The following is a 57,671-nucleotide window of genomic DNA, read 5'->3' as shown; positions in this document are numbered from 1 at the left end:
CGGCCACCCTGTTCGCGACCGGTGTGGCTTCGGTCGGGTCACCCTTGGTGTCGAACTCCTGCAGCGTCACCTCACAGTCCGGGTTCGCCTCGTTGTGCTGCTTCACCGCAAGTTGGGCACTCTTGAGCGCCGGAATCGCCAGACCCGAGTTCGGTCCGGTGTAGGCACCGAACATGGCGATCTTGCCACCGCAGTCACTGCCGCCGGCGGTGTCGTCCTTCTCCGCCTGACAGCCCGCCACGCCAAGGAGGGCTGCTGACAACCCAATGGCGCCGAGCGCCCGTACGTATTTACGCCTCACGGCTATTGACCTCCTCCAGTTGCAGGGGCCCGAGCGCACCCGAGGCAGGCGACCGCACCAGTACGTCAGCCTCCCCACCTCGATGTGAGCCCGCACACCTGCCACGGCTCGTGATGGCGGAGCGTACTGGGCCGACAAACGGTCCCGGAAGCCCTCGAAGTTACGCTTGTCAAACTGTTACGGATACCAGCGTCAATATGGCCTGAACCTGCAACATCCGGCACAGTTGCCCCGAGGCCCACACACGGGGCCGACTCAGGCAGCAGGACCGTGTTCGGCGCCGTACTGTTCGGGTTGTCGGCAAACCACCGTTGGGCTACCGCAACCCCAGGCGGTCACCCCGGGACCGAGCCGCCTCCCAGCCGTGACGGTTACCAGCCGCGGGCTCGCCACCGGGGCAGGGCGGGCCGTTCGGCGCCGAGGGTGCTGTCCCTGCCGTGGCCTGGGTAGAACCAGGTGTTGTCGGGTAGCCGGTCGAAGAGGCGCTGCTCGACATCGTCGATGAGCTGAGCGAAGCGTTGCGGGTCCTGCTCGGTGTTGCCCACCCCGCCCGGAAAGAGGCTGTCCCCGGTGAACAGGTGCGGTGTGCCGGATGGGTCCTGGTAGAGCAGGGCGATCGAGCCCGGGGTGTGCCCGCGCAGGTGAATCACCTCCAGCGTGCAGTCGCCGACCGGGATTCGGTCGCCGTCGGCGAGGGGCTCCACCTTGATCGGCAGCCCGGGCGCGTCCTCGGCGTGCGCCAACGGCCGGGCCCCGGTATCGGCCACCACCTCTTCGAGTGCCAGCCAGTGGTCCATGTGCTGGTGGGTGGTGACCACCGTGGCGAGGCCGGCGTCGCCGATCAGGTCGAGTAGCCGGGGCGCCTCGTTGGCCGCGTCCACCAAGACCTGCTCGCCGTTGCTCCGGCAGCGCAGCAGGTAGGCGTTGTTGTCCATCGGGCCCACCGACATCTTGGTGATGGTGAGCCGGTCCAACTCGCGGGTGGCTGGCGGGCCGCCGGGGGTGACGTCTCCGGTGTAGGTCATTGGTCGGTCAGATCCATTCGGGTGGGGTCGGTAGCGGGCCGTCGGGGGCGACGGTGAGCAGGGTGCCGGGGCTGCGGCCGATCAGCCAGGCGGCGAGGTGGGGCGCGGCGCCGCTCACGGTGGGGGCGGCGGTACGGTCGCCGACCACCAGTTCGTGCGCTCTGCCGTCGCAGCGCAGCACCATCGGCGGCGCGTCGGAGCGCCCGGCCAGGTCGGTGGCGACCTCGCGCAGGAGCCGGTGGCCGAACGCTTCCGGCCAGTCGGCGGGCTGGTAGTCGACGGCCAGGTCCACGTGGTGCACCTCGACTTCGCGGAGTCGGCCCCAGACGAGGTTCGCCGCGGACCACGGCCCGCGTCGGGTGGCGACGGTGGCGCCCCACGCCTCGGTCGGCATCGCCGCCACCGCCTCGGCGAACCGCTCCGCGCTGCGGCGCAGGTCGTCCCGGTGCGCGGCGGGTGGGCGGGCGGCGCCGGCCTCGATGTCCGCGGAGCGGGCGGCGGGGCTCGCGTACATCGGGATGGGGTCCCCGGTGCGGGCGGCGGTGAGCAGGTTGACGAACCCGTCGGCGTTGCGGGCAAGGTGGGCCAGCACATGTCCCCGGGTCCAACCGGGCAGCAGGGACGCGGTGGCCAGGCTCGTCTCGTCGAGGTCCGCCGTGGTGCGCAGGAGACGGGCCGTGGCGTCGTCCACCTCGCCGGTCAGCCGCAGTGGATCGGAGGTCACTTCTCGACCCTAGCGGTCGGGCCGTCCGTTCGTCGCCGGGGAAATTGGTTTCGGGTGCCCGGCGGTGCGCCCTACGGTCGGCGACAACGCGAGGCCGGGAGGTCGGAGGAGGTAATGGATTTCGTGACCATCGATCTGGCGGCCCTGGGTTGGGACGCCGACCGGGTGTCCGACGCGCGACGGCGCGCCGACTGTCAGCCGGGCCGGGTGGCCTGGGTGGAGCGGGGGGTCTGCACCGTCCTGACGGCCGCCGGCCCACTCCGCGCCACCCTCGGCGGGGCGGTGCTGGCCATGGCCGCCCGGGACCGGACTTACCTGCCGTGCGTGGGGGACTGGGTGCTGCTCGCCACCTGGCCCGACCGGCACGTGACGGTCGAGGTGGTGCTGCCCCGGCGGACCGCGTTGCTGGGCTCGCCCGCCGGCAGGGTCGGCGGCCGGTCGTCCCGCACCGGGACGGGCGGGCAGATCCTGGCGGCCAACCTGACCGCCACGGCGGTGGTCGAGCCGATGCGTCCCGAGCCCGACTTTGGGCGGGTTGGGCGCCTGCTGGCGCTCGCGCAGGAGTCGGGGGCCCGGCCGTTGGTGGTGCTGACCAAGTCCGACCTGGTCGCCGATCCGGCTGCGGTGGTGCGGCGGGTTGCGGCGGCGGCGCCGGGGGTGCCGGTGCTGCCGGTCAGTGCGCGGCGGGGTGCGGGGCTCGACCCGCTACGCGCGGAGGTGGCGTCCGGTCGGACCCTTGGCCTGCTCGGCCCGTCCCGGTCAGGCCGGTCGAGTCTGGTGAACGTGCTGGCCGGCGCGGTGGCGCTGCCGACGTCGACGAGCGGGCGGGGGGACGGCGCGGGCCGACCCCACTCCGCTGGGCGGGCGCTGGTGGCGGTGCCGGGCGGTGGCGCGGTGGTGAAGACCCCGGGGGTACGGGTGGTGCCCGGCTGACCGACCTGAGCTGGGGGAATGCGCGGAAGAAGGGAAGTGTCACACCCCAGGGCTAGGCTTGCCGAGGCGCTCTTTGGGCGCGTTGGTGACCAGGAAACAAAGGGAACCAGGTGACAAAGGCAACCAGGTAACAAAGGTGACCAAGTGGCTAGGTAGCCACCCTGCCCAATGGGCGACACAACCGCACAGCGCGACCGCTTGGCCGTCATCCGGGGCAAATCTTCCGGATAGTGCCGTCGGGCGACAGCTGCCATCAATCCGCACCCCGGGAGTACACGCACCGTGGTTGACCGACTCATCATCCGTGGCGCGCGCGAGCACAACTTGCGTGACGTCAGTCTCGACCTGCCGCGGGACGCGCTCATCGTGTTCACCGGGCTGTCCGGTTCCGGCAAGTCGAGCCTGGCCTTCGACACCATCTTCGCCGAGGGGCAGCGGCGCTACGTCGAGTCGTTGTCGTCGTACGCGCGGCAGTTCCTCGGCCAGATGGACAAGCCGGATGTGGACTTCATCGAAGGGCTCAGCCCGGCCGTCTCCATCGACCAGAAGTCGACCTCGCGTAACCCCCGGTCGACCGTGGGCACGATCACTGAGGTCTACGACTACCTGCGCCTGCTCTTCGCCCGGATCGGCCAGCCGCACTGCCCGGTCTGCGGCGAGCGGATCTCCCGGCAGACCCCGCAGCAGATCGTCGACCGGGTCCTGGCCATGGCTGAGGGCACCCGGTTCATGGTGCTCGCGCCGGTCGTGCGGGGCCGTAAGGGCGAATATGTAGACCTCTTCGCCGAGTTGCAGGCGAAGGGTTACGCCCGCGCCCGGGTGGACGGGGTGGTGCACCCGCTGACCGAGCCACCGAAGCTCAAGAAGCAGGAGAAGCACACTATCGAGGTGGTCATCGACCGGCTCACCGTGAAGCCGTCGGCCAAGCAGCGGCTGACGGACTCGGTCGAGGCGGCGCTCGGGCTCTCCAGCGGTCTGGTGCTGCTGGACTTCGTCGACCTGCCCGAGGACGACCCGGAGCGGGAGCGCCGCTACTCGGAGCATCTGGCCTGCCCCAACGACCACCAGCTCGCGATCGAGGACCTGGAGCCCCGGGTCTTCTCCTTCAACGCCCCCTACGGCGCGTGCCCGGAGTGCACCGGCCTGGGCACGAAGAAGGAGGTCGACCCGGAGCTGGTGATCCCCGACCCGGAGCGCACCCTGCGGGAGGGGGCGATCCAGCCCTGGTCCGGCGGACACACCCTGGAATACTTCCTGCGCCTGCTGGAAGCGCTGGGCGAGGCGGAGCACTTCGATCTCGACACGCCGTGGCGGGCGCTGCCGGCCCGGATCCAGAAGACGATCCTGCACGGCGCCGACGACCAGGTGCACGTGCGGTACCGCAACAAGTACGGCCGGGAACGCTCGTACTACACCGGTTTCGAGGGTGTGATGCAGTGGATCGAGCGCCGGCACTCGGATACCGAGTCGGAGTGGTCCCGGGAGAAGTACGAGGGCTACATGCGGGACGTGCCCTGTGCCGCCTGCGGCGGCGCCCGGCTCAAGCCGGAGGTGTTGGCGGTCACCGTCGCCGGCCGGAGTATCGCCGAAGTGTGCGGGATGTCCATCGGGGAGTGCGCCGAGCTGCTCGCCGGCGTCGAATTGACCGATCGGCAGCGGCTGATCGCCGAGCGGGTCCTTAAGGAGATCAACGCTCGGCTGCGGTTCCTGCTCGACGTCGGGCTGGACTACCTCTCCCTGGACCGCCCGGCCGGCACCCTCTCCGGGGGCGAGGCACAGCGCATCCGGCTGGCCACCCAGATCGGTTCCGGCCTGGTCGGCGTCCTCTACGTGCTGGACGAGCCGTCAATCGGTCTGCACCAGCGCGACAACCACCGCCTGATCGAGACGCTGCTGCGCCTGCGTGGGCTTGGCAACACGTTGATCGTCGTCGAGCATGACGAGGACACCATCCGGACGGCGGACTGGATCGTCGACATCGGTCCGGGGGCCGGCGAGCACGGCGGCCGGATCGTGCACAGCGGGTCGGTCCCGGCGCTGTTGGAGAACCCGGAGTCGGTGACCGGGGCGTACCTGGCCGGCCGGAAGGAGATCCCGACGCCGCAGCGGCGCCGTCCGCAGACGCCGGGCCGGGAGCTGACGGTGCGGGGGGCCCGCGAACACAACCTGCGGAACCTGACTGTGACGTTCCCGCTCGGTCAACTGATCGCCGTCACCGGGGTCAGCGGCTCCGGCAAGTCGACCCTGGTCAACGACATCCTGTACGCGGTGCTGGCCAATCAGATCAACGGGGCGCGGCTGGTGCCGGGCCGGCACACCCGGGTCGCCGGTCTGGAACACGTGGACAAGGTCGTCGGGGTGGATCAGTCGCCGATCGGGCGTACCCCGCGATCCAACCCGGCCACCTACACCGGCGTCTGGGATCACGTTCGCAAGCTGTTCGCCGAGACGGTCGAGGCCAAAGTCCGGGGGTACGGGCCGGGCCGGTTCTCGTTCAACGTCAAGGGGGGCCGGTGTGAGGCCTGTTCCGGCGACGGCACTCTCAAGATCGAGATGAACTTCCTGCCCGACGTCTACGTGCCGTGCGAGGTCTGCAAGGGCGCTCGGTACAACCGGGAGACCCTGGAGGTGCGCTACAAGGGCAAGACCGTCTCGGATGTGCTGGAGATGCCGATCGAGGAGGCGGCGGAGTTCTTCTCCGCCATTCCGGCCATCCACCGGCACCTTCGGACGCTGGTGGACGTGGGGCTCGGCTACGTCCGGCTGGGCCAGCCCGCGCCCACCCTCTCCGGTGGCGAGGCGCAGCGGGTCAAGCTCGCCTCTGAGCTGCAGAAGCGCTCTACCGGGCGAACAGTCTACGTGCTCGACGAGCCGACCACCGGGCTGCACTTCGAGGACATCCGGAAGCTGCTGATGGTGCTGGAGGGGTTGGTCGACAAGGGCAACACCGTGATCACCATCGAGCACAACCTCGACGTGATCAAGACCGCTGACTGGATCATCGACATGGGGCCGGAGGGCGGCCACCGCGGCGGCACGGTCCTCGCCGCCGGCACCCCGGAGGAGGTCGCGGAGGTGCCCGAGAGTCACACCGGCCAGTTTGTGCGCCAGGTGCTCAAGCTCGACGGTACGGCGCAGGGCGCGGCACAGGCCACCTCCCGGGCGGCCAAGGCCAACGGGGCGAAGACCCGTGCGGCGGGGGCGAAGACCCGTGCCGCCCGGAAGACCGCCAGCAAGGCTCGGTGACCGGCCGGCGTCACCGGTCCGGGGCGCCCGAGGCGACACGGACCGGTGAATGATCAGGGCGGCAAGGTGACCGGGCCGGTGACCCTCGCCGGCCGGGTAGGGTCGCACGGGTGGCACCGGGACGCGGACCGGGTGAACCGACCGGGCGCGTTGGTCTCGGGGGACCGACTGGGCACACCATCATGGCAGCGGTCGTTGGCCGAGGAGATTGCGGAATGAGTGACGAGCAGACGGGGACCGGTGCGGAGGTCGGCACCGGCGACGGCGTACGGACCCGGCGAGCCGTGCTGGCCGGCGCAGGTGCGGTCGGCGCCGCGATGGCCCTGGCCGCCTGCGGCGACAGCTCCACCGGCGAAGCCGAGGCCAGCCCCGGCCCGGCGTTGAGCGAGAGCGGCGACCCGGGCGGCGGCGATCGGGAGGGAGCCCAGTCGCTGGCCCGGACCAGTGACATCCCGGTCGGGGGTGGTGTCGTCTACGCCGCGCAGGGTGTTGTCATCACCCAACCGTCAGCGGGGGAGTTCAAGGGCTTCGACCCGATCTGCCCGCACCAGAACTGTCCGGTGGGGAACGTGGACGGTGGCACGATCAACTGCACCTGTCACGGGAGCAAGTTCTCGATCGAGGACGGTTCGGTGCTGACCGGCCCGTCCACCAAGCCCCTCGCCCCGCGGGATGTCTCAGTCAACGGCGACCAGATCTCGCTCGCCTGACTGACGGTAGTCGGCTGTGGTGGGCCTGGTCGGCCCGACCACAGCCGACTAGGCCGACCGCCCCGTTGGCGCTTGACCGCACCCGTTGGCGCTCGGAGGCTGTCGGAGCCGGCGACTAGGCTCGGAACGTGGCTGATCCCTCGTCCTACCGTCCCGCGTCCGGCACGATCCCGGAGTCACCGGGGGTCTACCGGTTCCGCGATGGAACCGGCCGGGTCATCTACGTTGGCAAGGCGCGCAACCTGCGCAACCGGCTCAATTCCTACTTCGCCGACCCGGTCAATCTGCACCAGCGCACCCGGCAGATGGTCTTCACCGCCGAATCGGTGGACTGGATCTCCGTCGCCACCGAGGTCGAGGCGCTCCAGCAGGAGTTCACCGAGATCAAGCAGTACGATCCGCGGTTCAACGTCCGCTACCGGGACGACAAGTCCTACCCGTACCTGGCGGTCACGGTCGCCGAGGAGTTCCCCCGGCTCCAGGTCATGCGGGGGACGAAGCGCAAGGGGGTGCGCTACTTCGGGCCGTACTCGCACGCCTGGGCGATCCGCGAGACGCTCGACCTGCTGCTTCGGGTCTTTCCGGCGCGCACCTGCTCGTCGGGGGTTTTCAAGCGGGCCGGTCAGGTCGGCCGTCCCTGCCTGCTGGGCTACATCGACAAGTGCTCCGCGCCCTGCGTCGGCAGCGTCTCCGCCGAGGAGCACCGGGCGATCGTGGACGGCTTCTGCGACTTCATGGGCGGCCGGACCGACCTCATGGTCCGCCGGTTGGAGCGGGAGATGGCCGACGCCAGTGCGGCGCTGGAGTTCGAGCGGGCCGCCCGGCTCCGCGACGACCTGGCCGCCCTGCGCCGGGCGATGGAGAAGCAGACCGTGGTCTTCGGCGACGGCACCGACGCCGACGTGGTCGCCTTCGCCGATGACCCGCTGGAGGCGGCCGTGCAGGTGTTTCACGTGCGGGACGGGCGCATCCGTGGCCAGCGCGGCTGGGTGGTCGAGAAGACCGAGGAGCTGACCATCGGTGATCTGGTCCACCACTTCTGCACCCAGGTGTATGGCGGGGAGCAGGGTGAGGCCGATGTCCCCCGGGAACTCCTCGTGCCCGAGCTTCCCACCGACGTCGAGGCGCTCGCCGACTGGCTCTCCGACCATCGCGGCAGCCGGGTGACGCTGCGGGTTCCGCAGCGCGGCGACAAGCGGGCCCTGCTGGAGACGGTCGCGCGCAACGCCACCGACGCCCTGGCCCGGCACAAGCTCAAACGCGCCGGTGATCTGACCACCCGGAGTAAGGCCCTCGACGAGATCGCCGAGACGCTGGGCCTGCAGACGGCGCCGCTGCGCATCGAGTGTTACGACATCTCCCAGATCCAGGGCACCGACGTGGTGGCCAGCATGGTGGTCTTCGAGGACGGGTTGCCGCGCAAGAGCGAGTATCGGCGGTTCATCATCCGGGGCGCCACCGACGACCTCTCGGCGATGTCGGAGGTGCTGCGGCGGCGGTTCGCCCGTTACCTGGACGCCCGGGCCGAGACGGGGGAGGCCGGTGTCGAGTCGGCCGGTGAACCGGTCGCCCCGGCCGGGCCGGCTTCGACCGGTACGGGTGCGGCCGACGAGCCACGGGTCGGCACCCTGGTCGATCCGACCACCGGCCGGCCACGCAGGTTCGCCTACCCACCACAGCTGGTGGTGGTGGACGGGGGCGCGCCGCAGGTAGCGGCGGCGGCGCAGGCCCTCGCCGAGTTGGGCGTCGATGACGTGGCACTCTGCGGGCTGGCGAAGCGGCTGGAGGAGGTGTGGCTGCCCGACGACGACTTCCCGGCCATCCTGCCGCGCACCTCCGAGGGCCTCTACCTGCTGCAGCGGGTGCGAGACGAGGCGCACCGGTTCGCCATCACGTTCCACCGGCAGCGGCGTTCCCGGCGGATGACCGAGTCGGCGCTGGACCGGGTGCCCGGGCTCGGCGAGGTGCGGCGCACGGCGCTGCTGCGCCACTTCGGCTCGCTGAAGCGACTCTCCGCCGCCTCGGTGGAGGAGATCACCGAGGTCCCCGGGGTCGGCAAGCGGACCGCCGAGGCGATCCTCGCCGCACTCGGCGACTCGACGGAGCCAGATAAACCACGCACGTAGTACCTGTCAATCGGAGCGTTTCTGACAGAAGGGTCCGGCACGGGCATGCTGAAGGTGACATCGGTAGACGGCACGGTGATCGCGTACGAACGCTGCGGGGACCACGGCGCAGATCCGCTGATCGTGGTCGGCGGCGCCACCTGCGACCGGGCGAAGACCCGCGAACTGGCCGAAGGACTCGGCGCCCACCTGCCGGTCGTCAACTACGACCGCCGTGGTCGCGGCGACAGCGGCGACGTCAGCCCGTACGCCGTCGAGCGGGAGGTTGAGGATATCGCCGCCCTCGTCAACGACCTCGGTGCCGATGTCATCCTGTACGGGCACTCGTCCGGTGCCGCCCTGGTGCTGCACGCGGCCGCGGCCGGGGTGCCGGCCCGGGCGGTCGTGCTCCACGAACCACCCTTCGGCGCGGACACCGACGAGGACCGCCAAGAGGCCCGCGACTACGCCGAGGCCCTGACCACGCTGCTGGCGGAGGGTCGACGCGACGACGCTGTGGCGCTGTTCTTCCAGACCACCGGGGTGCCGGCGGAGGCGGTGGCCGAGCTGCGCCACGAGCCGTGGTGGGCCGACGTGGTGGCGCTCGCGCCGACGCTCGCCTACGACTCGGCGGTCATGGGTGACCGCAGCCGTGGTGGCGTCCTGCCGGTGGAGGTCGCCGCCCGGGTTTCCGTGCCCGCGCTGGTGCTCAGCGGCGGCGACAGCCCGGACTGGATGATCGAGGTGGCCCGCGCCGCCGCCGCGGCGCTGCCGCGGGGCACGCACCGGGTGCTGCCCGGCGAGGGGCACGTACCGTCGCCGCAGACCCTCGCCCCGGTGCTGACGGACTTCATCGCCCGAGGCTGAACCGCCGATGACGCCAGCGCGGACCTGTTGGGTGGCTGATCGACTCGCCTTGATCGATTAAGCAGGGTGTGGGGTGTCGGCGAGTACGGCCAGCACCTGCTCGCCGTACTTCGCCAGCTTCGCCTCTCCGACGCCACTGACCTGGGCCAGGTCGGCCAGGACGGCCGGTGCGTCGGTGGCGATCTGCCGCAGCGTGTCGTCGTGGAAGATCACGTACGCCGGCACGCCCTGCTCCTTGGCGGTGGTGGCCCGCCAGGCGCGTAGCCGCTCGAAGGCCTCGGCGGCGGTCGGCGCCAGCTCGGCGACCACGGTGGCCGCGCCGCGCGGCTTCGCCGGTCGGGCCTTCCGGGCCGGTTCGCGGCGGAGCATGACGGTGCGGCGCCGACCCAGCACCTCCGCGCTGGTGTCGGTGAGGGCCAGGGTGCCGTAGTCTCCCTCGACCGCCAGCAGCCCCTCGGCGAGCAGCTGCCGGACCACTCCCCGCCACTCCGCCTCGCTCAGCTCGGTGCCGATGCCGAAGACCGTCAGGGAGTCGTGCCGGTGCTGCTGGACCTTGTCGGTGGCGCGGCCGAGCAGGATGTCGACGCAGTGCCCGGAGCCGAAGCGTTGGTTCCGTTCCCGGTCAAGCCGGTAGACCGTGGAGAGCAACTTCTGCGCGGCGACCGTGCCGTCCCACGACTCGGGCGGCTGCAGGCAGGTGTCGCAGTTGCCGCAGGCGGCGGCGGTCTCGCCGAAGTAGTCCAGCAGCTGCACCCGGCGGCAGCGGACCGTCTCGCAGAGCGCGAGCATCGCCTCCAGATGGGCGGCGAGGTTACGCCGGTGCGCCAGGTCCCCCTCCGAGGTGTCGATCAGCCGGCGCTGCTGCACCACATCGGTCAGGCCGTAGGCGAGCCAGGCTGTTGCCGGCAGGCCGTCCCGTCCGGCGCGGCCGGTCTCCTGGTAGTAGCCCTCCACCGACTTCGGTAGGTCCAGGTGGGCGACGAACCGTACGTCCGGCTTGTCGATGCCCATCCCGAACGCGATCGTCGCGACCATGACCAGGCCGTCCTCGCGCAGGAAACGCTGCTGGTGCCGGGCGCGGGTGACCGCGTCCAGGCCGGCGTGGTACGGCAACGCGGCAACACCGTTGTCGACCAGGAACTCCGCGGTCTTCTCCACGCTGGCCCGGGAGAGGCAGTAGATGATGCCGGCGTCCCCCGGGTGCTCGTCCCGGAGCAGGGCCAGCAGCTGCCGCTTCGGCTCCCGCTTCGCCGCGATGCGGTACTGGATGTTGGGCCGGTCGAAGCTCGCGACGAAGTGCCGGGCCGAGGTGAGCTGAAGCCGGGTGGCGATCTCGGCCCGGGTGGCGCTGGTCGCGGTGGCGGTCAACGCCACCCGGGGCACCCCCGGCCAGCGTTCGTGCAGCATTGACAGGGCCAGGTAGTCCGGGCGGAAGTCGTGCCCCCACTGCGACACGCAGTGCGCCTCGTCGATCGCGAAGAGGCTGATCCGCCCCTGGTCGAGCAGGTGCTGCACGCTCCGGGTGCCCAGGGCCTCCGGGGCGAGGTAGAGCAGATCCAGCTCCCCGGCGACGAAGGCTCGCTCGACTGCGCGGCGGGCGTCGAGGTCCAGCGTCGAGTTGAGGAAGCCGGCCCGGACCCCGACCGCGGTCAGCGCGTCGACCTGGTCCTGCATCAGCGCGATCAACGGTGACACGACCACCGCGACGCCGTCCCGCAGCAGCGCCGGGATCTGGTAGCAGAGCGACTTGCCGCCGCCGGTGGGCATCAGCACCAGGGCGTCCCCGCCGGCCGCCAGGTGTTCGATGACCTCCTGCTGGAAGCCCCGGAAGGCGTCGTAGCCGAAGACACGCCGCAGTGTTTCCAGCGCGGCGGGCTGCTGGTCGGTGGCGGAGGGCATGGGGCGCAGTCTACGAGTGGCCTCTGACGCGCCGGCCCACGCGGTAGGTCGACGCGCTCACCGGCCGCACCCGTAGTCGCCGTCGCCCCAGCGGCATGGTGTTGCGCCATTGACGGGGGTGCGCGAGGAAGCCGGTGTCGGGTTGGGGCACGGTCCTACAATGGCCGTCTTCCGGCCCTTACTTCCTCCACTAGGGAGGCACGCGCCATGACGTGGAGATCTTGATGATCACTGGTCTCTTCGGCCTCGCGCTACTGGACAGCCTTAACCCGTCGGCTCTCGCGGTAACCGTCTATCTGCTGCTGTCGACGAAGCCGTACGTCCCACGGGTCCTGGTGTATGTGGGCGCGATCTTCTCCGCCTATCTCACCCTGGGCCTGCTGCTCTTCCTGGGCGCGGAGTCCACCTTCCATCGGGTGAGCGGTTTCCTCGGCAGTGATGCCGGCTATGTGCTGCAGGGTGCGGTGGGAGCGGCTCTGCTGATCTACGGCTGGCTGACCGAACGTCGCCGCCGCCGGGCCAGCCCCACACCGCAGCGGCCCCGCTCCCACTCCTATCGGGCGATCGCGCTCCTGGGCGTGGTGGTGACGGTGGCCGAGTTCGGCACCGCGCTGCCCTACCTCGGGGCGATCGGAATCCTGGTCGGCGCGGACACATCAGTGCCGGAGGCGGTGGCGCTGCTGACCGCGTACAACGGGGTCATGGTGCTGCCACCCCTACTGATGCTGGTGGCCTACCGGGTGCTGGGCGACCGGATCCGGCAACTGTTGGAGGCCGCCGGCGGGTGGTTGATGCGGCAGGCCGCCGAGCTGTGGTCGTCGATTCTCAGTGCTGCCGGAGCGCTGCTGTTGCTCAGCTTCGTGGCTCACTTCGAGCTGTGGAAATGGATCGGCTGAATCGGCCGTTCGGACTGGTGGTAGCCCTGGCCGGCCAGCTGATTCCCCGACGGCGGTACGTCAACCCACCTGCCGGGGCGACCTGAGATTGTCGCGGGCGCAGAAGTCTGGTGGCCGATGCGGGGCGAGCTGTCTCGGTGTCGGGAATGTGACGCGGGAGATCTGGGTGGTTCGGCGGGTTAGAGTCGCTGTTCGAACCCGTGGCCCAGTTCGGGGCGCGGTGTCACAGGTTGGGGGTACCAGGTGATCGAGGGGCAGCCGAGCGTGCCGGACGGGCCCGATCCGTCGGGCGCCGACACCACGCTCGTGGTGGTGACCGGGGTCTCCGGCGGTGGGCGCAGCACTGTTGCCCGCGCGCTGGAGAACGTCGGCTACTACGTGGTCGACAACCTGCCCCAGGCGCTGATGCTGGACATGGCCGAGCTGGCGATGAAGGCCGGTGGCGCCGCCCGCCGTACGGCGATGGTGCTGGATGTGCGCTCCCGGGCGTTCTCCACCGACCTAGCCGGGGCGATCCGGGAGCTCAAGGAGCGGGGCTTCGCCCCGCGGGTGGTCTTCGTTGACGCCGACGACGAGGTGTTGATCCGGCGCTTTGAGAGCGTCCGGCGCTCGCACCCCATGCAGGGGGAGGGGCGGCTCGCCGACGGCATCGCGGTTGAGCGCGGGCTGCTGGAGGGGGCTCGCGACCAGGCCGATGTGTTCGTCGACACCAGCCACCTCAACGTCAACCAGCTGCGTCGGCGGATCGAGGAGCTCTTCGGCGCCGAGGACGCCCGCCGGCTGCGAGTTACCGTGGTCTCCTTCGGTTTCAAGTACGGCGTACCGCCGGATGCCGACTTCGTCTGCGACGCCCGGTTTCTGCCGAACCCGTACTGGGTTCCGGAGCTGCGCGAGCACACCGGGCAGGTGGCGGCGGTCAGCTCGTACGTGTTGGGCCAGGAGGGCGCCGAGGACTTCGTGGCGACCTACGCCGACCTGCTCAATGCCACCACCGCTGGTTTCGAGCGGGAGGGAAAGCGGTATCTGACCGCCGCCGTCGGCTGTACCGGTGGCAAGCACCGCAGTGTCGCCATCGCCGAGGAGCTGGCCGTGCGGCTGCGTCAGACCGGCCTCGCCGTCAACGCGCAGCACCGGGACCTGGGGCGCGAGTGACGGCTATCCGGGTGGTCACCTTCGGCGGTGGGCACGGACTATCCGCTTCGCTGCGGGCACTGCGGCGCTGCGCTCCCGAACTCGACCTTGATCTGACCGCGGTGGTGACGGTCGGCGACGACGGCGGGTCCAGCGGCCGGCTGCGGGCGGAGCGGGGCGGGCTGCCGCCGGGGGACCTGCGGCAGGCACTCGTCGCGCTGGCCGGAGATCATCCCGCCACACAGCGCAGCGCCGGGCTCTTCCAACACCGCTTCGCCGCGGTCCCGACGCCGGCGCCCGGCGACCGGTCGGGCACCGCGGGCGGACTGACCGGGCACGCCGTCGGCAATCTCGTGCTCTGCGGGCTGATGGACCTGCTCGGCGACCCGGTGGCGGCGCTGGAGCATGCCGGCGCGATGTTGGGCACGGTGGGGCGGGTGCTGCCGATGTCCTGCGAGCCGGTCGGGATCGAGGCACGGGTCCGGGGCGCTGACCCCGGCCGGCCGGCGGAGGTCAGCATCGTCAGCGGCCAGCATCAGGTGGCCGTCACCGCCGGTCGGGTCGAGTCGCTGCGGCTGAATCCGGAGGCGCCGGAGGCCTGCCCCGAGGCGTTGGCCGCCATCGGCGCCGCCGACTGGCTCCTCTTCGGCCCGGGTAGCTGGTATACCAGCGTACTGCCGCACCTGTTGGTGCCGGAGCTGGCCGCGGCCATCGCCGAAAGCCCCGCCCGCCGGCTGGTCACCCTCAACCTGGCCGCCGAGAAGGAGACGTTCGGGCTCTCTGTCGCTGATCACCTGGCCGAGCTGCGGTGGTACCTGCCGAAGCTGCGGGTCGACTGCGTACTCGGAGACGTCAAGGCGGTGGGTGACCCCGAGCCGGTCGAGCGTGCGGCAGAATCGCTGGGCGCTCGGCTGATCCTCGCCCCGGTTGCGGTCAACGACGGCACGCCCTGTCATGATTCGGCGGCTCTCGCCGCTGCTTTGGTGCCGGTCCTGGGCGCCGCTCGTTAGACACGTACGTAATCTCCGGCGACACGCCGGAACCGGTCCGTGAGAGGACGCACAATGGCGATGACGGCGGCGGTCAAGGACGAGCTGAGCCGGGTTGACGTGCCCAAGCCCTGCTGCCGGCGGGCGGAGATGGCGGCGCTGCTGCGCTTCGCCGGTGGGTTGCACATCGTCTCCGGCCGGGTGGTCGTGGAGGCCGAGCTGGACACCGGGGCGGTGGCCCGGCGGCTGCGGCGGGAGATCGCCGATGTCTACGGCTACCCCAGCGAGATCCACGTCCTCGCCTCCGGCGGCCTGCGCAAGGGCAGCCACTTCATCGTGCGGGTGGTCAAGGACGGGGAGTTCCTGGCCCGGCAGACCGGCCTGCTCGATGTCCGCGGTCGTCCGGTGCGGGGCCTGCCACCGCATGTGGTGGCCGCCAGCGTCTGCTGCGCGGTCTCGGCGTGGCGTGGCGCGTTCATGGCACACGGTTCGCTGACCGAGCCGGGTCGCTCCAGTGCGATGGAGATCACCTGCCCCGGCCCGGAGTCGGCACTCGCCCTGGTCGGCGCGGCCCGCCGGATCGGCATCGCCGCGAAGAACCGCGAGGTGCGCGGGGTGGACCGGGTGGTCGTCAAGGACGGCGACGCCATCGCCGCCCTACTCACCCGGATCGGTGCCCACTCCAGCGTGCTGGCCTGGGAGGAACGTCGGGTCCGGCGGGAGGTGCGGGCCACCGCGAACCGGTTGGCGAACTTCGACGACGCGAACCTGCGTCGGTCGGCGCGCGCGGCGGTCGCCGCCGCCGCCCGGGTCACCCGTGCCCTGGAGATCCTCGCCGACGACGCGCCACACCACCTGACCTCGGCCGGGCGGCTGCGGCTGGAGCACCGCCAGGCATCGCTGGAGGAGCTGGGCGCGCTGGCCGACCCGCCGTTGACCAAGGATGCGATCGCTGGACGGATCCGGCGGCTGCTCGCGCTCGCCGACAAGCGGGCCCGCGATCTCGGCATCCCGGATACCGAAGCGGCAGTCACGCCGGACATGCTCGTGGTCTGATAGGACGGCGGCGGGAACCACCCGCCGGAGCAAGACCCCCCATGCTCGGATAGGGTCGCTGCGTACGGCAAGGGAGCCGGCACTCGGCATTCCTCGCCGTGCGCACCGCCTCGGGCGGTCGGTCCCTCGGACCGCGGCGGGGCGGCCGAGATGAACCGTCAAACGGCCGGTTCCACCGGCTGGCGCAGACTCGTCGCCGGCCCGTGGGTCACACGCCGGCGGACTAGAACGCGAGGAGATGGGACCTGTGACCATCCGGGTTGGCATCAACGGCTTCGGCCGGATCGGCCGTAACTTCTTCCGGGCAGTGCTGGCGTCCGGCGCTGACATCGAGATCATGGCGGTCAACGACCTGACCGACAACGCGACGCTCGCCCACCTTGTCAAGTACGACAGCATCCTCGGCCGGCTGCCGCACGAGGTGAAGGCCAGCGCGGACGAGATCACCGTGGGCGGCAAGACCGTCAAGGTGTACGCCGAGAAGGACCCGGCGAACCTGCCCTGGGGCGAGCTGGGCGTGGACGTGGTCATCGAGTCCACCGGCCTGTTCACCGACGCCACCAAGGCGAAGGCACACGTCGACGGCGGCGCCAAGAAGGTGATCATCTCCGCGCCGGCGAAGAACGAGGACGTCACCGTGGTGATGGGCGTCAACCACGCGGAGTACGACCCGGCCAAGCACACCGTCATCTCCAACGCCTCCTGCACCACCAACTGCCTGGCGCCGATGGTGAAGGTCCTGCAGGACACGTTCGGCATCGAGCAGGGTCTGATGACCACCATCCACGCCTACACCCAGGACCAGAACCTCCAGGACGCTCCGCACAAGGACCTGCGTCGCGCCCGTGCCGCCGCGCTGAACATCGTGCCGACCTCCACCGGTGCGGCGAAGGCGATCGGCCTGGTGCTGCCGGAGCTCAAGGGCCGGCTGGACGGCTACGCGCTGCGGGTGCCGATCCCGACCGGGTCCGCCACCGACCTGACCGTCACCGTCGGCCGGGAGACCACGGTGGACGAGGTCAACGCCGCGATGAAGGCGGCCGCCAACGGCCCGCTCAACGGCGTCCTGTCCTACAACGAGGACCCGATCGTCTCGGCCGACATCGTCACCGACCCGGCGTCCTGCATCTTCGACGCCCCGCTGACCAAGGTGATCGGCAACCAGGTCAAGATCGTCGGCTGGTACGACAACGAGTGGGGCTACTCGAACCGCCTGGTGGACCTCGTGAAGCTGGTTGGTCAGTCGCTGTGAGTGCGCGTAGGCAGCTCGCGGGGGGCCTGGTGACGAAGGGAAGGTCGGTCCGGTGACTATCCGCACCCTCGACGACCTGCTCGCCGAGGAGGTAACGGGTCGGCGGGTGTTGGTCCGCGCGGACCTGAACGTCCCGCTCGACAAGCAGACTGGTCAGATCACCGACGACGGTCGGATCCGGGCCGTGCTGCCGACCCTGGGCGCGCTGGTCCAGGCCGGCGCGAAGGTGGTCGTCTGCTCCCACCTGGGGCGGCCGAAGGGCAGCCCCGACCCGGCGTTCAGCCTGCGCGCGGTCGCCGGGCGGCTCGGTGAGCTGCTCGGCGCGCCGGTGCACTTCGCCGAGGACACGGTGGGCGACTCGGCCCGGTCCACGGTGGCGGGCCTCGCCGACGGCCAGGTCGCCCTGCTGGAGAACCTTCGGTTCAACCCGGGTGAGACCAGCAAGGACGAGGTGGAGCGGGGCGCCTTCGCCGACCAGCTCGCCGCGCTCGCCGACGCGTACGTGGACGACGCGTTCGGCGCGGTGCACCGTCGGCACGCCAGCGTGTACGACGTACCGGCCCGGCTGCCGCACGTGGCGGGCCGGCTGGTGCTGCGCGAGGTGGAGGTGCTCGGCACCCTCGCCGGGGAGCCGGACCGCCCGTACGTGGTGGTGCTCGGTGGGTCGAAGGTCTCCGACAAGCTGGCGGTGATCGAGGCGTTGCTGCCGAAGGTCGACCGGCTGCTGGTCGGCGGCGGCATGTGCTTCACCTTCCTGAAGGCGCAGGGCCACGAGGTGGGCTCCTCGCTGCTGGAGGAGGAGATGGTCGAGACCTGCCGAAGCCTGCTGGAGCGCGCCGACGGCAAGATCATGCTGCCGGTTGACGTGGTGGCGGCGGACGCGTTCGCCCCGGACGCCCCGCACGACACGGTGCGGGCCGACGGGATCCCCAGCAAGCGGGTCGGGCTCGACATCGGCCCGGAGACGGTGGCTGGTTTCGCCGCCGCGCTGCGGGACGCTCGGACGATCTTCTGGAACGGCCCGATGGGCGTGTTCGAGATGGCGGCCTTCGCGCACGGCACCCGCGGTGTCGCCGAGGCGATCGCGAAGTCGGACGCGTTCACCGTGGTCGGTGGCGGTGACTCCGCCGCCGCGGTGCGGGCGCTCGGCCTCGACGAGCAGGCGTTCAGCCACATCTCCACCGGTGGCGGCGCCAGTCTTGAGTACCTGGAGGGCAAGACCCTCCCCGGCATCGCGGCCTTGGAGAGCTGAATGGCCAACCCCACCCGCCGGCCGCTGATGGCCGGCAACTGGAAGATGAACCTCAACCATCTCGAGGCGAACCTGCTGGTGCAGAAGCTCGCCGCGAGCCTCACCGCGGAGCAGCTCACCGAGGTCGAGACGGTGGTGCTACCGCCGTTCACCGACCTGCGGACGGTGCAGACCGCCGTGGACGGGGACAAGCTGCTCGTTGGTTACGGCGCGCAGGACCTCTCGCCGCACGCATCGGGAGCGCACACCGGTGACATCGCCGGGCCGATGCTGACGAAGCTGGGCTGCACCTACGTGGCCGTCGGCCACTCCGAGCGGCGGGCGAACCACCACGAGGATGACGCGGTCGTCAACGCGAAGGTGCAGGCGGCGCTCACCCATGGTCTCGCCCCGATCCTCTGCGTGGGGGAAGGGCTGGACGTTCGGGAGCAGGGCGGCCAGGTGGCGCACTGCAACGACCAGCTCGACGCCGCCCTCAAGGGGCTCTCCGCCGAGCAGGTGACCCAGGTTGTCGTCGCGTACGAGCCGGTCTGGGCGATCGGCACCGGCAAGACGGCCACCCCGGAGGACGCCCAGGAGGTCTGCGGGGCGCTCCGTCAGCGCCTCGCCGGGCAGTTCGGCCAGGAGACGGCCGACCAGGTGCGGATCCTGTACGGCGGGTCGGTCAAGTCGTCGAACGTGGCCGCCATCATGGCTCAGCCGGACGTGGATGGCGCCCTTGTCGGTGGCGCCAGCCTGGACGCTGAGGAGTTCGCGAAGATCTGCCGGTTCCCGGAGCACACCACCGGCTGACCGCTTCGCTATCCTTGACTCCGCCCGTCCGTCGGTCGGTGCCACCGTGCCCGTTCTGCTCGGGCGAGGATCGCAACGAGAGGACTGTCCCCCGCCATGCCGATCTGGTTCGCGTACACGTTGATCGTGTTGCTGGTCATTACGAGCGTCATGCTCACCCTGCTGATCCTGCTACACCGGGGTAAGGGCGGTGGGATGTCCAGCATGTTCGGCGGCGGGGTCAGCTCCAGCCTGGCTGGGTCGTCGGTCGCCGAGAAGAACCTGGACCGCTACACCGTTCTGGTGGGCATTGTCTGGTTCGCTTGCATCGTCGGTCTTGGGCTTTGGCTGCGGCTTCAGCAGGCTAGCGTCGGCTGAGCCCAGCACCTCGAGTCACCACCGCGCGCGGTTCGTCTTCGGACGAGCCGCGCGCGGTTCGTTTTCCCCATCCCGCCGCCGGTGCCGCCCCGTCCGCGGTGCCGCCACAAGCGGCAGCTCAGCGAAGGCTGCGGAAACGGGCGGGTAGGTCGGCGGCGGCGCTGCGATCGAGCAGCCAGAGGGTGCGGTTGGTGCCCCGCACACCGGCGGCCGGGAGCTGCACCGGCCCCGCACCAGCCAGCGCCAGGCCGACCGCGCGGGCTTTGTCCGCCCCGCTGGCGACCAGCCACACCTCCTCCGCGGTGTTGATCGTCGGCAGGGTCAGGGTGGTCCGGACCGGCGGCGGCTTCGGGCTGCCCCGGACCGCACTGACCGGCCGGCTCTCGTAGTGCACCGGATGCTCCGGGAAGACCGAGGCCACGTGTCCGTCCTCGCCCACCCCCAGCAGGAGCACGTCGAAGTGGGGGAGGACGGCGGTGCCGGGGCGGGCCGCCTGGGCCAGCTCCGCCGCGTACCGGGCGGCTGCCTCCTCCGGGTCGCTGCCGGCCGGGTCGTCCGAAGCCGGCATCGGGTGCACCCGGGCCGGGTTCAGCGGCACCGCGTCCAGGAACGCCGCCTGGGCCTGCGTCGCGTTGCGCTGCGGGTCACCCTCGGGCAGGAACCGCTCGTCGCCCCACCAGACGTCCACCCGGGACCAGTCGACCGCCTCGCGGGCGGGCAGCGCCGCCAAGGCACGGTAGACGGCGGCGGCGATCCGCCCGCCGGTCAACACCACCGACGCCTGACCGCGCCCGGCCTGCGCATCGAGGATGCGGACCAGTAACCGGGCGGCCGCCGCCTGCGCCAGCAGCTCGGCGTCGGCGTGGACCGCGATACTCGCCTCGCTCATGCCCGCGCGACCCCCGCGTGCGCAGTGATCCCCGCCTCGGCCTGCCGGGCCTGGGCCGGGTCTTTCCAGATGTGTACCCGTTGGGCGGGACGGCGTTCCAGCCCGGAGATCCCGGCCGCGGCACCGAGTGCCTCCGCGTACACCTGGTCGGCGTCGAGTCGGCGTAACTCCTCGGCCAACTCGTCGCCGAGCGGCCGGCGTACCAGCGGCAGGAGGCGGTCCTCCTGGTCGCTGCGGCGGAACACCGCCATGCTGTCGTTGCGGGTCAGCGTCAGCTCGTCGCCGTTGGCGCAGCGCAATTGCACCTCATGCATTCGGGAGTGCTGGTCGGTGTGCCGCCACTCGGGATCGATCCCCAGTCGGGCGGCGAGCCAGCCGCGCATCAGCGCGGCCGTCGGGTCGGTCGGTGGCGCCACCACGGTCGCCGCGGTGACCCGTGCCTCGGTGGTGTCGAAGGCGCCCGCCACCAGGGTGCGCCACAACGTGACGCGGGTCCAGGCCAGGTCGGTGTCACCGGGCGCGTAGTCGTGCGCCCGCTGCCGCAGCGCCTCGATCGGGTTGTCGGCCTGCGCGGCGTCGGTGATGCGCCGGTCCGCCACCACGCCTAGGAAGTCGGTGGCGATCTCGGCTGGCGGATCCGCGTGCCACCAGGTCACCACCGGTACGTCCGGCACCAGCAGCGGCATCACCACCGACTCGGCGTGCAGGGCCAGCCGCCCGTGCATCCGGGCCACCACCGCCTCACCGGGGCCGAGCCGGCCCCCCACGACGATCTCCGCGTCCAGCCGGCTTCGATCTCGGTCTACATCGGAACGAACCACGATCAGCAGCCGGCACGGGTGGGCGGCGGAGGCGATCGTCGCCGCCGCCTCCGCCTCGCGGACCCGCTTCTCGTCCACCACCACGATCAGGGTGAGTGCCATGCCACTGGCCACCCCGCCGGCGCTGCGCCGTTCGGCAGCGAGCGCCCTGACCACCTCGTTGCCGGTGGTGTCCCACAGGCCGATCATCGCTGCCTCCCAGTCCGCTCGCGTCGCCCGGTCGTCACGCCCGCCGCCAGGCGCGGCCCGTCCGGGCCAGCATCTCGTCGGTGCGGCGGGGACCCCACTCACCGGATCGGTAGGGCTCCGGTTTCGTGTCCGCCCAGGCCTGTTCCAGCGGGTCCACCACCCGCCAGCTCTGCTCGACCTCGGCGGCGTCCGGGAAGAGGGTGCGGTCGCCGATCAGGACGTCCAGCACCAGCCGCTCGTACGCCTTTGGGCTGGCCTCGGTGAACGCTTCGCCGTACTGGAAGTCCATCGCGATGTCGCGGACCTCCATCGCGGTCCCGGGCACCTTGGAGCCGAACTTGAGGACCACGCCCTCGTCCGGCTGGACCCGGATGACGAGCTGGTTGTTGCCCAGCGACTTCACATCGGCGTCGTTGAACGGCAGGTGTGGGGCCTTCTTGAACATGACCGCGACCTCGGTCACCTGGCGGGGCATCCGTTTGCCGGCGCGGATGTAGAAGGGCACCCCCGCCCACCGGCGGTTCTGGATGCCAAGCTGCACCGCGACGTAGGTCTCGGTGGTCGAGTCGGCCGGGACTCCCTCCTCGTCCAGGTAGCCGAGGGCACGCTCGCCGCCGACCCAGCCGGGCAGGTACTGGCCGCGTACGGTCCCCTGGTGCACATCCGGTGGCAGGGTGATGGCCTTGAGCACCTTGAGTTTCTCGGCGCGGATCTCGTCGGCGGCAAAGCTGGTGGGCTCCTCCATCGCCACCAGCGCGAGCAGCTGAAGGAGGTGGTTCTGGAGCACGTCCCGGGCGGCGCCAGCGGTGTCGTAGAACCCGGCCCGGGTGCCGATCCCCACATCCTCGGCCATGGTGATCTGCACCGAGTCGACGTATCTCGAGTTCCACAACGGCTCGAACAGGTTGTTGGCGAACCGCAGGGCCAGGATGTTCTGGACTGTCTCCTTGCCCAGGTAGTGGTCGATGCGGAAGACGTCCCGACGGGTGAAGACATCGTCCACCAGGTCGTTGAGTTCCTTCGCCGAGGGCAGATCGTGCCCGAACGGCTTCTCGACCACGACTCGGCGCCACCCGCCGGAGCTGGCGTTATCCGATATTCCGGTGCGGGCGAGCTGCTTGAGTACCACCGGGAAGGCCGCCGGGGGGATGGCGAAGTAGAAGGCGGCGTTGCCGGGAATGCCGTGCGACTGGCGTAGCCCGTCCAACGTGCCCGCCAACTGGTCGAACGCGGCGTCCTCGTCGAATGACCCGCCGACGAACTTGATGTTGCCGGCCAGCCGCGCCCACACCTCCTCTCGCCAAGGAGTGCGGGCATGCTCCTTCGCCGCGGCCTGGGCGACGGACTCGAAGTCGCTGTCATCCCAGTCCCGGCGGGCGAAGCCGAGCACGACGAAGCTCGGTGGCAGCAGCCCTCGGTTCGCAAGGTCGTACACCGCGGGGAGTAACTTTTTGCGGGCCAGGTCCCCGGTAACGCCGAAAATGACCAGAGCGCAGGGTTCCGGGATGCGGGGCAGCCGTCGGTCCTGCGGGTCGCGTAACGGGTTGGTCACGCCGTCTCCTCGCTCCGCCTTGTTTCGTCCGTCATCGTCGCCTGGTTAGCGCGCCAGCCGCCTCCAACAGCTGCGTCACCCCCGCCGACCGATCGGTCAGGTGTAGCCGCAGCAACGGACGCTTCCGGTCAGCCAGGGCCTGCCGGTCGCCAGCGGCCTGCGCCGCCTGCAACTCCCCGAAGCTGTACGGCTTCCCCGGCACCGGCAGATCAACGTCGACCGTACCGGTTAGCTGGAGGAAGCTACCCACCTGTGGGCCGCCCTTGTGATATTGCCCGGTGGAATGCAGGAACCGGGGGCCCCAGCCGAAGGTCACCGGCGGGCTGAGAGCCTCGGCCAACGCGGGGCGGAGCCGGGCCGCCGCGGCATCAGACCCGCGGTCGAGGTACGCCATGACCGCGAGGTAGCCGTCCTCATCCACGCCGTCGATCAGCCAGCGCAGCGCGCCGGCCAGGTCGTTCGGTACCCCCGCCGGGGCGTACACCTCGATCGCGCCCTCAGTGCAGGACGGCTGCTCCGACGGCGGGCCCGAGGCCAGGATCCGGTTGGTGTTCTCCTTGCTCTCGGTGACGTTCGGTTGGTTGAACGCGTCGATGCCGAGCACCACGCCGGCAACCGCGACCGCATACTCCCAAGCGAGGAACTGGGCCCCCAACGGCCCGTTGACCGCCACGTCCGGCGTGCCTCCGGGCCCTTCCCCGCCGCTGAGTTCCCCGGCGGTCAGCGCCCCGCCGTAGCTGACGGTGAGGATGCCCTCGCCGGTGGCGCCCGGGCTGGTCGGCGACTCGACGACGACCGGCAGGATGCCGCTCCCGGACTTTCCGGTCGACTCGGCGATCAACTGCTCGGCCCAGTCACCGAGCCCGTCGATTCCGCTGCCGTCCGAGACCAGCGCCACTTTGTCGCGGCCGGCGGTGGCCGCCGCACCCAGCGCGGCGCCCAGCGCCAACGCCGGGTTCTCCCGCTCGCCGGCCAACGACCCGGAGAACGCCTCGGCCTGGTCCAGCAGTTCGGCCACCTCGACGCCGGCCAGCGCCGTCGGAACGAGTCCGAACGCGGTCAGTGCGGCGAAGCGCCCGCCGACATTCGGATCGGCCAGCACGGTGAACGCGCCCATCTCGGCAGCGGTCGCCGCCAGCGGCGAACCCGGGTCGGTGACGATCACGAAGTGCCGCCCGGCCTCCGCCTCGGACATCCCCGCGTCGAGGAACGCCTGCCAGTACGCGCGTCGCTGGCTGTCGGTCTCGACCGTCGAACCGGACTTGCTGGCCACCACGACGACGGTCCGCTCCAGACGGTCGGCGAGCGCCGCCCGGATCTGGCCCGGATCGGTGGTGTCCAGGATGGTCAGCGGCCGGCCGAGCGTCCGGGAGATCACCTCGGGAGCCAGCGACGAACCGCCCATCCCGCAGAGCACCACGTGATCCAGGTCGGCCAGCTCCGAGGTCAGCTCGGCGAGTTGCGGAAGCAGATCCCGGCTGCGGGTGTGGGTGTCGACCCAACCCAGCCGGATCCGCGCCTCGGCCTCCGCCTCCGGCCCCCAGAGCGTGTGGTCCTTCGCCGCGAGTTTGCCGGGAACACCGGCCGTGGTTACCGCGGCCCGGGTGGAGGCGGCCGCGGCCTGGTCAACCGCGTCTGCCCCGCGTACCGAGAGGCCGGCAGCGGCCTCGACGGGCGGTCCGAGAAGCTCGCTCACGCGTTGCCTCCCGCCTGCTTGGCGGCCCGCGAGTTCTTGGTGGCGGCGTCGCCGGGGTGGTCGACGCCCCGGTTCGCGGCGGCGAGGGAACGGCGGACCCCTTCGAGTAGCTCGTTCCAGCTCGTCGCGAACTTCTCCACCCCCTCGCGCTCCAGGGTGTCGATCACGTCGGTCAGGTCAACCCCGGCCGCCGCCAGGCCCGCGAAGACCTTCCGTGCCTCGTCGTAGCCGCCGGTGACGGTGTCGCCGCTGGTCTCGCCGTGCTCGGCATAGGCGTTGATCACCGGTTCCGGCATCGTGTTGACGGTGCCGGGGGCGATCAGCTCCTCGACGTAGATCACGTCCCGGTAGTCCGGGTTCTTTGTCGAGGTGGAGGCCCAGAGCGGTCGCTGCGGATGTGCCCCGGCGTCGGCGAGGGCCTGCCACCGGTCGGAGGCGAAGACCTCGCTGTAGCGCTCGTAGGCCAGTCGGGCGTTGGCGATCGCGGCCCGACCGCGCAGCGCGCTGGCCTGCTCCGAGCCGATCTTCTCCAGCCGCTGGTCGACCTCGGTGTCGACCCGGGAGACGAAGAACGACGCCACCGAGCCGATCCTGGACAGGTCGTGGCCGTTCGCCTTCGCCTGCTCCAGGCCGGTCAGGAACGCCTCCATGACCGCCGAGTAACGGTCCAGCCCGAAGATCAGGGTGACGTTCACGCTGATCCCCTCGGCCAGGGCGGCGGTGATCGCCGGCAACCCGGCCTCGGTGGCCGGGATCTTGATGAACAGGTTCGGCCGGTCCACCAGCCACCAGAGCGCCCGCGCCTCGGCGATGGTCTGGTCGGTCTCGTACGCCAGCCGCGGGTCCACCTCCAGCGAGACCCGTCCGTCCACTCCCGCCGATGCCTCGTACGCCGGTCGCATCACGTCACAGGCCCAGCGCACGTCGTACGCGGTGAGGGTGCGGACCGCCTCCTCGACGCTCACCCCGCGCGTCGCGAGGTCGTGTAGCTGCCAGTCGTACTCCTTGGCGTCGCCCAGGGCCTTGGCGAAGATCGTCGGGTTGGTGGTCACCCCGACCAGGTGCTTTTCCCGGCGCAGCCGGTCCAGCCCGCCGGAGCTGAGTCGCGTCCGCGAAAGGTCATCGAGCCAGACCGCCACACCCGCGGCGGTGAGCTCACCCAGCCTGTCCGTCATGCCGTCGCGCTCCCCTCAGTTGCCGGTCGGATTACCGGTGATGTCGCCGACCCGGGTCAGTGCGGCGTGTGCCGCACCCACGATCCGGTCCGGGGTGAAACCGAACTCCTCGAAGAGCACGGTGTGCGGGGCACTCGCCCCGAAATGCTCCAGGCTGACGGTCTCGCCGCAGTCACCGACGAGGGCCCGCCAGGACATCGCGACACCCGCCTCCACGCTCACCCGTGCCCGCACCCCACGGGGTAGGACCGACTCCCGGTACGCCTCGTCCTGGGCCCGGAACCACTCCTGGCAGGGCATGGAGACGACTCGGGTGGGGGTGCCGTCGGCCTCCAGCCGCTCCCGGGCGGTGAGGCAGAGCTGCACCTCCGAGCCGGTGCCGATGAGGATCACCTGCGGCTTGCCGCCGCCGGCCTCGGCCAGCACGTACCCGCCGCGGGCCGCCCCCTCCGCGCTGTTGAGCACGGACCGATCCAGGGTCGGCAACGGCTGGCGGCTCAGTGCCAACGCGGCCGGTCGGTCGGTGTGCGTCAGGATCTGCCGCCACGCCCAGGCGGTCTCGTTCGCGTCGGCGGGGCGTACCACGTCCAGTCCGGGAACCGCCCGCAGCGAGGTGAGGTGCTCCACCGGCTGGTGGGTCGGACCGTCCTCACCGAGGCCGATCGAGTCGTGCGTCCAGACGTAGGTCACCGGCAGCTTCATCATCGCCGCGAGCCGCACCGACGGGCGCATGTAGTCGCTGAAGACGAGGAAGGTGCCGCCGTACGGGCGGGTGCCGCCGTGCAGGGCGATTCCGTTGAGGATGGCGGCCATCGCGTGCTCACGGATGCCGAAGTGCAGCGTGCGGCCGTACTCGTTGCCCGGGAAGTCCTTGGTGGCGTGCTCGGCCGGGATGAAGGACGGCTCGCCCTTCATGGTGGTGTTGTTGCTGTCCGCCAGGTCGGCCGAGCCGCCCCACAGCTCCGGCAGCACCGGTGCGAGCGCGGCGAGGACCTTGCCGGAGGCCGCGCGGGTCGCGAGGCCCTTGGCGTCGGCGGGGAACGTGGGTAGAGCGTCCGTCCAGTCCGCCGGCAGGGTCCGGGTGGCCAGCCGGTCCCAGAGCGCCCGGCGCTGCGGGTTCGCCCGCCCCCAGGCCGCGAAGGTCTCGGTCCATTCGCGTTGGGCGGCGATCCCGCGTTCCAGTGCCTGGCGGGCGTGCTTGAGGACGTCCTCGTCGACCTCGAACGTGCGCTCCGGGTCGAAGCCGAGGAGTTCCTTGGTCGCCGCGACCTCGTCGGCGCCGAGCGCCGCACCGTGGATTTTGCCGGTGTTCCGCTTGTTCGGTGCCGGCCAGCCGATGATGGTGCGCAGCGCGATGAACGACGGCCGGCCGGTCTCCGCCCTGGCCGCCAGGAGCGCCCGGTACAGCGTGGCCACATCCTCGTGGTAGTCGCCCTCGTCGGCGTCGCCGCGTCGCCAGTCGACGGTCTGCACGTGCCACCCGTACGCCTGGTAGCGGGCCACGACGTCCTCGCTCTTGGCGATCCGGGTGTCGTCCTCGATCGAGATCTCGTTGTCGTCGTAGATCACGCAGAGGTTGCCCAGCTGCTGGTGCGCGGCGAGGGCGCTGACCTCGTGGCTGATCCCCTCCTCGATGTCGCCGTCGGAGGCGATGCACCAGATGTCGTGGTCGAAGAGCGAGGTGCCGCGCTCCGGCTCGGGGTCGAACAATCCGCGTTCCCGGCGGGCGGCCATCGCCATTCCGACCGCGTTGCCCAGGCCCTGCCCGAGCGGGCCGGTGGTGGTCTCCACTCCCGGGGTATGCCCGTACTCGGGGTGGCCGGGGGTGAGGGAGCCCCACTGCCGCAGCCCTTCAAGGTCGGCGAGGCTCATCGGGTAGCCGGAGAAGTAGAGCTGGATGTAGAGGCTGAGGCTGGAGTGCCCGGCGGAGAGGACGAAGCGGTCCCGGCCGGGCCAGGTCGGGTCGGCGGGGTTGTGGCGCATGACCCGGTTGAAGAGTAGGTAGGCCGCGGGCGCGAGGCTCATCGCGGTGCCGGGATGGCCGTTGCCGGATTTCTCGACGGCATCCATGGCCAGCACGCGGACCGTGTCGACCGCCCGACGGTCGAGGTCGGACCAGTTAAGTGCAGAAAGCTCGGGTCGGTTGTCAGCCACGTTCGGTGTGCTCCTTGGCAGATGGGCGGAACCCTCACCGGTGACCCTATCGAGCGGTCCTAAACGTCCGCCCGGGGATCCGTGCATGCTGTTCTCCCGGTTCCGGCCGCTTAGTCGCGTACGGGTGTGACGCCCCGCACCGTTGCTGGGTCAGCAGGGCAGCCATAATGGCGGCGCGTAGGGTGGGGCGGTGGTGGTCCCGGAGTGGGGCCCGATCAATCCGACCTCCCCCCGCCCATGCCGGAAGGTGGCATCCGTGAGCATGATCACCGAGCGCCCCGTCAGCGACACCGCCGGGCAGTCGGTCAGCACGACGGGGGATGGGGCGGTCGGCTCGCGACGGGACCCGCGGGCGGTGGTCGCGGCGTACGTGGCGTTGACCAAGCCGCGGATCGTGGAGCTGCTGCTGGTTACCACCGTGCCGGCGATGATGCTCGCGCACGGCGGTCTACCGTCGCTCTGGCTGATGGCGGTGGTGCTGGTCGGCGGGTCGCTGGCGGCCGGCGCGGCCAGCGTCCTGAACTGCTACATCGACCGGGATATCGATCAGGTGATGCGGCGCACCAAGCGTCGCCCGCTGCCGGCGCATACCGTCGCACCGCGGAACGCATTGATCTTCGGTCTGGTGCTGGCAGTGGTCTCGGTCACTCTGCTGGCTGTCTTCACCAACGCGTTGGCCGCCGGGTTGACGCTGGCCGCGATTCTCTATTACGACCTGGTCTACACCGCCTGGCTCAAGCGCACCACCACGGCGAACACCTTCTGGGGTGGGGCCTGTGGGGCGGCGCCGGTGTTGATCGGCTGGGCCGCGGTGACCGGTTCCCTCGCGCCGGCTGCCTGGGCGCTCTTCGGGGTCGTCTTCTTCTGGCAGATGCCGCACTTCTATCCGCTGGCGATGAAGTACAAGGACGACTACGCCCGGGCGGGCATCCCGATGCTGCCGGTGGTGGCGTCCACCCGGCGGGTCAACGCCGAGATTCTCGTCTTCGCCTGGCTGACGGTGCTGGTGTCGCTGGTGGCCTGGCCGCTCGGGGCTGGGATCGGGCCGGTCTACGGGCTGCCGACCCTCGTTGTGGGGGTCATCTTCCTGGTCGAGGCGCACCGGCTGTGCCGTCGGGCGGCGCGGGGGGAGGCGGTCAAGCCAATGCGGCTGTTCCACTGGTCCACCACCTACCTGACCGTCGTCTTCGCGGCGGTTGCGCTGGACGCGGTGATCTGACCGTCCTGCCCCTGGCCGGGGCGAAGATAGTGGGTTTTGTTGGCTTTCGTCATTGATCCGCGGGAATCCCTGGTTGGTCGGAAATCTGTCACCCTGGTTTATGTTTTGGAAATCCCCTGGCCGCTAATGCGAAAACTATGCAGGTAAATCGGGCCAAAAGGGGCATCTCGGGTCACGCTTTCGGGGTAACTGGCATCACAAAAGGTTCACCGAACTCGCCCGCATGGGGGGAACTCTGCTTAGGCTTCGCGTCATGGCAGATCGTTCCGATACGACGCTGACGGCCGAGCAGGCCGCCAACGCTCCGGCCCCCAGTGGCCTGGTGGCCGGCATCAAGTCGTTCGCCGCCGGGCATGGTGGGGCGAAGGCGGTCATCGAGTATGTCGGCAAGCGTGGTGCGCGCATTGTCCTCGTCGGCTCCGACGGAGTCTGGGGCGACCAGTTCGCCGACGACACCGTCGTCGCGCGGCAGGCGTGCGCCAAGGCGGGCGTCACCGTCGAGAACGCGTGGGAGCGGGAACTGATGGACCAGATGCGTCCGAGTAACGATCTCTGGCGGTCGATGGCCCGACGCACGATGGCTCGTTAGGCTCCCGGCTATGATGATCACGTCGTCCGAGTCGGCCCGTCAGGAGCCCCGGGTCGCCATCGTGACCTGCGCGGCCTTTCCTGACCTTGAGAGTGACGACCGCCTTGTCCACGCGCCGCTCGCGGCTCGCGGCATCACCGCCGAGGTGGTGATCTGGGATGATCCCGGTGTCAACTGGGCGGGTTATGACCTGGTGGTCCTCCGCTCGCCGTGGGACTACACCGCCCGTCGGGACGCCTTCATCGCCTGGGCGGCGACGGTGCCGGCCCTGGCCAACCCGGCGGACATCGTCCGCTGGAACACCGACAAGCGCTACCTCGAGCAGCTCTCCGCCGCGGGAGTGGCCACCGTCCCCACCTCCTGGATCGAGCCGGGGCAGCGGTGGTCGCTGCCCGCGGAGCGTGGGGAGTTCGTCATCAAGCCCTCGGTCAGTGCGGACAGCCGGGACACCGGCCGGTACGACCTGGCCGACCCCGAGCACCGGGCCCTAGCCCAGGCGCACGTACGGCGCATCGGCGGCGCCGGGCGGGTGACCATGGTGCAGCCGTACCTCTCCGCCGTCGACACCGATGGGGAGACCGCGTTGCTCTTCCTCGCCGGCCCCGACGGCCTGCGTTTCAGCCACGCGATCCGGAAGGGCGCGATGCTGACCGGCCCGGATCTGGGGCCGGAGGAGCCCCGGAAAACCGAGCGGATCACCCCCCGCGCCGCGACCCCGGAGCAGGTGGCGGTGGCGGAGAAGATCCTCGCCGAGGTTCCGGGCGGACCGGAGCGGCTGCTCTACGCCCGGGTCGACCTGATCCCGGGCGAGGGCGACGTGCCGCTCCTGGTCGAGCTGGAACTGACCGAGCCGTCACTCTTCCTCGGGTACGCCGACGGCGCCCCGGACCGCCTCGCGGACGCCATTTTGACCCACCTGCAAAACCAATCCTGAAACGTCTTCGCCCAAACGTCGTCGGACGCGGTTTCGCGTCCGACGACGTTGGCGTTGGCGTTGGCGTGCCAGTGCGGTCCGAACGGGGCCGCCGGCCCAGGCTCGGCCGGGGCGACGGCTCAGGCTCGGCCGGGGCGACGGCTCAGGCGGGAACCGGGACCGAGGGCTCGGTCGTGGTGTCGCCGGCGGTGGTGGTGGCGCTCGGGGTGGGGTCGGTGGCCGGCCGGCGCTCCCGGGTCGACCGGAGCACCGCGAGGGTGGCCAGCAGCACCAGGCAGGAGCCGAGCATGTGGGCACCGACGAGCAGCGCTGGCAGGTTGGTGAAGTACTGGACGTAGCCGATCACGCCCTGCCCCGCCTCCACCCCGACCAACACCAGCGCGGCCCGGGCGGGGCCGGCGGCGCCGACCGCCCGGAACGCGAAGACCAGGGCCACCGAGAGGCCGATCAGCAGGAACACGCCATCGGCGTGGACCTGGGAGAGCTGCTCGGGGTCGAGGCCGTTGCGGGCCGCCCCACCGTCACCGGCGTGTGGGCCGCTGCCGGTGACCCAGGTACCGACCACGAGTACCGCCACGCAGACCACGGTGGTGATCACAGCGAGGGTGCGCAGCGGTCCGGGCACCACCGGCACGGTCGGGCCGTCCGGTTCCGCGATCCGTCGCCAGAGGGCGTACGCGAGGGCGATCACGACCATCGAGGCGAGGAAGTGCAGCCCGACCACCCACGGGTTGAGCTTGGTGAGGACGGTGATCCCACCGATCACGGCCTGCGCCGGGATGCCGAGCAGGACCGCGACCGCGAGCGGCAGCAGGCCGCGTCGCCGTGGTCGGTGTAGCAGGACGGCCACCACCACGGCGATGGCGACGATGCCGACCGCGAAGGTGAGTAGTCGGTTGCCGTACTCGATCATCCCGTGTACGCCCATCTCCGGCGTCGCGGTGTACGACGTGTCGGTACATCGGGGCCAGGTGGGGCAGCCGAGGCCGGAGGCGGTCAGCCGGACGGCCCCGCCGGTAACGACGATCAGTACGTTCGCGAGAATGTTGGCGAACGCCAGCCGGCGAAGCAAGGTGGTGGAGACCGGGAACCGGGCGGCGACAGTCACGGCGCAAATCCTACGCATCGTAGTGGTGCCTCCTCGGGCGGCTTCGCCACAACGGTGTTTTTGATCACCGGACCCCGAGTTTGCAGGCCTTCGGCGAATTACGTAACGTTGACGTTGTGAAAAACGCGGCGGGGCTCTCGGGGCGCCAGCCGGCGCCTGTCGGGCTCGCCGGCGGGTCGGTCGTCGCCGACCCGTCAACCCGCGACCGGGTTACCCAGCTCCTGCTCGAGCGGGGTGCCACCACCGCCGCGCAGCTGGGGCGCGAGCTTGGGCTCAGCCCCGCCGCGATTCGGCGGCACCTGGACGCGATGCTCGTCGAGGGAGATGTCCTCGCCCGCGATCCGGCGGTCCGAGGTCACCGCGGGCGTGGCCGTCCGGCCAAGGTCTTCCTGCTGACTGAGGCGGCCCGCGGTCGCTGCGGCACCCACCACTACGACAACATGGCCACCGCCGCGCTGCGCTGGATCGCCCGGGGCGGGGGATCGGCGGCGGTGGCGGCCTTCGCCGCCGAGCAGGTCTCCGCCCTGGAGACCCGCTGCCTGGCAGCCATGGAAGACGCCGGCGACGACCCGCTCGCCCGCGCGGAGGCACTCGCCGCCGCCCTGACCGCGGAGGGCTACGCTGCCAACGCCTCCACGATCGCCTCGGGGGGGCAGCTGTGCCAACATCACTGCCCGGTGGCGCATGTGGCCGCCGAGTTCCCCCAGCTGTGCGAGGCCGAGACCGCGGTGATCTCCCGTCTGGTCGGCACCCACGTTCAGCGCCTCGCGACCATCGCGCACGGCGATGGGGTGTGCACGACGCACATTCCGGCCCAACCGGGGCATGTTCAGTCCAGTAAGACCGTCACCACTGTGAGGACAGATAGATGACCGAGCAGACCGTTCAGCCCCTGACCCAGGAGGAGCAGCTCGCCGCCCTCGGTCGCTACGAGTACGGCTGGGCCGACCCCGACGCGGCCGGGGCCGTCGCGCAGCGTGGCCTCAACGAGGCGGTCGTGCGGGACATCTCGGCCAAGAAGGCTGAGCCGGCCTGGATGCTCGACCTGCGGCGCAAGGGGCTGCGGTTGTTCGATCGCAAGCCCATGCCGGCCTGGGGTGCCGACCTCACCGGGATCGACTTCGACAACATCAAGTACTTCGTGCGCTCCACCGAGAAGCAGGCGACGAGCTGGGAGGAGCTGCCGGAGGACATCAAGAACACCTACGACAAGCTGGGCATCCCCGAGGCGGAGAAGCAGCGGCTGGTCGCGGGGGTGGCGGCGCAGTACGAGTCCGAGGTCGTCTACCACAAGATCCGTGATGACCTGGAGGAGCAGGGCGTCGTCTTCCTCGACACGGACACCGCGCTCAAGGAGCACGAGGACCTCTTCAAGGAGTACTTCGGGACGGTGATTCCGGTCGGCGACAACAAGTTCGCCGCCCTGAACACCGCGGTCTGGTCCGGTGGCTCCTTCATCTACGTGCCGAAGGGCGTGCACGTGGAGATCCCGCTCCAGGCCTACTTCCGGATCAACACCGAGAACATGGGCCAGTTCGAGCGGACCTTAATCATTGTTGACGAGGGTGCGTACGTGCACTACGTCGAGGGCTGCACCGCCCCCATCTACTCCTCGGACTCGCTACACAGCGCCGTCGTGGAGATCATCGTCAAGAAGAACGCCCGCTGCCGCTACACCACCATCCAGAACTGGTCGAACAACGTCTACAACCTGGTCACCAAGCGCGCGGTGTGCCACGAGGGCGCGACCATGGAGTGGATCGACGGCAACATCGGCTCCAAGGTCACGATGAAGTACCCGGCGGTCTTCATGACCGGCGAGCACGCCAAGGGCGAGGTGCTCTCGGTGGCCATGGCCGGTGAAGGCCAGCACCAGGACGCCGGTGCCAAGATGGTGCACGCCGCGCCGCGCACCAGCAGCACCATCGTCTCGAAGTCGATCGCCCGCGGTGGCGGTCGCACCTCGTACCGCGGTCTGGTGCAGGTGTTGGAGGGTTCGCACAGCAGCAAGAGCACCGTGAAATGCGACGCGCTGCTGGTCGACACGATCTCCCGCTCGGACACCTACCCGTACGTCGACATCCGCGAGGACGACGTGTCGATGGGGCACGAGGCGACCGTCTCGAAGGTCAGCGAGGACCAGCTCTTCTACCTGATGAGCCGAGGGCTGAGCGAGGACGAGGCGATGGCGATGATCGTCCGTGGCTTCATCGAGCCGATCGCCAAGGAGCTCCCAATGGAGTACGCGCTGGAGCTCAACCGCCTGATCGAGCTGCAGATGGAGGGCGCGGTCGGCTGAGGCCGTGGCGGACCCGACCCGTCCCCTGTTACTGACACCGTCGTCGCAGAACAGAACCAAGGAAGAGATGACTACCCAGGCTTCCGCGCCGCCCAGCACCAAGTCGCAGGCGCTGCGCTCATACGATGTCACCGACTTCTCGGCCCTCACCGGCCTGGAGGAGGAGTGGCGCTTCACCCCACTCAACCGACTGCGGGGCCTGACCGGCGAGGTGCCGGCCAGCGCGGGCGCGGTCCGGCACGAGTACGGCGATCTGCCCGCGGGCGTCACCGTCGAGCCGGTCGCGAAGGACGATCCGCGGATCGGCAGCGTACTCGTGCCGGTGGACCGGATCAGTGCGCTCGCGTACCGCGGTGCGGCGCAGGCGCAGCTGGTGCGCTTCGCCGATGAGGCCGTGCTGGCCGAGCCGGTGACCCTGCGGGTGGTCGGCGAGGGCGCCGACGAGCTCGCCTTCGGGCACACCTTCGTCGAGGTGGGCCGGTTCGCCGAGGCGACGCTGGTGCTCGAGCACGTCGGTTCGGCGACGCTCGCCGACAACGTCGAGGTCTCGGTCGCCGACGGCGCGAAGCTGACCCTGGTCACCGTCGCCGACTGGGCCGACGACGCGGTGCAGGCGCAGCACCTGAAGGTGCGGCTGGGGCGCTCCGCCCGGGTACTGCACGTCCAGGTCAGCCTCGGCGGCGACCTGGTCCGGCAGTACACCACCGTGGAGTACACCGAGCGGGGCGGCGAGGCCGAGCTGTACGGTGTCTACTTCGCCGACGAGGGGCAGCACCTGGAGCACCGGCAGCTGGTGGACCACTCGGTCCCGGACTGTCGCAGCTACGTGGGTTACCGCGGTGCCCTGCAGGGCGAGAGCGCCCGTACCGTCTGGGTCGGCGACGTGCTGATCCGGGCCGAGGCGACCGGCACCGACACTTACGAGATCAACCGGAACCTGCTGCTCACCGAGGGTGCGCGGGCGGACTCCGTACCCAATCTGGAGATCGAGACCGGGGAGATCGCCGGTGCCGGCCACGCGAGCGCGACCGGTCGCTTCGACGATGAGCAGCTGTTCTACCTGATGGCCCGGGGCATCCCGGAGGCCGAGGCGCGGCGGCTCGTGGTCCGCGGCTTCTTCGCCGAGCTGTTGAATAAGATCCCGGTCGAGTCCCTGCGGGAGCGTCTCGGCGCGGCGATCGAGGCCCGGCTGGCCAGCGGGGGGAGCGAGTTCGCCGAACCGACGCACGCGAGCGGGGACATCGCCGCGAAGGCCGGTGCGTGATGATCCGCATCTGCTCCGCCGAGGACGTGCCGAAGGGCAGCGTGGTCAGTGCGGACATTGACGGTCTGAAGATCGCGATCGTGCACGGCGAGGACGGCGCCTTCTACGCCGTCTACGACGAGTGCTCGCACGCCGCGGTGGCCCTCTCCGAGGGGGAGGTCGAGGGCTGCACCCTGGAGTGCTGGCTGCACGGTTCGCGGTTCGACCTGCGCACCGGCGAGCCGACCGGGCTACCCGCCACCGAACCCGTTCCCGTCTACCCCGTCGAGATCCGCGACGGCGACATCTACATCCCAGTGGGCGCCGACGGCCGCCCGATGCCAAGCAATGGAGTGACCCGATAATGAGCACCCTTGAGATCCGTGACCTGCAGGTGTCGGTCAAGCTGCCCGAGGGTGAGCTCAAGCCGATCCTGCACGGTGTCGACCTGACCGTCCGGTCGGGGGAGACGCACGCCATCATGGGCCCGAACGGCTCCGGCAAGTCCACCCTGGCCTACTCGGTCGCCGGGCATCCGAAGTACGAGATCACCGGTGGTTCGGTGACCCTCGACGGCGCGGACGTCCTGGAGATGTCCGTGGACGAGCGGGCCCGCGCCGGCCTCTTCCTGGCCATGCAGTACCCGGTCGAGGTGCCCGGGGTGTCGGTGGCGAACTTCCTGCGCACCGCGAAGACCGCGATCGACGGCACGGCGCCGAAGCTGCGCACCTGGGCGGGTGAGCTGCGGGGCTCGATGGAGCGCCTGCAGATGGACCCGGCGTTCGCCCAGCGCAACGTCAACGAGGGCTTCTCCGGCGGTGAGAAGAAGCGGCACGAGATCGTGCAGCTGGAGCTGCTCAAGCCGAAGGTGGCGATCCTCGACGAGACCGACTCCGGCCTCGACGTGGACGCGCTCCGCGTGGTCAGCCAGGGCGTCAACCGGGTCCGGGAGACCGGCGACACCGGCCTGCTGCTGATCACCCACTACACCCGGATCCTGCGGTACATCAAGCCGGACCACGTGCACGTCTTCGTCGCCGGCCGGATCGTCGAGGAGGGCGGCCCGGAGCTGGCCGACAAGCTCGAGGACGAGGGTTACGAGCGGTACGTCGCCGGGGCCGGCTCGGCGCGGGCCTGACGACCTCAAGGAAAGGCCGGTCACGATGACCACCATCGCGATACCACCGGGTATGCCGCAGTACGGCGACGTGCCAAGCTACGACGTGGCGGCGGTGCGCGCCGACTTCCCGATCCTGGACCGGAAGGTCAACGGGCACCCGCTGGTCTACCTGGACAGCGCGAACACGTCACACAAGCCACGGCAGGTGCTCGACGTGCTGCGGGAGCACTACGAGTGGCGGAACGCGAACGTGTCGCGTTCGGTGCACACGCTGGGCACCGAGGCGACCGAGGCGTACGAGGGCGCGCGCGCCAAGGTCGCCGCCTTCATCAACGCCCCGAGCCCGGACGAGGTGGTGTTCACCAAGAACTCCACCGAGGCGATCAACATCGTGGCGTACGCCTTCTCGAACGCGTCGCTGCGTCCCGACGCCGACCCGCGGTTCCGGCTGGGCCCGGGAGACGAGGTGGTGATCTCCGAGATGGAGCACCACTCGAACATCGTTCCGTGGCAGTTGCTCTGCGAGCGCACCGGCGCCACCCTGCGTTGGTTCCCGGTCACCGACCACGGCCGGCTGGACGAGTCGGGCTTGACGGACCTGGTCAACGAGCGGACGAAGATCGTCTCGCTGGTGCACATGTCCAACATTCTCGGCACCGTCAACGCGACGTCCCGGATCACGCAGCGGGTCCGGGAGGTCGGCGCGCTGCTGCTGCTCGACTGCTCGCAGTCGGTGCCGCACATGCCGATGGACGTGGTCGACTACGACCCGGACTTCATCGTCTTCACCGGGCACAAGATGTGTGCCCCGAGTGGCATCGGGGTGCTCTGGGGCCGCACCGAGCTGCTCGCGGCGATGCCGCCGGTGCTCGGCGGTGGGTCGATGATCGAAACGGTGGCGATGTCGGGGTCGACCTTCGCCCCGCCGCCGATCCGGTTCGAGGCGGGTACCCCGCCGATCGCCGAGGCGGTCGCGCTGGGTGCGGCGGTGGACTACCTCTCCGGTGTCGGCATGCGGGCCATCCAGTGGCACGAGAAGCAACTCACCGCGTACGCCCTGGACGCCCTGGCGACGGTGCCCGAGCTGCGGATCTTCGGGCCGAACGTTCCGGTGGGCCGCGGCGGCACGATCTCGTTCGCGCTGGGTGACATTCACCCGCACGACGTCGGGCAGGTGCTCGACTCGCTGGGCGTGCAGGTGCGGGTCGGTCACCACTGCGCCCGCCCGGTCTGCACCCGGTTCGGGGTGCCGGCCACGACCCGGGCCTCGTTCTACCTCTACACCACCACGGAGGAGATCGACGCCCTGGTGGCGGGGCTGGAGCAGGTGCGGAAGGTGTTCGCCTGATGCAGGTTGACCAGCTCTACCAGGAGATCATCCTGGACCACTACAAGCACCCGCACGGCCGGGGGCTGCGCGACGCGGACGACCCGGCGGCATCCGTCGCCGAGGCGCACCACGTCAACCCGACCTGCGGGGACGAGGTCACCGTCCGGGTCGCCACCGACGGTGCGGTGCTGCACGATGTCTCGTACGACGGGTACGGCTGCTCTATCAGCCAGGCCTCGGCGAGTGTGCTGCACGAGCTACTCGCCGGCCGTCCGGCCGCCGAGGCGTTCGCGGTGCACGCGGCGTTCGTGGAGTTGATGTCCGGCCGGGGCGAGGTCACGCCGGACGAGGAGGTACTCGGGGACGGGGTGGCTTTCGCGGGCGTCGCCCGCTACCCCGCCCGGGTGAAGTGCGCGCTGTTGCCGTGGATGGCGTTCAAGGACGCCGCGGCACGCGCCGGTGTGGACACGAGCCCGACGGAGGTTCAGGGATGAGCGAGGACACTGCCACCGAGGCCACGCCGGCCCCTGGTGATGGCGCGACCGGTGCGGCGGCTCCGGAGGGCGTGCCGGCCGGCAAGGCCGCCGTCGCCGATGTCGAGGAGGCGATGAAGGATGTCGTCGACCCCGAGCTGGGCATCAACGTTGTCGACCTGGGCCTGCTGTACGGCGTCCACGTTGACGACGACAACGTCGCCACGCTGGACATGACGCTCACCTCGGCGGCCTGCCCGCTGACCGACGTCATCGAGGACCAGGCGCGGTCGGCCCTGACCACCGGTCCGGGGGGCGGCCTGGTCAACGAGATGCGGATCAACTGGGTGTGGCTTCCGCCATGGGGCCCAGACAAGATCACCGACGAGGGGCGCGAGCAGCTTCGGGCGCTGGGCTTCAACGTCTGACGCCACGGGCGTCCGCCGGGTAAAACCGGTAGCCGCGGGCCTGGGGACGGCGCAGGATGACGGCATGATCGAGCCGTACCTGTTGCCGTTTCCGGTCCGCGTAGCCGAGGCCGGGTGCCGACAGCAAACTCGGCTGCCCGGCGCCGGCCCGGCCTGTTGCCCACGACCATGACCGGGGTGTTTCTGGCTGGGCTGGTCGCCGGATTCGGGGTGGCCATCCCAGTCGGCGCCATCGCGGTACTCGTCATGGGGCTGGCCGCGCGGACCTCGTTCCGGGTGGGGGCCGCCGCGGCCCTCGGGGTCGCCACGGCCGATGGACTGTATGCGGCCGTCGCCGCCCTTGGCGGGGCGGCCCTGGTCACGGTGCTCACCCCGGTCGCAGGTCCGCTGCGGGTGGTCGCCGCGGTGATCCTGCTCGCCTTGGCGACCCACACCGCGGTGCGGGCCCTACGCTCCGTCCGGTCGGGTTCGGTTGCTGGCCCCGGCTCCGACACCACATCCGGATCTGGCGGACCGGATGCCGGCAGCCGACCGTTCGCGGGCCGCTGGGGCCTGGAGACGCCGCCACGGGCGTTCACCGGGGTGCTGGCGTTGACCCTGTTGAACCCCGCCACCGTCGTCTATTTCGCGGCGCTGGTGCTCGGCCGTCAGGACTCCGCCGCCCCGGCTCTGCCGGCCGCCGGGGCGTTCGTGCTCGGGGCGTTCGTCGCCTCGGCGAGCTGGCAGCTACTGGTCGCCGGGGGCGGCACGATGGTCGGCCGGGTCCTCGCCGGTCCCCGTGGCCGGCTCGGCACGGCTCTGGTGTCCAGCGCCATTATCGCTGCCCTCGCCGTCGTCATGCTTGTGGCGGCCTGACCCGACGAAGGGCAGCCGGACCGCGGGGGTAGGTTCGGGGTGTGCGTAGTAGGCCCGCAGCGGGAGGCGGCCGGTGGGTTGAGGTGGACCCGGGCCGGGTCCCGCGCTGGGTTGCCGGCTTCACCGACCGGCACGGTCCGTCGATCTCCACCCCGCAGGAGTACGGGCTGCTGTTGACCGCCCCGGACGGTACGACCGCCGAGGTGCATACCCCGCCCGGCGTATCCGGCGCGGTCGACCTGGATGGGTTCCTGGCGGCCGTGTCCCGGCCCCGGCGGATCGGCCTGCTGCTCGCCCGCAAGGGTGCGGTGGCCCTCGGCGTCGCCGAGGGAGCGGAGCTGGTCGTGTCGAAGGTCGACACGCACTACGTCCAGGGCCGGACGGCTGCCGGCGGCTGGTCGCAGCAGCGGTTCGCCCGGCGGCGGGAGAACCAGGCGAAGGCGGCGGTGTCGGACGCGGTCGAGCTGGCCGTGCGCCTGCTGCTGCCGGCGGCTCCGACGCTGGCCGCCCTGGTTTGTGGTGGGGACCGCCGGACTGTCGACGCGGTGCTCGCGGATCGTCGGCTGGCTCCGCTGGTCGGGCTGCGTGCCGAGCGCCTGCTGACCGTGCCGGAGCCCCGGCGTGCCGTGCTGCTCGACGCCATTCCCGCTGCCCGGGCCGTCCACATCCTCGTTCGTGATCCCGAGGTGGGGGCCGCGGGCAGTGCCGGGTCCGCCACCTGACCGGTTGGTCGGTGCCGGCCCACGGCGGGCGGCTCGGGTCCGGTCAGTGATCTTGGCGGGGTAATCCGCAGGACCGGGTGGGGGGTGTCCCGGTACAATTGACGCGTGCTGCTCTGCGAAGGCTGAACCGCCCCGCACCGACGGTCCTCCGGCCCGCCGGTGCTTTCGCGTGCCCTGAGTCAGCCCTCCACCCCGAGAGCGAGTCTTCCGACATGATCACTGCCACCGGCCTGGAACTTCGCGCCGGCTCCCGAATCCTGCTCTCCGACACCACGCTGCGGGTGCAGCCGGGGGACCGGATCGGCCTAGTCGGCCGCAACGGCGCCGGCAAGACCACGACGCTGAAGGTGCTGGCCGGCGAGGGGCAGCCGTACGCCGGTCAGCTCGACCGCCGCAGCAACATCGGCTACCTGCCGCAGGATCCGCGTACCGGGGATCTCGACGTGACCGGACGCGACCGGGTCCTCTCCGCCCGCGGGCTCGACCAGCTGATGGCCCGGATGGCGGAGCTGGAGGCGAAGCTCGCCGAGGCGCCGGAAGACAAGTTGGTCCGCCGCTACGGCGCGCTGGAGGACCAGTTCGCCTCGCTCGGCGGGTACGCGGCCGAGGCGGAGGCGGCCCGGATCTGCGCCAACCTCGGGCTCCCCGACCGGGCGCTGGCCCAGACCATCGGCACCCTCTCCGGTGGCCAGCGCCGCCGGATCGAACTGGCGCGGATCCTGTTCCGCGACGCGGGCGAGAACGGCGGCGGCATCCTGCTGCTCGACGAGCCGACCAACCACCTGGACGCCGACTCGATCACCTGGCTGCGCGGGTTCCTCGCCAACCACAAGGGCGGCCTGATCGTGATCTCCCACGACGCCGCTCTGCTGGAGGCGGTGGTCAACAAGGTCTGGTTCCTGGACGCCACCCGTTCGGTGGTGGACGTCTACAACCTGGGGTGGAAGGCATACCTGGAGGCGCGGGAGACCGACGAGCGGCGTCGCCGCCGGGAGCGGGCCAACGCGGAGAAGAAGGCCGGCGCGCTGATGGCGCAGGCGGACAAGATGCGGGCCAAGGCCACCAAGACCGTGGCCGCCCAGAACATGGCCCGGCGGGCCCAGCGGCTGCTCTCCGGTTTGGAGGAGGTGCGGGCCTCCGACAAGGTGGCGAAGGTGCGCTTCCCCACCCCCGCGGCGTGTGGTCGTACCCCGCTGACCGCGAGTGGACTGTCGAAGTCGTACGGTTCGTTGGAGATCTTTACCGATGTGGATGTCGCGGTGGACCGCGGCTCCCGGGTGGCGATCCTCGGCCTCAACGGCGCCGGCAAGACCACCCTGCTGCGGATCCTCGGTGGCCTGCTGGAACCGGACACCGGCGAGGTGCGGCCCGGGCACGGCCTCCGGCTGGGCTACTACGCCCAGGAGCACGAGACCCTGGACGTCCAGCGGACGATCCTGGAGCACATGCGCAGCGCCGCGCCGGAGCAGAGTGACACCGAGCTGCGCCGGATCCTCGGTGCGTTCCTCTTCTCCGGGGAGGATGTGGAGAAGCCCGCCGGGGTGCTCTCCGGCGGGGAGAAGACCCGGCTCGCTCTGGCTACGCTGGTCTGCTCCGGTGCGAACGTGCTGCTGCTGGACGAGCCGACGAACAACCTCGACCCGGTCAGCCGGGAGCAGGTGCTGGACGCCATCGCCCGCTACCCCGGTGCGATCGTGCTGGTCACGCACGATCCGGGTGCGGTGACCGCGCTCAAACCGGATCGGGCCATCCTGCTGCCCGACGGGGACGAGGACGCCTGGAGTGACGACCTCCTGGAGTTGGTTGAGCTGGCCTGACCGACCCCCGGGCCCTGACTTCGCCTATCGGGAAGCCGACATTACATAGCGTGTCGGTTGGCGAATAGTTGATATCTGGCGCATGATCGTTCGAGACGGTCTAATAGGTGGGACCGTATCCGAACCGCACAGTCTGGGACGTGAGGACACAGCATGGCAGCCACTGGCACAGCCACCAGCACTGAGAAGGGTCGCCGGATCGTCGGGGCCGAGCGTCAGACGCTCGCCAAGGACCTGGTCAAGCGGTACACCTCGGGGGAGAGCATCCGTGCGCTCGCGGCCTCGACCGGCCGCTCCTACGGATTCATCCACCGGGTGCTCACCGAGTCCGGGGTGCAGCTGCGGCAGCGCGGCGGCGCCCGGCGTCGCAAGAAGGCGTGACCCGCCGAGCGGCGCCACCCATCAGCACCGTTCCCCGGGCCGCCCGGTGACTGCCGCGGCGACCGGGGTCCGGCTGGAGTGCGACGGTGCGGTGGCCACGGTCACCCTGACCCGGCCCGACGTGCTCAACGCGCAGACTCCGGCGATGTGGCAGGCGATGCGCGACTTCTCCCGGAAGCTCCCCGGCGACGTACGCGTCGTGGTTGTCCGCGGTGAAGGCCGGGCCTTCTCCGCCGGCCTCGACCTGTCGGTGGCGGGTGCTTCCGGGCCGGGTTCCTTCGCCGAGCTGTCCACCCTGCCCGAGCAGGAGTGCGCGGACCGGATCGCCGAGCTGCAGGATGCCTTCACCTGGTTGCATCGCCCCGACCTGGTGTCGATCGCGGCGGTGCAGGGGCACGCGATCGGCGCCGGGTTTCAGCTGGCGCTCGCCTGCGACCTGCGGGTTCTCGCCGAGGATGCCCGGTTTTCCATGGCGGAGGTGACACTCGGCCTGGTCCCAGACCTGGCCGGCACCAAGCGCCTGGTCGAGCTTGTGGGCTACTCGCGCGCGCTGGAGCTCTGCGCCACCGGGCGGCGGTTGGACGCCGCCGAGGCGGACCGGATCGGGCTGGCAACTCTGGTCGTGCCGACCGGGGAGCTGGCCGGCGCGGTCAGCGACCTGACGGCGGGGCTGCTCGCCAATGACCGGGACGCGGTCGTGGAGATCAAGGCGTTGCTCGCCGGTGCGTCCGGCCGGACCCCGGCCGAGCAGGAGCGGGCGGAGCGGGAGGCACAGACCCGGCGGCTGCGGGAACTCGCCGGCCGGGGAGAATAGCCGGGCGGGGCGCTGGCACCTTCAGCGCCCGTAAGGGCCGTACGGGAAGATTTGGGTTACTGACCGGGTTGTCACAGGCGTCGGGAGAATCGACCCGGAGGTGGTGGTCGGCCCGATGACCCGGAGGTGACCGTGTCCAATCCGATGTCCGGCGGCGGCATAGGCGGCTGGAGCATGCTCCGGTCGATGCGGAGCCACGACGAGATCTCGGCGCACCGGCTCCAGCGCGGGGTGGCGCGTCGGATCGTCGGCTTCGCCCAGCCCTACCGGCGGGACATCGTCGTCTTCCTGGCCACCGTCGTGCTGGCCGCGATGATCGGGGTCGCCACCCCGGTGCTCGCCGGCAAAGTGATCGACGCCATCACGCGGGGCGGCAGCGAGGCATCCACCCTGATCGTTCGGCTGGCGCTGGTGATCGCCGCGCTCGCGGTGGCAGACGCGCTGCTCTCGCTCGCCCAGCGGTGGTACTCGGCCCGCATCGGTGAGGGCATCATCCTCGACCTGCGAACCCGGGTCTACGACCATGTCCAGCGGATGCCGTTGCAGTTCTTCAGCCGGACCCAGACCGGTGCCCTGGTCAGTCGACTCAACAACGACGTGCTCGGGGCCCAGCGGGCGTTCACCTCGACCCTGTCCGGGGTGGTGAGCAACGTCATCCAGCTGGTGCTCACCGCGGCGGTGATGTTCACCCTTTCGTGGCAGATCACCGCACTGTCGCTGGTGCTACTGCCGGTGTTCATCATTCCGGCCCGCCGGGTCGGGCGGCGCCTCGCCGAGATCACCCGCGAGTCCTACAACCTCGACGCGAAGATGAACGCGACGATGACCGAGCGCTTCGGCGTCTCCGGAGCACTGCTGGTCAAGCTCTTCGGCCAGCCCGACAACGAGGCACGCCGGTTCGCCGCGCGGGCCGAGCGGGTCCGGGACATCGGCATCCAATCCGCGATGTACTCGCGGACCTTCTTCGTGGCGATGCTGCTGGTCGCCTCGCTCGCGCAGGCGCTCACCTACGGGCTGGGCGGGTGGCTGGCAGTCACCGGCAGCGTCAGCGCCGGCACCGTCGTCACGCTCGCGCTACTACTCACCCGGCTTTACGGCCCACTCACCGCGCTCTCCAACGTACGGGTTGACGTGATGAGCGCGTTGGTCTCGTTTGACCGGGTCTACGAGGTGCTCGACCTGCAACCCGCCCTCACCGAGAAGGCCGCTGCCGTCACCGTGCCGCGGGGCGACGGTCGGGTCGAGTTCCGGTCGGTGCGTTTCCGCTACCCGAGCGCCGCCGAGATCTCGCTGGCCTCCCTGGAGGAGGTCGCCGCGCTCGATCGGACGGCCACCGAGCCGGTGCTCCGGGGCGTGTCGTTCACCGTCGAGCCGGGGCAGATGGTCGCCCTGGTCGGGCCCTCCGGCGCGGGCAAGTCGACGCTGTCCATGTTGATCTCTCGGCTCTACGACGTTACCGACGGTCAGGTACTCGTCGGCGGGGTTGATGTCCGGGACGCCAGCCTGGACTCCCTGCGCGACGAGATCGGTGTCGTCACTCAGGACTCACACCTGTTCCACGAGACCATCGCCGAGAACCTGCGGTACGCCAAACCGGCGGCCACCGACGACGAACTCTGGGCTGCCCTCGCCGGTGCGCAGGTGGCGGACCTCGTGCGGGCGTTGCCCGACGGCCTGGACACGGTGGTGGGTGAGCGCGGCTACCGCTTCTCCGGCGGGGAGAAACAACGCATCGCGATCGCCCGGGTGCTGCTCAAGGCACCCTCGATCGTGATTCTCGACGAGGCCACCGCGCATCTGGACTCGGAAAGCGAGGCAGCGGTGCAGCAGGCGCTCTCGGTGGCGTTGACGGGGCGGACCGCGCTGGTCATCGCGCACCGGCTCTCCACGGTGCGAGAGGCCGACCAGATTCTCGTACTCGATCAGGGGCGGATCGTCGAGCGGGGACGACATGAGGAGCTGGTCGTTCTGGGCGGGCTCTACGCCGAGCTGTACCGGACGCAGTTCGCGGTCGCTGACTCGCCGACGCCGTACCAGGACGCGACCGGGCCGGAGCCGGTTACGCTGCCGATGCGCTCCTACGTCGCCGAGGAGGCGCTGCCGCCGGCCGCCGCCAACTAGCCAGCGCTGATCCCCGACCGATGCCTGCTGTCCGGCTTGGGCGACTACAGCCCGCGCAGCGTGCCGCCGTCCACCGGTAGCGTGATTCCGGTCAGGTAGCTGGCGGCGGGGGAGAGCACGAACGCCGCCACCCGGCCGAACTCCGCCGGATCGCCCAGCCGGCGGAGCGGGATCTCCGCCTCTGCCGTGGCGCGGGCCTGTTCGGGATCCCCGGCGGTGGCGAGGAGCTGCGCGTTCCGGTCGGTCAGCATCCGCCCCGGCAGCAGCCCCACCACCCGGACGCCCTGGGGGCCGTACTCGTCGGCCATGTCCTTGGCGACCCCGGCTAGGCCGGGCCGGAGGCCGTTGGAGATGCCCAGGCCGGCCAGCGGCGTCCGCGCCGTGATGGACAGCACCAGCCCGATCGCCCCGCCGTCGGGCAGCGCGGCGGCGACGGTCCGGGCCATTCGGACGGTGCCGAGGAAGATCGTTTCGAAGGAGTTGCGCCACTGCTCGTCGCTCAGGGTGGCCGCGCTACCCGGCGGTGGGCCGCCGACCGACACCAGCGCGCCATCCAGCCGCCCGAACGCCTCCCGGGCGGTCGCCGTCAGCCGTTCGGGCAGCTCCGGGTCGGCCAGGTCGGCGGGCACGCCGACGGCGCACGCGGGGCCACCGAGGCGGTGGGCGGCGGCGCTCACCGCCTCGGCGTCCCGGGCGGCGAGGACGACGCGCGCCCCGTCGGCGACGAGCGCCTCGGCCGTCGCGTAGCCGAGGCCCCGGGAAGCGCCGGTGAGCACGTACACGCGGTCAGTCAGGCCGAGCTCCATGCCCTGATCCTGCCGCATCGGCTACCAGCGGGGGACGGTCAACGCCGACGGACGGCCTCCTCGACCAGGTTGAGTACCGGTCCGAGGTCGTCGGCGGGGCGTCCCATCGCCAGGTGCAGGACCAGACCGTCGTACGCCAGCTTCAGGAACTGGGCGAGCACATCGACGGGGACGTCGTCGCGTAGGACGCCCGCCTCGCGCTGGCGGAGTAGGCGGTCGCGGGTCGCTTCGGCGATCGCCGCGGACCGTTCGGTCCACCGCCGGGCGAACGCGGGATCGGTGCGGAGGCGGCGCGAGACCTCCAGCTGGCTGCCCAGCCAGCCCGTCGTGTCGGGGGAGGCGGCCCGGGCCAGCAGATCGCGCATCACCTGCACCAGGCCATTGCGGGCGACAGTTTCCACCATCGCCGCCGCATCGTCCTCGGCCACGGCGAGGAAGAGGGAGTCCTTGTCGCGGAAATGGTGGAAGATCGCTCCGCGGGACAGCCCGGTCGCCTCCTCCAGCCGGCGCACGGTGGCGCCCTCGTACCCGTGTCGGGCGAAGCAGACCCGGGCGGCGGTGAGAATCTCCTGCCGGCGCGCGTCGAGTTGGTCCTGACTTACTCTGGGCACGGGTCGATCGTGTCAAACCCCCCGGCGTCCCGCAAACCGTACGTACGGCTTGCGGTCTGACCCGTCGGCTGGCGGCCCGCGTCCGCTCTCTTCGGCGAATTCCCCTACCAGGTTATTCATCCGTTTGTCACAAATTCCTGGCCATTTGGCTGCCTGGGTCTGTCGGACAGACGCCTCAGTCCCGTAAGGTGCCGGAGTGCCGCTGCTCCTTCTTGACCTGGATAACACCCTGCTCGATCGAGAAAATTTGTTCCGATCCTGGGGCGAGCGCTTCCTGGTCAAGATCGGCGCACCGCCAGGTGACCTCGATTGGCTGCTCTCCGTTGACGCGGACGGGCTTACCGATCGGTGGGATGTGGCCGACGCGATTCGAAACCGCTACTCGCTGGCGGTCCGTTCGGTCGACCTAGTGGAGGAGCTGCACGACGGCGTGCTCGCCGGCACCCGACTTGATCCACTGGTGGCGTGCGCGCTGCAGATCGTCGGCGATGCCGGGTGGATACCGGTGGTGGTCTGCAACGGGGCGGTACGGCAGCAGGAGGAGAAGATCCGGCGGACCGGGCTGGACCGCTACCTAGCCGACTGGGTGATCTCCGAGGCGGCCGGGGTCAGCAAGCCGAACCCGCGAATCTTCGCACTGGCCGCCCAGCGGGTTCGGATGCCGCTGCGCGGGGCCTGGGTGGTCGGCGACGGCCCGGAGGCGGACATCGGCGGTGCCGCGGCCATGGGGCTGCCCAGCGTCTGGCTGCACCGAGGGCGCACCTGGACCGACGGACGGTTCGCCCCCACCTTCACGGTCGACGGTCTGATCGCCGCCCTCGCCGCGGTGCTCGCGGCGTAATACCGGTTGCCGCGCCGCGATTCGACAGCGAGCATGGGGCCGCACGGCGCACCCCGGGCGAATGGCCCGGTCGAGGAGAGGAGGTCGGTCATGGCTATCTACACAGGTCACTTTCCACTGTCTTCATTGACCTCGACCGAGGGATCTCACCGCAGTGCGCGATCACGACTCTCCGGTGCCGGAACGCCGGACCCGCGGCAGACGCCGCTTCGACGATGACGAACCACCTTTCAGCAAGCGCGGGCGGAGAACCGGGCCGCAGCCCGCTGACTCCGACCCGGTGCCGGACGCCCAGACCTGGTCGTCCTGGGACGACGCCGTCCACGGCCCAGAGCCGTACCCCGCCTGGCTGGTAACGGAGCTGGCCGCCAAGGACACCGAACTGGGCGTACTCAAGACCGGCAAGGAGGCAGACGTCCATCTCGTCCGCCGCGCCGTGCCCGACACCGATCGGTCCTGCCTACTCGCGGCCAAACGATATCGAGCTGCCGACCACCGGCTCTTCCACCGGGACGCGGGATATCTGGAGGGGCGGCGGATGCGACGCTCCCGGGAGATGCGGGCGATCACCCGGCGAACCGCGTTCGGCCGGCAGATGATCGCCGGGCAGTGGGCGGCGGCGGAGTTCGCCGTGCTCGGCCGCCTGTGGGAGATCGGTGCCCAGTACGGCACGATCGCCGTGCCCTACCCGGTCCAGCTCCGCGGCACCGAGTTGATGCTGGAGTTTCTCGGCGACGGCGACAAGGGGCAGGCCGCCCCACGGCTGGCGCAGCTACGGCCGGCGGAGGCCGACCTGCGCGACCTGTGGGGACAGCTCGTCGAGGCGCTGGTGGTACTCGCTCGGGCTGGCTACGCCCACGGTGACCTGTCGCCCTACAACCTGCTGGTGCACGAGGGGCGGCTGGTGCTCATCGACCTGCCTCAGGTCGTGGATCTGGTCGCCAATCCGCAGGGGCCGGAGTACCTGGCCCGAGACGTACGGGTGGTTGCCACCTGGTTCGTCGCCCGCGGCCTGCCGGCGGAGCAGGCAGAACCGCTCGCCCTCACCGAACACCTGCTCCGGGAGGCGGGCCTGCGGTGAAACGCTGCCCCGAGCGGCGGGCCGGCCCTGACCACGGTGCGCGCCCCGTGGTGCGGCCGGCGTTGCTCCAGCCGGGCCCTACTGGAGGTAGCGCGCCACCTCCGGCGCCGGACGTACACCCTGGGCGTCCGGGTCGCCGTGGGTGGAGCGGGCGGCGCGCCGCCGGCGCAGCAGGTCCCAGCACTGGTCCAACGACGCCGACAGATCCCGGAGCCGGTCCCGGCTCTCGTCGTCGGTGCCCTCCTCGTTGGCCTGGGCCGCGGCGCGGAGCTGGTGTTCCTCGTCGACCAGCTCGGAGATGCGCTTCAGGATGGTCTTGTCGTCCATGACCACGAGCCTGGCACAGCATGGCGAGATCACACCCGGGATCGGGCTGCTGTCTCGGGGCAACGCCCGGTCAGCCGCTTCGGGTCGGCAACCCGGGCCGACCGGGGCCGGGCCGGGTCGGTAACCCGGCCCGACCCCGCCAGCTGGAAACGCGACGGGGCCCCCACCGGTGTGTGGGGGCCCCGTCGGGTTACCGCCTTAGCCGATCATCCGGCGCAGCACGTACTGCAGGATGCCACCGTGCCGGAAGTAGTCCGCCTCTCCTGGCGTGTCGATGCGGACCACCGCGTCGAACTCGACCCCGGTGTCGGTGGTCACCTGGACGGTCCGCGGGGTGTTGCCCTCGTTGAGGGCGGTGACTCCACTGATAGTGAAGGACTCGGTGCCGCACAGGCCCAGCGACTCGGCGGTCTCGCCGGCCGGGAACTGCAGCGGCAGGACGCCCATGCCGATCAGGTTGGAGCGGTGGATCCGCTCGTACGACTCGGCGATGACCGCCTTGACGCCCAGCAGCATCGTGCCCTTGGCGGCCCAGTCCCGGGACGAGCCCGAACCGTACTCCTTGCCGGCGAGGACGATCAGCGGGATTCCCGCCTCCTGGTAGGCCACGGCGGCGTCGTAGATGGTGCTCTGCGCGCCGGTCAGGTGGTTGACCGTGAAGCCGCCCTCCGGAAGCGCGGCCCCGGCAGCGGAGTCGGCACCGGGCACCCGAAGCTGGTTACGCAGCCGGATGTTGGCGAAGGTGCCCCGAATCATCACCTCGTGGTTACCCCGGCGGGAGCCGTACGAGTTGAACTCGTGCCGCGGCACGCCGTGCTCGGCGAGGTACCGACCCGCGGGGGAGTCGGCCTTGATCGCACCGGCGGGCGAGATGTGGTCGGTGGTTACCGAGTCGCCGAGCTTGGCCAGGACCCGTGCCGCCCCGATGTCGCCCACCGGCGCCGGCTCGCGCTGCATGCCCTCGAAGTACGGGGGCTTGCGGACGTAGGTCGACTCGCCCTCCCAGGCGAAGGTGTCGCCGGTCGGCGTCGGCAGCGACTGCCACCGCTCGTCACCGGCGAAGACGTCCGCGTACGCCGAGCTGAAGCCGCCGGCGCCGATCGCGGCGGCGATGACCTCCTGGATCTCGGTGCTGCTCGGCCAGATGTCGCGCAGGAACACCGGGTTCCCCTGGGCGTCCTCGCCGATCGGCTCGTTGGCCAGGTCGATGTCCATGGTGCCGGCGAGCGCGTACGCGACCACCAGCGGCGGGGACGCCAGGTAGTTCATCTTGACGTCCGGGTTGATCCGGCCCTCGAAGTTACGGTTGCCGGAGAGCACCGAGACGACCGAGAGGTCCTTCTCGTTCACCGCCGCGGAGATCTCCTCCGGCAGCGGGCCGGAGTTGCCGATGCAGGTGGTGCAGCCGTAGCCGACCAGGTGGAAGCCGAGCTTCTCCAGGTACGGGGTGAGGCCGGCCCGCTCGTAGTAGTCCATGACGACCTTCGAGCCCGGGGCGAGGGTGGTCTTCACCCACGGCTTGCGGGCCAGGCCCCGCTCCACGGCGTTGCGAGCGAGCAGCGCGGCGCCGATCATCACCTGCGGGTTGGAGGTGTTGGTGCAGGAGGTGATGGCAGCGATCACCACCGCGCCGTGGTCCAGCTCGAACTCGGTGCCGTCGGCGCCGGTGACCCGGATCGGGTCGGTGGCCCGGCCGCCGGAGCCCACCGCCGCGGTGACTAGGTCGCGCGGGGCGTCAGCGGGGTCGGTGACCTCGTTGGCGGGGGCATCGCTGGCTGGGAAGGACTCGGCGCTGGCCTCGTCGGCGGGGCCGCTGATGCCCTGTTCCGGCTCGCCGTTGGCCGTGTCCACGGCGACGTAGTCGGTGAGGGCGGCCCGGAACAAGGTCTTGGCGTTGCCCAGCGGCACCCGGTCCTGGGGCCGCTTCGGGCCGGCGAGCGACGGCTCGATGCTGCTGAGGTCCAGCTCCAGCCGCTCCGAGTAGTCCGGCTCCGCGGCCGGGTCGTGCCAGAGGCCCTGCTCCTTCGCGTACGCCTCGACGAGCGCGACCTGCTGCGGGTCGCGCCCGGTCAGCTCCAGGTAGCGCACGGTTTCGGCGTCGATCGGGAAGATCGCGACGGTGGAGCCGTACTCCGGGGACATGTTGCCGATGGTGGCCCGGTTGGCCAGCGGCACCGCGCTGACGCCGGGGCCGTAGAACTCGACGAACTTGCCGACCACACCGTGCTTGCGCAGCATTTCGGTGATGGTCAGGACCAGGTCGGTGGCGGTGGTGCCGGCCGGCATCTCCCCGGAGAGCTTGAATCCGACGACCCGCGGGATGAGCATGCTGACCGGCTGGCCGAGCATCGCCGCCTCGGCCTCGATGCCGCCGACGCCCCAGCCGAGCACGCCGAGGCCGTTGACCATCGTGGTGTGCGAGTCGGTGCCGACCACCGTGTCCGGGTAGGCCTGGCCGTTGCGCTCCATCACCGTACGGGCGAGGTATTCGATGTTGACCTGGTGCACGATGCCGGTGCCCGGCGGGACGACCTTGAACTCGTTGAGGGCGGTCTGGCCCCAGCGCAGGAACTGGTAGCGCTCCTTGTTGCGCTCGTACTCCAGCTCCACGTTGCGTTGGAAGGCGTCCTCGCGGCCGAACAGGTCGGCGATGACGGAGTGGTCGATGACCAATTCGGCCGGGGCGAGCGGGTTGACCCTGGTCGGGTCGCCACCCAGGTCCCGTACGGCCTCACGCATGGTGGCCAGGTCAACCACGCAGGGTACGCCGGTGAAGTCCTGCATCAGCACCCGCGCCGGGGTGAACTGGATCTCCACGCTCGGGTCGGCGGCCGGCTCCCAGGCGCCGAGCTGCCGGATGTGGTCGGCGGTGATGTTCGCGCCATCCTCGGTCCGGAGCAGGTTCTCCAGGAGGATTTTCAGGCTGTAGGGGAGTCGGTCGTGCCCCTCCACCTTGTTAATTTTGAAAATCTCGTAGCTCGCGTCGCCGACGCGTAGCTGGGTCTTCGCACCGAAGGTGTCGAGGCTCGCCACGTCGTACTCCTTCACACCAGTGGCCGTGAGCAGTCCTGAGCAGTCTGTCGCACCGACGGGGGTGGTGCGGTGCTTAGGTGGCCCTTACCTGTATTAACTGCGGGTACAAACCGTACGTCCGTCTTGCTATTCATGCAACCCTGACCCGGCGCGGGGCGGGGCCAGCGGCTTCGCCGCTTGTGTCGAGTGGGTACGGCGGTGGCGAGTGCGCGCCGGTGCGTCGCCGGCTGCGACCTCGCCCCGTTGCGGCGGCGTGGGCGTAGCCGGTTCGGGTTGATGTTTGGGCGACGGTCGAGTTGGTTCTTGATTCCGGCTCGGAGCTCCCGTTTTGGCCACTATTTTGAGCAAATGGCAACAATTCTCTTCGCGGTGCTCCTCGTCGCCGGCTGGCTCGTCGTGCGGGGCAGTGGACGCGGGACCGTCCTCGCCGCGTGGACGGTTTCGCTCGTCGCCATCCTGCTGCTCTTCAACTATCACGTGGGCGCGAAGCTGCCGTTGAACTTCTGATTTGAGTGAGGATGTTATGACCGGCCGTCTGGGCTTCTGGCTCGCGCACCTCTTCGTCCTCGCCTACTGCGGGGTGCTGATCGGCGGGTTCGCGGTGCAGTTCGTGACCGGCGACCTCCCGTGCCCGCTCTGCATCCTGCAGCGGATGGCGATGATGCTGGTGGCCTTCGGGCCGCTCTACATCATCGTGCGGACCCGCCGCGGCGATGTGCGGCTCGCCGACTACGCCATGGGGTACGGGATGAGTATCGTCGCCGCCGTCGTCGGTGCCGCCGTCGCGGTCCGCCAGATCCTGCTGCACATCGTGCCGCCCGACCCCGGCTACGGGTCACCCATTTTGGGGCTGCACCTGTACACCTGGGCATTTATCACGTTCTGCGTGGTAGTGGTGTTCTGCGGGGTGAGTCTGATCTTCGCCCGCGCGCTGGTGCCGCGGGGGGTGCGGTTCGGTTGGCCGTCAAAGGTGGTCTGCGGGCTGTTCCTGGTGATCGTGGCGGCGAACATGGTGGTGGTGTTCCTCCAGGCGGGCTTCCACTGGTTCCTGCCGCCTGACCCCGACCGCTACGAGATCTTCCATTCGCTGGCGTTCTGGGACGCTGGGGCGAGATCAGGCGGCGCTACCGAGTGAGGGCGGCCCAGGTTCCCGGTGTGAAAGGTGCCTGCAGAATTTCGACTTAACTTGCAAGGGATTGCAGAAAGTTTCGACGGCGGCTAGCGTGCGGCTCATCAGCGACCAGAGGAAGGCCGTCGATGAAACCCCCGCCGATCCCGCGCAAGGCGCTGCTCACTCTCGCCTCGCTGGCGACCCTCACCCTCGCCGGCACCAACACCCTCGTTCACCTCCAACCACCCGGCGACGCCGATGCGCCGGCCGTGGCCGGCGCCGAGCCGTGGGCCGCCGACCACCTCGCCACCACGCTGCTCGCCGCCGGTGGCCACCAACCCGAATCTGGGACCACCACCGGCCTCGACCTGACCACGCAGAAGGCGCACTGGATTGACCGCGGCACTGTCGCCTGGCCGACCGAAATCCCGGACGGCACGACGTACGCGCTGGTGACAGCCGCGGCCGGCGGGGTGACCCTGGTCGACGGCGAACTCGCCGGGACGTACCGGGCGATCCCGCTGCAGGCCCGGCGGCATGGCCTGACCGCGGCGCAACGCGAGCGGTTCCCGCACCTGGCGGCGTACCAGGCCCTCGCTCTGGACCGAAAGCACCTGGCCGGGGTGCCGGCGGCGCTGCGTGGACAACTCGTGGTGACCGAGCGGGACGCCGGAGGTGCCCTGCGCGCCGCCACCGGCGTCCAGCTCCCAGGTGTGCTCGACGATGTCTACGCCCCAGCGACCCGGGCGCGGCTCGGCCCGACCTTCACCGGTGCGGCGCCGACCCTCGCGGTCTGGGCCCCCACCGCCCGTACGGTGGCACTGCAGTTGTTCGACACACCGACGTCGCGACCGCGGCCAGTCCCGATGCAACGGGACGACCGCACCGGCGTGTGGTCGGTGCGGGGAACCCCCTCCTGGACCGGGAAGTACTACCGCTACCAGGTCGAGGTGTGGCAGCCGGCCGAGCAGCAGCTGGTCACCGCGGCGGTGACCGACCCGTACTCGCTGGCGCTCGCCCCCGACTCCACCCACAGCCAGATCGTCGATCTCGCCGACCCGAGACTCGCGCCACCGGGCTGGACGCAGCTGCCAAAGCCGGCGGCGGTACCGGCGACGCAGGCGCAGATCTCCGAGCTGTCGGTACGGGACTTCTCGATCGCGGACCGCACCGTGCCGGCCGGGCAACGCGGCACGTTCCGTGCCTTTACCGACCCCGCCACCGCGGGAATGCGACACCTGAAGGCGCTCGGCGACGCCGGGACGACCCACCTACACCTGCTCCCGGCATTCGACTTCGCCACGATCCCCGAACGCCGCGCCGACCAGCAGCAACCCCCATGCGACCTGGCGGCGCTCCCGCCAGACTCGGACGAACAGCAGCGATGCGTCGCCGCAGTCGCCGACACCGACGGCTACAACTGGGGGTATGACCCGCTGCACTACACCGTGCCGGAGGGCGGCTACGCCGTTGACCCGACCGGTGCGGCGCGGACCACCGAGTTCCGGCGGATGGTCGCCGGGGTCAACGGCGCGGGGCTGCGGGTGGTGCTCGACGTCGTCTACAACCACACCTCGGCTGCGGGCACCGACCCGAACTCGGTGCTGGACCAAGTGGTTCCCGGCTACTACCACCGGCTGCTGGCAGATGGTTCGGTCGCCACCTCAACCTGCTGCGCCAACACCGCCCCCGAGCACGCCATGATGGGCAAGCTCGTGGTCGACTCGGTGGTCACCTGGGCGAAGGAGTACAAGGTAGACGGCTTCCGGTTCGACCTGATGGGGCACCACCCGAAGGCGAACATGCTGGCCGTCCGCGCCGCCCTCGACAAGCTGACCCTCGCCCGCGACGGAGTGGACGGCCGGGGCATCCTGCTGTACGGCGAGGGCTGGAACTTCGGCGAGGTAGCCGACGACGCCCGGTTCGTTCAGGCAACCCAGGCCAACCTGGCCGGCACTGGGATCGGCACCTTCAACGACCGACTCCGCGACGCCGTGCGCGGAGGCGGCCCCTTCGACGCCAACCCGCGTCGACAGGGCTTCGCCTCCGGGCTGTACACCGACCCCAACCACGACCCGGTGAACGGGTCAGCGGCGCAGCAACGCGCCCACCTGCTGCACCAGCACGACCTGATCAAAGTTGGGCTCACCGGCAACCTCCGTGACTACCGATTCACCAACACCGCCGGCGAGCAGGTCACCGGGGCGCAGGTGGACTACAACGGGTCGCCAGCCGGCTACACGGCCGCACCGGGGGAGTCGGTCACCTACGTGGACGCGCACGACAACGAGATCCTGTACGACGCGTTGGCGTACAAGCTGCCGGAAGACACCACGGCGGTAGACCGAGCCCGGATGCAGGTCCTCGCGCTCGGCACCGCCCTGCTGGGGCAGGGCACCGGTTTCGCCACCGCCGGCAGCGAGCGGTTGCGGTCGAAGTCGCTGGACCGCAACTCGTACAACTCTGGTGACTGGTTCAACCAGATTCGATGGGACTGCGCCCAGGGAAACGGGTTTGGCATCGGACTCCCGTCCGAGCAGGACAACAAGGACAAGTGGCCGTACGCTCGCCCCCTGCTTGCCGATCCGGGGTTGGTGCCGGACTGCGAAACGATCGACCTGGCCGGGACCCGGCACACCGAGTTGCTTCGGATCCGCTCATCGTCGCCGGTGTTCGGGTTACGGACGGCAGAGCAGGTGCAGCAACGGGTGGCGTTCCCGTTGTCGGGCCCCGCGGAGCAGCCGGGTGTGCTGACGATGACGCTGGACAGCCGAGGGCTGGGTGGTCCGTGGAAGTCTGTGACGGTGGTCTTCAACGCCACCCCTCAGGCGGCTACCCAACAGCTCACCGACCTGCGCGGAGCAGACATAGCACTGCACCCGGTGCTGCGTACCTCCGCTGATGAAGTCCTGCGAACGTCCTCGTTCGCGGCCGACAGTGGCACGTTCACGGTTCCGGCCCGCAGCGTGGCGGTCTTCGTGCAGCGGTGACACACAAATGGTCCGGCCCCCTCCGCTGACGCGGAGGGGGCCGGACTGACTAGCTGGTCGATCAGCCGAAGCAGTTCTCGATCGGCTCGGGGCTGCCCTGACAGTTGGTCGGGTCATTGCCCTTGATCGCGGACTTGTTGTCGACCGTGACCTTCCCCAGTGCGCTGAACACGCCACCCGGCTTGAAGGTCGAGCGGTTCTCCGTCACCTTGGAAGCAGTCAGATCGACGTCGCCCAGGACGTTGAAGATCCCGGCGCCGGAGAAGCCGGCGATGTTTCCGGAAATCGAGCTGTCCCGGAAGGTGACCGCGCTGAGGAGGTTGAACACACCGCCCCCGAAGACGCCGGCCTTGCTGTCCGTGATGTGGCTCTTGTCGACGTTGGCAATCACGCCAAGTGCCAGCGCCATGCCTCCACCGTCACCGACGGTGCCGTTGTCAACGAGCTGCGCCTCCTGCAGGTAGAGGCTGCCTCGCTCGGCCGCGCCGATTCCTCCGCCGGCGAGCAGCGCCAGGTTTCGGGCAACAATCGACTGCTTGACCGTCATGTCGCCGCCGAGGTCGAACAGGCCACCGCCGAAGCCGAGTGTGTCGTTACCGGTGACCTCGGCCTTTTCGACCGAGACCATCCCGGCCTTGATGTCCTCGCGGTCCAGGAACGCTGCCCCGTTGGCGATACCGCCGCCGCCGACTGTAGCGCCGTTTTGCATCACCCGGGACGAGGAGACCCGCAGGACACCGCCGTTGAAGATGCCGCCACCGTAGTGGAAGGCGTCATTCTTGAACAGTGTCGTGTGGTAGAGGCTGGTCTTGCCGAAGTTGGCGATCCCACCTCCGACGCCACCGGCGAGGTTGTGCTCCAGGTAGGACTTCTCAAAATCAGCGGTGCCGCCTGCCTGTACCAGGACGCCAGCGCCGTCCGTGGTGTTGTGGTGCGGGAAGGACTTGTGCTCCGCCCCTTCAGCGGCAGGGGCCGTCCACTCGGCGGCTGGTGCGCCGACGGTGGCGTCCCCACTGGCGGCGCCGCTCTGGTTCCAGCTGGCGGCGTCGTCGTTGGTGGTGTTGTCGCTGGCGGCGCCGTTCTGGTTCCAGCTGGCGGCGTCGTCGTTGGTGGTGTTGTCGCTGGCGGCGCCGTTCTGGTTCCAGCTGGCGGCGTCGTCGTGGTGGTGTTGTCGCTGGCGGCGCCGTTCTGGTTCCAGCTGGCGGCGTCGTCGTTGGTGGTGTTGTCGCTGGCGCGCCGTTCTGGTTCCAGCTGGCGGCGTCGTCGTTGGTGGTGTTGTCGCTGGCGGCGCCGTTCTGGTTCCAGCTGGCGGCGCCGTTTTTCGTTGGTGACGGCGACGTCCATGCTTGCGTCGTCGGTGGCGACGGTCTCGTCCGTGGCGGTGGCGTCGTCGGTGGCGACAGTCTC

Annotated in this window: 51 protein-coding genes and 1 pseudogene (1 of these 52 cut by a window edge); 36 read left to right on the top strand and 16 right to left on the bottom strand. The window is 70.4% G+C overall.

Annotated features, from left to right (window positions below):
* The 3 genes from SALPAC2_RS0108740 to SALPAC2_RS0108730 form a co-directional block, all read right to left on the bottom strand.
* Nucleotides 1-301 carry the start of a branched-chain amino acid ABC transporter substrate-binding protein gene (locus tag SALPAC2_RS0108740; RefSeq protein ID WP_026184549.1) on the bottom strand. It extends 848 nt beyond the left edge of the window, so only the first 301 of its 1,149 coding nucleotides appear in the window; it begins with the start codon at nt 299-301; the stop codon falls past the left edge of the window.
* Nucleotides 302-672: 371 nt separating this feature from the next.
* Nucleotides 673-1,326 (bottom strand): MBL fold metallo-hydrolase, encoded by a 654-nt coding sequence (locus tag SALPAC2_RS0108735; protein WP_018216277.1) that lies wholly within the window; start codon nt 1,324-1,326, stop codon nt 673-675.
* Nucleotides 1,327-1,333: 7 nt separating this feature from the next.
* Nucleotides 1,334-2,050 carry a maleylpyruvate isomerase family mycothiol-dependent enzyme gene (locus SALPAC2_RS0108730; protein WP_018216276.1) on the bottom strand — a complete coding sequence of 239 codons (717 nt, stop codon included), beginning with the start codon at nt 2,048-2,050 and terminating at the stop codon, nt 1,334-1,336.
* 114 nt (nt 2,051-2,164) lie between these two features.
* Here SALPAC2_RS0108730 and rsgA point away from each other — a divergent pair, with 114 nt between their 5' ends.
* The 6 genes from rsgA to SALPAC2_RS0108700 all read left to right on the top strand — a co-directional run bounded on the left by rsgA (nt 2,165) and on the right by SALPAC2_RS0108700 (nt 9,911).
* Nucleotides 2,165-2,983: a GTPase RsgA gene (gene rsgA, locus SALPAC2_RS0108725; protein WP_018216275.1), complete on the top strand. Its 819-nt coding sequence runs from the start codon at nt 2,165-2,167 to the stop codon at nt 2,981-2,983.
* A 282-nt stretch (nt 2,984-3,265) separates the two neighbouring features.
* Complete coding sequence (uvrA, locus tag SALPAC2_RS0108720) at nt 3,266-6,229, top strand: excinuclease ABC subunit UvrA (RefSeq protein ID WP_018216274.1); 2,964 nt, start codon at nt 3,266-3,268, stop codon at nt 6,227-6,229.
* 45 nt (nt 6,230-6,274) lie between these two features.
* Entirely contained in the window at nt 6,275-6,448 is a 174-nt protein-coding gene (locus SALPAC2_RS27510; protein ID WP_018216273.1) for a hypothetical protein, read from the top strand.
* Entirely contained in the window at nt 6,445-6,939 is a 495-nt protein-coding gene (locus SALPAC2_RS0108710; protein WP_018216272.1) for a Rieske (2Fe-2S) protein, read from the top strand. The genes SALPAC2_RS27510 and SALPAC2_RS0108710 overlap by 4 nt, the downstream gene beginning before the upstream one ends.
* 128 nt (nt 6,940-7,067) lie before the next feature.
* On the top strand, nt 7,068-9,065 hold the full coding sequence (uvrC, locus tag SALPAC2_RS0108705; RefSeq protein ID WP_018216271.1) for an excinuclease ABC subunit UvrC: 1,998 nt from the start codon (nt 7,068-7,070) through the stop codon (nt 9,063-9,065).
* Between the two features lie 45 nt (nt 9,066-9,110).
* The gene (locus SALPAC2_RS0108700; protein WP_018216270.1) at nt 9,111-9,911 is read left to right on the top strand and encodes an alpha/beta fold hydrolase; all 801 of its coding nucleotides are present in this window, start codon (nt 9,111-9,113) and stop codon (nt 9,909-9,911) included.
* A gap of 57 nt (nt 9,912-9,968) precedes the next feature.
* Here SALPAC2_RS0108700 and recQ read toward each other — a convergent pair whose 3' ends face one another.
* Entirely contained in the window at nt 9,969-11,810 is a 1,842-nt protein-coding gene (gene recQ / locus SALPAC2_RS0108695) for a DNA helicase RecQ (protein WP_018216269.1), read from the bottom strand.
* A gap of 224 nt (nt 11,811-12,034) precedes the next feature.
* On the opposite strand from recQ, the gene SALPAC2_RS0108690 reads away from it, so the two are divergent.
* The 8 genes from SALPAC2_RS0108690 (at nt 12,035) to secG (ending at nt 19,535) form a co-directional block, all read left to right on the top strand.
* Nucleotides 12,035-12,706 carry a GAP family protein gene (locus SALPAC2_RS0108690; protein ID WP_223874891.1) on the top strand — a complete coding sequence of 224 codons (672 nt, stop codon included), beginning with the start codon at nt 12,035-12,037 and terminating at the stop codon, nt 12,704-12,706.
* Between the two features lie 243 nt (nt 12,707-12,949).
* Nucleotides 12,950-13,858, top strand: a complete 909-nt coding sequence (gene rapZ / locus SALPAC2_RS0108680) for an RNase adapter RapZ (protein WP_018216267.1) — start codon at nt 12,950-12,952, stop codon at nt 13,856-13,858.
* Entirely contained in the window at nt 13,855-14,847 is a 993-nt protein-coding gene (locus SALPAC2_RS0108675) for a gluconeogenesis factor YvcK family protein (RefSeq protein WP_018216266.1), read from the top strand. Before rapZ ends, SALPAC2_RS0108675 begins: the two co-directional genes overlap by 4 nt.
* Before the next feature lie 54 nt (nt 14,848-14,901).
* Nucleotides 14,902-15,882: a DNA-binding protein WhiA gene (gene whiA / locus SALPAC2_RS0108670; protein WP_018216265.1), complete on the top strand. Its 981-nt coding sequence runs from the start codon at nt 14,902-14,904 to the stop codon at nt 15,880-15,882.
* Nucleotides 15,883-16,129: 247 nt separating this feature from the next.
* Nucleotides 16,130-17,134 carry a type I glyceraldehyde-3-phosphate dehydrogenase gene (gap, locus tag SALPAC2_RS0108665; RefSeq protein ID WP_018216264.1) on the top strand — a complete coding sequence of 335 codons (1,005 nt, stop codon included), beginning with the start codon at nt 16,130-16,132 and terminating at the stop codon, nt 17,132-17,134.
* Nucleotides 17,135-17,186: 52 nt separating this feature from the next.
* On the top strand, nt 17,187-18,386 hold the full coding sequence (locus SALPAC2_RS27845; protein WP_018216263.1) for a phosphoglycerate kinase: 1,200 nt from the start codon (nt 17,187-17,189) through the stop codon (nt 18,384-18,386).
* On the top strand, nt 18,387-19,178 hold the full coding sequence (gene tpiA, locus SALPAC2_RS27840; RefSeq protein ID WP_018216262.1) for a triose-phosphate isomerase: 792 nt from the start codon (nt 18,387-18,389) through the stop codon (nt 19,176-19,178).
* 96 nt (nt 19,179-19,274) lie between these two features.
* Nucleotides 19,275-19,535, top strand: a complete 261-nt coding sequence (secG, locus tag SALPAC2_RS0108650) for a preprotein translocase subunit SecG (RefSeq protein ID WP_018216261.1) — start codon at nt 19,275-19,277, stop codon at nt 19,533-19,535.
* 118 nt (nt 19,536-19,653) lie between these two features.
* Here the strand turns inward: secG and pgl are convergent, their stop codons facing one another.
* The 6 genes from pgl to tkt are packed head-to-tail and all read right to left on the bottom strand — an operon-like array spanning nt 19,654 to nt 28,011.
* Nucleotides 19,654-20,424 (bottom strand): 6-phosphogluconolactonase, encoded by a 771-nt coding sequence (gene pgl, locus SALPAC2_RS0108645; RefSeq protein WP_018216260.1) that lies wholly within the window; start codon nt 20,422-20,424, stop codon nt 19,654-19,656.
* Entirely contained in the window at nt 20,421-21,434 is a 1,014-nt protein-coding gene (locus tag SALPAC2_RS0108640; protein WP_018216259.1) for a glucose-6-phosphate dehydrogenase assembly protein OpcA, read from the bottom strand. Before SALPAC2_RS0108640 ends, pgl begins: the two co-directional genes overlap by 4 nt.
* A gap of 34 nt (nt 21,435-21,468) precedes the next feature.
* Nucleotides 21,469-22,986 (bottom strand): glucose-6-phosphate dehydrogenase, encoded by a 1,518-nt coding sequence (gene zwf / locus SALPAC2_RS0108635; RefSeq protein WP_018216258.1) that lies wholly within the window; start codon nt 22,984-22,986, stop codon nt 21,469-21,471.
* Between the two features lie 31 nt (nt 22,987-23,017).
* On the bottom strand, nt 23,018-24,682 hold the full coding sequence (locus SALPAC2_RS0108630; protein ID WP_018216257.1) for a glucose-6-phosphate isomerase: 1,665 nt from the start codon (nt 24,680-24,682) through the stop codon (nt 23,018-23,020).
* A complete protein-coding gene (gene tal, locus SALPAC2_RS0108625) occupies nt 24,679-25,857 on the bottom strand; it encodes a transaldolase (RefSeq protein ID WP_018216256.1) in 1,179 nt (392 codons plus the stop codon). Before tal ends, SALPAC2_RS0108630 begins: the two co-directional genes overlap by 4 nt.
* A 15-nt stretch (nt 25,858-25,872) precedes the next feature.
* Nucleotides 25,873-28,011: a transketolase gene (gene tkt, locus SALPAC2_RS0108620; RefSeq protein WP_018216255.1), complete on the bottom strand. Its 2,139-nt coding sequence runs from the start codon at nt 28,009-28,011 to the stop codon at nt 25,873-25,875.
* A 256-nt stretch (nt 28,012-28,267) separates the two neighbouring features.
* On the opposite strand from tkt, the gene SALPAC2_RS0108615 reads away from it, so the two are divergent.
* The 3 genes from SALPAC2_RS0108615 to SALPAC2_RS0108605 all read left to right on the top strand — a co-directional run bounded on the left by SALPAC2_RS0108615 (nt 28,268) and on the right by SALPAC2_RS0108605 (nt 30,753).
* Complete coding sequence (locus SALPAC2_RS0108615; protein ID WP_026184548.1) at nt 28,268-29,230, top strand: heme o synthase; 963 nt, start codon at nt 28,268-28,270, stop codon at nt 29,228-29,230.
* Between the two features lie 253 nt (nt 29,231-29,483).
* Entirely contained in the window at nt 29,484-29,819 is a 336-nt protein-coding gene (locus SALPAC2_RS0108610; RefSeq protein WP_018216253.1) for a hypothetical protein, read from the top strand.
* 10 nt (nt 29,820-29,829) lie between these two features.
* Nucleotides 29,830-30,753, top strand: coding sequence for an ATP-grasp domain-containing protein (locus tag SALPAC2_RS0108605; protein WP_018216252.1), 924 nt, complete (start codon nt 29,830-29,832; stop codon nt 30,751-30,753).
* Between the two features lie 142 nt (nt 30,754-30,895).
* On the opposite strand, the gene SALPAC2_RS0108600 is transcribed toward SALPAC2_RS0108605, so the two are convergent.
* Nucleotides 30,896-31,879: a COX15/CtaA family protein gene (locus tag SALPAC2_RS0108600; RefSeq protein WP_026184546.1), complete on the bottom strand. Its 984-nt coding sequence runs from the start codon at nt 31,877-31,879 to the stop codon at nt 30,896-30,898.
* 98 nt (nt 31,880-31,977) lie between these two features.
* On the opposite strand from SALPAC2_RS0108600, the gene SALPAC2_RS0108595 reads away from it, so the two are divergent.
* The 14 genes from SALPAC2_RS0108595 (at nt 31,978) to SALPAC2_RS0108530 (ending at nt 45,464) form a co-directional block, all read left to right on the top strand.
* Nucleotides 31,978-32,733, top strand: coding sequence for a helix-turn-helix transcriptional regulator (locus tag SALPAC2_RS0108595; protein ID WP_018216250.1), 756 nt, complete (start codon nt 31,978-31,980; stop codon nt 32,731-32,733).
* Entirely contained in the window at nt 32,730-34,160 is a 1,431-nt protein-coding gene (sufB, locus tag SALPAC2_RS0108590) for a Fe-S cluster assembly protein SufB (RefSeq protein WP_012014297.1), read from the top strand. The genes SALPAC2_RS0108595 and sufB overlap by 4 nt, the downstream gene beginning before the upstream one ends.
* 67 nt (nt 34,161-34,227) lie before the next feature.
* Nucleotides 34,228-35,424: a Fe-S cluster assembly protein SufD gene (sufD, locus tag SALPAC2_RS0108585; protein WP_018216249.1), complete on the top strand. Its 1,197-nt coding sequence runs from the start codon at nt 34,228-34,230 to the stop codon at nt 35,422-35,424.
* On the top strand, nt 35,424-35,768 hold the full coding sequence (locus SALPAC2_RS0108580) for a non-heme iron oxygenase ferredoxin subunit (RefSeq protein ID WP_018216248.1): 345 nt from the start codon (nt 35,424-35,426) through the stop codon (nt 35,766-35,768). The genes sufD and SALPAC2_RS0108580 overlap by 1 nt, the downstream gene beginning before the upstream one ends.
* On the top strand, nt 35,768-36,541 hold the full coding sequence (gene sufC / locus SALPAC2_RS0108575) for a Fe-S cluster assembly ATPase SufC (protein ID WP_018216247.1): 774 nt from the start codon (nt 35,768-35,770) through the stop codon (nt 36,539-36,541). Before SALPAC2_RS0108580 ends, sufC begins: the two co-directional genes overlap by 1 nt.
* Before the next feature lie 25 nt (nt 36,542-36,566).
* On the top strand, nt 36,567-37,871 hold the full coding sequence (locus SALPAC2_RS0108570; RefSeq protein WP_018216246.1) for a cysteine desulfurase: 1,305 nt from the start codon (nt 36,567-36,569) through the stop codon (nt 37,869-37,871).
* A complete protein-coding gene (gene sufU, locus SALPAC2_RS0108565) occupies nt 37,871-38,347 on the top strand; it encodes a Fe-S cluster assembly sulfur transfer protein SufU (RefSeq protein ID WP_018216245.1) in 477 nt (158 codons plus the stop codon). Before SALPAC2_RS0108570 ends, sufU begins: the two co-directional genes overlap by 1 nt.
* Nucleotides 38,344-38,754, top strand: a complete 411-nt coding sequence (locus SALPAC2_RS0108560; protein WP_018216244.1) for a metal-sulfur cluster assembly factor — start codon at nt 38,344-38,346, stop codon at nt 38,752-38,754. The genes sufU and SALPAC2_RS0108560 overlap by 4 nt, the downstream gene beginning before the upstream one ends.
* 168 nt (nt 38,755-38,922) lie before the next feature.
* A complete protein-coding gene (locus SALPAC2_RS0108555) occupies nt 38,923-39,609 on the top strand; it encodes a LysE family transporter (protein ID WP_018216243.1) in 687 nt (228 codons plus the stop codon).
* Between the two features lie 41 nt (nt 39,610-39,650).
* Nucleotides 39,651-40,331 carry an acVLRF1 family peptidyl-tRNA hydrolase gene (locus tag SALPAC2_RS0108550; protein WP_263404675.1) on the top strand — a complete coding sequence of 227 codons (681 nt, stop codon included), beginning with the start codon at nt 39,651-39,653 and terminating at the stop codon, nt 40,329-40,331.
* Between the two features lie 212 nt (nt 40,332-40,543).
* Nucleotides 40,544-42,148, top strand: a complete 1,605-nt coding sequence (locus tag SALPAC2_RS0108545; protein ID WP_018216241.1) for an ABC-F family ATP-binding cassette domain-containing protein — start codon at nt 40,544-40,546, stop codon at nt 42,146-42,148.
* A 153-nt stretch (nt 42,149-42,301) separates the two neighbouring features.
* Nucleotides 42,302-42,529: a helix-turn-helix domain-containing protein gene (locus SALPAC2_RS0108540; RefSeq protein WP_007462679.1), complete on the top strand. Its 228-nt coding sequence runs from the start codon at nt 42,302-42,304 to the stop codon at nt 42,527-42,529.
* 46 nt (nt 42,530-42,575) lie between these two features.
* Nucleotides 42,576-43,343, top strand: a complete 768-nt coding sequence (locus tag SALPAC2_RS0108535; RefSeq protein ID WP_018216240.1) for an enoyl-CoA hydratase/isomerase family protein — start codon at nt 42,576-42,578, stop codon at nt 43,341-43,343.
* Between the two features lie 144 nt (nt 43,344-43,487).
* The gene (locus SALPAC2_RS0108530) at nt 43,488-45,464 is read left to right on the top strand and encodes an ABC transporter ATP-binding protein (RefSeq protein ID WP_033662019.1); all 1,977 of its coding nucleotides are present in this window, start codon (nt 43,488-43,490) and stop codon (nt 45,462-45,464) included.
* A gap of 44 nt (nt 45,465-45,508) precedes the next feature.
* On the opposite strand, the gene SALPAC2_RS0108525 is transcribed toward SALPAC2_RS0108530, so the two are convergent.
* Together SALPAC2_RS0108525 and SALPAC2_RS0108520 are read right to left on the bottom strand one after the other, a co-directional pair.
* Complete coding sequence (locus SALPAC2_RS0108525; protein WP_026184544.1) at nt 45,509-46,270, bottom strand: SDR family oxidoreductase; 762 nt, start codon at nt 46,268-46,270, stop codon at nt 45,509-45,511.
* A 38-nt stretch (nt 46,271-46,308) separates the two neighbouring features.
* Nucleotides 46,309-46,881, bottom strand: coding sequence for a TetR/AcrR family transcriptional regulator (locus SALPAC2_RS0108520; protein WP_018216237.1), 573 nt, complete (start codon nt 46,879-46,881; stop codon nt 46,309-46,311).
* Nucleotides 46,882-47,077: 196 nt separating this feature from the next.
* On the opposite strand from SALPAC2_RS0108520, the gene SALPAC2_RS0108515 reads away from it, so the two are divergent.
* Both SALPAC2_RS0108515 and SALPAC2_RS0108510 read left to right on the top strand, forming a co-directional pair.
* Entirely contained in the window at nt 47,078-47,722 is a 645-nt protein-coding gene (locus SALPAC2_RS0108515) for an HAD family hydrolase (protein WP_018216236.1), read from the top strand.
* Nucleotides 47,723-47,876: 154 nt separating this feature from the next.
* Nucleotides 47,877-48,803, top strand: a complete 927-nt coding sequence (locus tag SALPAC2_RS0108510) for a serine protein kinase RIO (RefSeq protein WP_026184543.1) — start codon at nt 47,877-47,879, stop codon at nt 48,801-48,803.
* 78 nt (nt 48,804-48,881) lie between these two features.
* Here SALPAC2_RS0108510 and SALPAC2_RS0108505 read toward each other — a convergent pair whose 3' ends face one another.
* The gene (locus tag SALPAC2_RS0108505) at nt 48,882-49,130 is read right to left on the bottom strand and encodes a DUF2630 family protein (RefSeq protein WP_018216234.1); all 249 of its coding nucleotides are present in this window, start codon (nt 49,128-49,130) and stop codon (nt 48,882-48,884) included.
* A 198-nt stretch (nt 49,131-49,328) separates the two neighbouring features.
* Complete coding sequence (locus SALPAC2_RS0108500; RefSeq protein WP_018216233.1) at nt 49,329-52,178, bottom strand: aconitate hydratase; 2,850 nt, start codon at nt 52,176-52,178, stop codon at nt 49,329-49,331.
* A gap of 333 nt (nt 52,179-52,511) precedes the next feature.
* Between SALPAC2_RS0108500 and SALPAC2_RS27500 the strand changes: the two genes are divergently transcribed.
* From SALPAC2_RS27500 to pulA, 3 genes are all read left to right on the top strand, one after another.
* On the top strand, nt 52,512-52,670 hold the full coding sequence (locus SALPAC2_RS27500; protein WP_018216232.1) for a DUF5993 family protein: 159 nt from the start codon (nt 52,512-52,514) through the stop codon (nt 52,668-52,670).
* 16 nt (nt 52,671-52,686) lie between these two features.
* A complete protein-coding gene (locus tag SALPAC2_RS0108490; RefSeq protein ID WP_018216231.1) occupies nt 52,687-53,298 on the top strand; it encodes a disulfide bond formation protein B in 612 nt (203 codons plus the stop codon).
* Between the two features lie 122 nt (nt 53,299-53,420).
* Nucleotides 53,421-56,264, top strand: coding sequence for a pullulanase-type alpha-1,6-glucosidase (gene pulA / locus SALPAC2_RS0108485; protein ID WP_018216230.1), 2,844 nt, complete (start codon nt 53,421-53,423; stop codon nt 56,262-56,264).
* Between the two features lie 61 nt (nt 56,265-56,325).
* Here the strand turns inward: pulA and SALPAC2_RS27835 are convergent.
* Nucleotides 56,326-57,671: pseudogene (locus tag SALPAC2_RS27835) on the bottom strand (hypothetical protein); the annotation flags it as partial.

It is taken from the genome of Salinispora vitiensis (assembly GCF_000378825.1).
GTDB lineage: Bacteria > Actinomycetota > Actinomycetes > Mycobacteriales > Micromonosporaceae > Micromonospora > Micromonospora vitiensis.
This window is presented reverse-complemented; position numbering and strand designations above follow the sequence as displayed.

Coding starts and splice junctions, on each gene's coding strand:
- SALPAC2_RS0108735 (WP_018216277.1), bottom strand. CDS start 1,326: ATGACCTACACCGGAGACGTCACCCCCGGCGGCCCGCCAGCCACCCGC.
- rsgA (WP_018216275.1), top strand. CDS start 2,165: ATGGATTTCGTGACCATCGATCTGGCGGCCCTGGGTTGGGACGCCGAC.
- SALPAC2_RS0108710 (WP_018216272.1), top strand. CDS start 6,445: ATGAGTGACGAGCAGACGGGGACCGGTGCGGAGGTCGGCACCGGCGAC.
- SALPAC2_RS0108700 (WP_018216270.1), top strand. CDS start 9,111: ATGCTGAAGGTGACATCGGTAGACGGCACGGTGATCGCGTACGAACGC.
- recQ (WP_018216269.1), bottom strand. CDS start 11,810: ATGCCCTCCGCCACCGACCAGCAGCCCGCCGCGCTGGAAACACTGCGG.
- SALPAC2_RS0108690 (WP_223874891.1), top strand. CDS start 12,035: ATGATCACTGGTCTCTTCGGCCTCGCGCTACTGGACAGCCTTAACCCG.
- whiA (WP_018216265.1), top strand. CDS start 14,902: ATGGCGATGACGGCGGCGGTCAAGGACGAGCTGAGCCGGGTTGACGTG.
- tpiA (WP_018216262.1), top strand. CDS start 18,387: ATGGCCAACCCCACCCGCCGGCCGCTGATGGCCGGCAACTGGAAGATG.
- secG (WP_018216261.1), top strand. CDS start 19,275: ATGCCGATCTGGTTCGCGTACACGTTGATCGTGTTGCTGGTCATTACG.
- pgl (WP_018216260.1), bottom strand. CDS start 20,424: ATGAGCGAGGCGAGTATCGCGGTCCACGCCGACGCCGAGCTGCTGGCG.
- SALPAC2_RS0108640 (WP_018216259.1), bottom strand. CDS start 21,434: ATGATCGGCCTGTGGGACACCACCGGCAACGAGGTGGTCAGGGCGCTC.
- tal (WP_018216256.1), bottom strand. CDS start 25,857: ATGACGGACAGGCTGGGTGAGCTCACCGCCGCGGGTGTGGCGGTCTGG.
- SALPAC2_RS0108610 (WP_018216253.1), top strand. CDS start 29,484: ATGGCAGATCGTTCCGATACGACGCTGACGGCCGAGCAGGCCGCCAAC.
- SALPAC2_RS0108605 (WP_018216252.1), top strand. CDS start 29,830: ATGATGATCACGTCGTCCGAGTCGGCCCGTCAGGAGCCCCGGGTCGCC.
- SALPAC2_RS0108600 (WP_026184546.1), bottom strand. CDS start 31,879: ATGCGTAGGATTTGCGCCGTGACTGTCGCCGCCCGGTTCCCGGTCTCC.
- sufB (WP_012014297.1), top strand. CDS start 32,730: ATGACCGAGCAGACCGTTCAGCCCCTGACCCAGGAGGAGCAGCTCGCC.
- sufD (WP_018216249.1), top strand. CDS start 34,228: ATGACTACCCAGGCTTCCGCGCCGCCCAGCACCAAGTCGCAGGCGCTG.
- SALPAC2_RS0108580 (WP_018216248.1), top strand. CDS start 35,424: ATGATCCGCATCTGCTCCGCCGAGGACGTGCCGAAGGGCAGCGTGGTC.
- sufC (WP_018216247.1), top strand. CDS start 35,768: ATGAGCACCCTTGAGATCCGTGACCTGCAGGTGTCGGTCAAGCTGCCC.
- SALPAC2_RS0108570 (WP_018216246.1), top strand. CDS start 36,567: ATGACCACCATCGCGATACCACCGGGTATGCCGCAGTACGGCGACGTG.
- sufU (WP_018216245.1), top strand. CDS start 37,871: ATGCAGGTTGACCAGCTCTACCAGGAGATCATCCTGGACCACTACAAG.
- SALPAC2_RS0108560 (WP_018216244.1), top strand. CDS start 38,344: ATGAGCGAGGACACTGCCACCGAGGCCACGCCGGCCCCTGGTGATGGC.
- SALPAC2_RS0108555 (WP_018216243.1), top strand. CDS start 38,923: ATGACCGGGGTGTTTCTGGCTGGGCTGGTCGCCGGATTCGGGGTGGCC.
- SALPAC2_RS0108545 (WP_018216241.1), top strand. CDS start 40,544: ATGATCACTGCCACCGGCCTGGAACTTCGCGCCGGCTCCCGAATCCTG.
- SALPAC2_RS0108540 (WP_007462679.1), top strand. CDS start 42,302: ATGGCAGCCACTGGCACAGCCACCAGCACTGAGAAGGGTCGCCGGATC.
- SALPAC2_RS0108530 (WP_033662019.1), top strand. CDS start 43,488: ATGTCCGGCGGCGGCATAGGCGGCTGGAGCATGCTCCGGTCGATGCGG.
- SALPAC2_RS0108525 (WP_026184544.1), bottom strand. CDS start 46,270: ATGGAGCTCGGCCTGACTGACCGCGTGTACGTGCTCACCGGCGCTTCC.
- SALPAC2_RS0108505 (WP_018216234.1), bottom strand. CDS start 49,130: ATGGACGACAAGACCATCCTGAAGCGCATCTCCGAGCTGGTCGACGAG.
- SALPAC2_RS27500 (WP_018216232.1), top strand. CDS start 52,512: ATGGCAACAATTCTCTTCGCGGTGCTCCTCGTCGCCGGCTGGCTCGTC.
- SALPAC2_RS0108490 (WP_018216231.1), top strand. CDS start 52,687: ATGACCGGCCGTCTGGGCTTCTGGCTCGCGCACCTCTTCGTCCTCGCC.
- pulA (WP_018216230.1), top strand. CDS start 53,421: ATGAAACCCCCGCCGATCCCGCGCAAGGCGCTGCTCACTCTCGCCTCG.